45 protein-coding genes are annotated in these 45583 nt (G+C 67.0%); 24 read left to right on the forward strand and 21 right to left on the reverse strand.

Annotated elements, in window-relative coordinates; all coding sequences use genetic code 11:
• The coding region (locus KBY78_RS00480; RefSeq protein WP_255141865.1) for a hypothetical protein at window positions 1–864 on the forward strand (864 nt) is incomplete at its 5' end.
• A 519-nt stretch (window positions 865–1383) separates the two neighbouring features.
• On the opposite strand, the gene KBY78_RS00485 is transcribed toward KBY78_RS00480, so the two are convergent.
• On the reverse strand, window positions 1384–1935 hold the full coding sequence (locus KBY78_RS00485) for a hypothetical protein (RefSeq protein ID WP_255141866.1): 552 nt from the start codon (window positions 1933–1935) through the stop codon (window positions 1384–1386).
• Between KBY78_RS00485 and KBY78_RS00490 the strand changes: the two genes are divergently transcribed.
• Together KBY78_RS00490 and KBY78_RS00495 are read left to right on the forward strand one after the other, a co-directional pair.
• Entirely contained in the window at window positions 1903–4527 is a 2625-nt protein-coding gene (locus tag KBY78_RS00490) for a DEAD/DEAH box helicase (RefSeq protein ID WP_255141867.1), read from the forward strand. The genes KBY78_RS00485 and KBY78_RS00490 overlap by 33 nt on opposite strands.
• Before the next feature lie 67 nt (window positions 4528–4594).
• Window positions 4595–4927 carry a hypothetical protein gene (locus tag KBY78_RS00495; protein WP_255141868.1) on the forward strand — a complete coding sequence of 111 codons (333 nt, stop codon included), beginning with the start codon at window positions 4595–4597 and terminating at the stop codon, window positions 4925–4927.
• A 521-nt stretch (window positions 4928–5448) separates the two neighbouring features.
• On the opposite strand, the gene KBY78_RS00500 is transcribed toward KBY78_RS00495, so the two are convergent.
• A complete protein-coding gene (locus tag KBY78_RS00500) occupies window positions 5449–5754 on the reverse strand; it encodes a hypothetical protein (protein ID WP_255141869.1) in 306 nt (101 codons plus the stop codon).
• Entirely contained in the window at window positions 5754–6089 is a 336-nt protein-coding gene (locus KBY78_RS00505) for a hypothetical protein (RefSeq protein ID WP_255141870.1), read from the reverse strand. The genes KBY78_RS00500 and KBY78_RS00505 overlap by 1 nt, the downstream gene beginning before the upstream one ends.
• A gap of 86 nt (window positions 6090–6175) precedes the next feature.
• On the opposite strand from KBY78_RS00505, the gene KBY78_RS00510 reads away from it, so the two are divergent.
• On the forward strand, window positions 6176–6391 hold the full coding sequence (locus tag KBY78_RS00510) for a hypothetical protein (protein ID WP_255141871.1): 216 nt from the start codon (window positions 6176–6178) through the stop codon (window positions 6389–6391).
• Between the two features lie 162 nt (window positions 6392–6553).
• Here the strand turns inward: KBY78_RS00510 and KBY78_RS00515 are convergent, their stop codons facing one another.
• Window positions 6554–6718, reverse strand: a complete 165-nt coding sequence (locus KBY78_RS00515; RefSeq protein ID WP_255141872.1) for a hypothetical protein — start codon at window positions 6716–6718, stop codon at window positions 6554–6556.
• Window positions 6719–6838: 120 nt separating this feature from the next.
• Here KBY78_RS00515 and KBY78_RS00520 point away from each other — a divergent pair, with 120 nt between their 5' ends.
• Entirely contained in the window at window positions 6839–7423 is a 585-nt protein-coding gene (locus KBY78_RS00520; RefSeq protein WP_255141874.1) for a recombinase family protein, read from the forward strand.
• Complete coding sequence (locus KBY78_RS00525) at window positions 7423–7713, forward strand: hypothetical protein (protein ID WP_255141875.1); 291 nt, start codon at window positions 7423–7425, stop codon at window positions 7711–7713. Before KBY78_RS00520 ends, KBY78_RS00525 begins: the two co-directional genes overlap by 1 nt.
• Window positions 7714–7965: 252 nt before the next feature.
• Here the strand turns inward: KBY78_RS00525 and KBY78_RS00530 are convergent, their stop codons facing one another.
• Window positions 7966–8472 carry a hypothetical protein gene (locus tag KBY78_RS00530; RefSeq protein ID WP_255141876.1) on the reverse strand — a complete coding sequence of 169 codons (507 nt, stop codon included), beginning with the start codon at window positions 8470–8472 and terminating at the stop codon, window positions 7966–7968.
• Window positions 8473–8618: 146 nt separating this feature from the next.
• Here KBY78_RS00530 and KBY78_RS00535 point away from each other — a divergent pair, with 146 nt between their 5' ends.
• Both KBY78_RS00535 and KBY78_RS00540 read left to right on the forward strand, forming a co-directional pair.
• Window positions 8619–8951, forward strand: coding sequence for a hypothetical protein (locus KBY78_RS00535; protein WP_255141877.1), 333 nt, complete (start codon window positions 8619–8621; stop codon window positions 8949–8951).
• 17 nt (window positions 8952–8968) lie between these two features.
• A complete protein-coding gene (locus KBY78_RS00540; RefSeq protein ID WP_255141878.1) occupies window positions 8969–9538 on the forward strand; it encodes a DUF4423 domain-containing protein in 570 nt (189 codons plus the stop codon).
• Between the two features lie 384 nt (window positions 9539–9922).
• Here the strand turns inward: KBY78_RS00540 and KBY78_RS00545 are convergent, their stop codons facing one another.
• The 4 genes from KBY78_RS00545 to KBY78_RS00560 all read right to left on the reverse strand — a co-directional run bounded on the left by KBY78_RS00545 (window position 9923) and on the right by KBY78_RS00560 (window position 15746).
• Window positions 9923–10285: a hypothetical protein gene (locus KBY78_RS00545; RefSeq protein ID WP_255141879.1), complete on the reverse strand. Its 363-nt coding sequence runs from the start codon at window positions 10283–10285 to the stop codon at window positions 9923–9925.
• 83 nt (window positions 10286–10368) lie between these two features.
• Entirely contained in the window at window positions 10369–13596 is a 3228-nt protein-coding gene (locus KBY78_RS00550; RefSeq protein ID WP_255141880.1) for a hypothetical protein, read from the reverse strand.
• A 201-nt stretch (window positions 13597–13797) separates the two neighbouring features.
• Window positions 13798–14079, reverse strand: a complete 282-nt coding sequence (locus tag KBY78_RS00555) for a hypothetical protein (protein ID WP_255141881.1) — start codon at window positions 14077–14079, stop codon at window positions 13798–13800.
• A 188-nt stretch (window positions 14080–14267) separates the two neighbouring features.
• Entirely contained in the window at window positions 14268–15746 is a 1479-nt protein-coding gene (locus KBY78_RS00560) for a DEAD/DEAH box helicase (RefSeq protein WP_255141882.1), read from the reverse strand.
• 58 nt (window positions 15747–15804) lie between these two features.
• On the opposite strand from KBY78_RS00560, the gene KBY78_RS00565 reads away from it, so the two are divergent.
• From KBY78_RS00565 to KBY78_RS00575, 3 genes are read left to right on the forward strand one after another with little or no spacing between them, the layout of a single operon-like run.
• Complete coding sequence (locus KBY78_RS00565) at window positions 15805–15978, forward strand: hypothetical protein (protein ID WP_399215035.1); 174 nt, start codon at window positions 15805–15807, stop codon at window positions 15976–15978.
• Window positions 15975–17192 (forward strand): FAD-dependent oxidoreductase, encoded by a 1218-nt coding sequence (locus tag KBY78_RS00570; protein WP_255141883.1) that lies wholly within the window; start codon window positions 15975–15977, stop codon window positions 17190–17192. The genes KBY78_RS00565 and KBY78_RS00570 overlap by 4 nt, the downstream gene beginning before the upstream one ends.
• A gap of 38 nt (window positions 17193–17230) precedes the next feature.
• A complete protein-coding gene (locus tag KBY78_RS00575) occupies window positions 17231–17722 on the forward strand; it encodes a hypothetical protein (protein ID WP_255141884.1) in 492 nt (163 codons plus the stop codon).
• 32 nt (window positions 17723–17754) lie between these two features.
• Here KBY78_RS00575 and KBY78_RS00580 read toward each other — a convergent pair whose 3' ends face one another.
• Entirely contained in the window at window positions 17755–18141 is a 387-nt protein-coding gene (locus KBY78_RS00580; protein WP_255141885.1) for a hypothetical protein, read from the reverse strand.
• Window positions 18142–18272: 131 nt separating this feature from the next.
• Between KBY78_RS00580 and KBY78_RS00585 the strand changes: the two genes are divergently transcribed.
• The gene (locus KBY78_RS00585) at window positions 18273–19925 is read left to right on the forward strand and encodes an alpha-D-glucose phosphate-specific phosphoglucomutase (protein ID WP_255141903.1); all 1653 of its coding nucleotides are present in this window, start codon (window positions 18273–18275) and stop codon (window positions 19923–19925) included.
• 93 nt (window positions 19926–20018) lie between these two features.
• Here KBY78_RS00585 and KBY78_RS00590 read toward each other — a convergent pair whose 3' ends face one another.
• The 5 genes from KBY78_RS00590 to KBY78_RS00610 form a co-directional block, all read right to left on the reverse strand.
• Entirely contained in the window at window positions 20019–23288 is a 3270-nt protein-coding gene (locus KBY78_RS00590; protein ID WP_255141886.1) for an efflux RND transporter permease subunit, read from the reverse strand.
• 9 nt (window positions 23289–23297) lie between these two features.
• Window positions 23298–24446 (reverse strand): efflux RND transporter periplasmic adaptor subunit, encoded by a 1149-nt coding sequence (locus tag KBY78_RS00595; RefSeq protein WP_255141887.1) that lies wholly within the window; start codon window positions 24444–24446, stop codon window positions 23298–23300.
• Window positions 24447–24541: 95 nt separating this feature from the next.
• Window positions 24542–24826 (reverse strand): hypothetical protein, encoded by a 285-nt coding sequence (locus tag KBY78_RS00600; protein WP_255141888.1) that lies wholly within the window; start codon window positions 24824–24826, stop codon window positions 24542–24544.
• Complete coding sequence (locus tag KBY78_RS00605) at window positions 24826–28230, reverse strand: efflux RND transporter permease subunit (RefSeq protein WP_255141889.1); 3405 nt, start codon at window positions 28228–28230, stop codon at window positions 24826–24828. Before KBY78_RS00605 ends, KBY78_RS00600 begins: the two co-directional genes overlap by 1 nt.
• Before the next feature lie 9 nt (window positions 28231–28239).
• Window positions 28240–29331 (reverse strand): efflux RND transporter periplasmic adaptor subunit, encoded by a 1092-nt coding sequence (locus KBY78_RS00610; RefSeq protein WP_255141890.1) that lies wholly within the window; start codon window positions 29329–29331, stop codon window positions 28240–28242.
• Window positions 29332–29429: 98 nt separating this feature from the next.
• On the opposite strand from KBY78_RS00610, the gene KBY78_RS00615 reads away from it, so the two are divergent.
• Complete coding sequence (locus tag KBY78_RS00615) at window positions 29430–31658, forward strand: AAA family ATPase (RefSeq protein WP_255141891.1); 2229 nt, start codon at window positions 29430–29432, stop codon at window positions 31656–31658.
• Window positions 31659–31756: 98 nt separating this feature from the next.
• On the opposite strand, the gene KBY78_RS00620 is transcribed toward KBY78_RS00615, so the two are convergent.
• Both KBY78_RS00620 and KBY78_RS00625 read right to left on the reverse strand, forming a co-directional pair.
• Window positions 31757–32452: an alpha/beta hydrolase gene (locus KBY78_RS00620; protein ID WP_006172142.1), complete on the reverse strand. Its 696-nt coding sequence runs from the start codon at window positions 32450–32452 to the stop codon at window positions 31757–31759.
• A gap of 90 nt (window positions 32453–32542) precedes the next feature.
• Window positions 32543–33049 (reverse strand): hypothetical protein, encoded by a 507-nt coding sequence (locus KBY78_RS00625; protein ID WP_006172144.1) that lies wholly within the window; start codon window positions 33047–33049, stop codon window positions 32543–32545.
• A 64-nt stretch (window positions 33050–33113) separates the two neighbouring features.
• On the opposite strand from KBY78_RS00625, the gene bcp reads away from it, so the two are divergent.
• A complete protein-coding gene (gene bcp, locus KBY78_RS00630) occupies window positions 33114–33581 on the forward strand; it encodes a thioredoxin-dependent thiol peroxidase (RefSeq protein ID WP_255141892.1) in 468 nt (155 codons plus the stop codon).
• Here bcp and KBY78_RS00635 read toward each other — a convergent pair.
• Both KBY78_RS00635 and KBY78_RS00640 read right to left on the reverse strand, forming a co-directional pair.
• Window positions 33529–34329, reverse strand: a complete 801-nt coding sequence (locus KBY78_RS00635; RefSeq protein WP_255141893.1) for a type III pantothenate kinase — start codon at window positions 34327–34329, stop codon at window positions 33529–33531. The two genes, bcp and KBY78_RS00635, sit on opposite strands and share 53 nt — an antisense overlap.
• Before the next feature lie 3 nt (window positions 34330–34332).
• The gene (locus KBY78_RS00640) at window positions 34333–35082 is read right to left on the reverse strand and encodes a phosphoadenylyl-sulfate reductase (RefSeq protein WP_255141894.1); all 750 of its coding nucleotides are present in this window, start codon (window positions 35080–35082) and stop codon (window positions 34333–34335) included.
• A 75-nt stretch (window positions 35083–35157) separates the two neighbouring features.
• Between KBY78_RS00640 and KBY78_RS00645 the strand changes: the two genes are divergently transcribed.
• From KBY78_RS00645 to KBY78_RS00675, 7 genes are all read left to right on the forward strand, one after another.
• The gene (locus KBY78_RS00645) at window positions 35158–36411 is read left to right on the forward strand and encodes an NAD(P)/FAD-dependent oxidoreductase (RefSeq protein ID WP_255141895.1); all 1254 of its coding nucleotides are present in this window, start codon (window positions 35158–35160) and stop codon (window positions 36409–36411) included.
• Window positions 36396–37058, forward strand: a complete 663-nt coding sequence (locus KBY78_RS00650; RefSeq protein ID WP_255141896.1) for an HAD-IA family hydrolase — start codon at window positions 36396–36398, stop codon at window positions 37056–37058. The genes KBY78_RS00645 and KBY78_RS00650 overlap by 16 nt, the downstream gene beginning before the upstream one ends.
• Window positions 37055–38701: a GTPase HflX gene (gene hflX, locus KBY78_RS00655; protein WP_255141897.1), complete on the forward strand. Its 1647-nt coding sequence runs from the start codon at window positions 37055–37057 to the stop codon at window positions 38699–38701. The genes KBY78_RS00650 and hflX overlap by 4 nt, the downstream gene beginning before the upstream one ends.
• An 11-nt stretch (window positions 38702–38712) precedes the next feature.
• Window positions 38713–40524, forward strand: coding sequence for an SLC13 family permease (locus tag KBY78_RS00660; protein ID WP_255141898.1), 1812 nt, complete (start codon window positions 38713–38715; stop codon window positions 40522–40524).
• Between the two features lie 101 nt (window positions 40525–40625).
• Complete coding sequence (locus KBY78_RS00665) at window positions 40626–41261, forward strand: peroxiredoxin (protein WP_006172158.1); 636 nt, start codon at window positions 40626–40628, stop codon at window positions 41259–41261.
• Between the two features lie 131 nt (window positions 41262–41392).
• A complete protein-coding gene (locus KBY78_RS00670; RefSeq protein WP_006172159.1) occupies window positions 41393–42097 on the forward strand; it encodes a TrkA family potassium uptake protein in 705 nt (234 codons plus the stop codon).
• Window positions 42097–43266: an anhydro-N-acetylmuramic acid kinase gene (locus tag KBY78_RS00675; protein ID WP_255141899.1), complete on the forward strand. Its 1170-nt coding sequence runs from the start codon at window positions 42097–42099 to the stop codon at window positions 43264–43266. Before KBY78_RS00670 ends, KBY78_RS00675 begins: the two co-directional genes overlap by 1 nt.
• Window positions 43267–43281: 15 nt before the next feature.
• Here KBY78_RS00675 and KBY78_RS00680 read toward each other — a convergent pair whose 3' ends face one another.
• Entirely contained in the window at window positions 43282–43611 is a 330-nt protein-coding gene (locus KBY78_RS00680) for a ribbon-helix-helix domain-containing protein (RefSeq protein ID WP_255141900.1), read from the reverse strand.
• A 92-nt stretch (window positions 43612–43703) separates the two neighbouring features.
• Here KBY78_RS00680 and KBY78_RS00685 point away from each other — a divergent pair, with 92 nt between their 5' ends.
• Both KBY78_RS00685 and KBY78_RS00690 read left to right on the forward strand, forming a co-directional pair.
• The gene (locus KBY78_RS00685) at window positions 43704–44033 is read left to right on the forward strand and encodes a hypothetical protein (protein ID WP_006172163.1); all 330 of its coding nucleotides are present in this window, start codon (window positions 43704–43706) and stop codon (window positions 44031–44033) included.
• Window positions 44034–44342: 309 nt separating this feature from the next.
• On the forward strand, window positions 44343–44600 hold the full coding sequence (locus KBY78_RS00690) for a hypothetical protein (protein WP_255141901.1): 258 nt from the start codon (window positions 44343–44345) through the stop codon (window positions 44598–44600).
• A gap of 27 nt (window positions 44601–44627) precedes the next feature.
• Here KBY78_RS00690 and KBY78_RS00695 read toward each other — a convergent pair whose 3' ends face one another.
• Entirely contained in the window at window positions 44628–44804 is a 177-nt protein-coding gene (locus KBY78_RS00695) for a hypothetical protein (RefSeq protein ID WP_006172166.1), read from the reverse strand.
• Window positions 44805–44889: 85 nt separating this feature from the next.
• Here KBY78_RS00695 and KBY78_RS00700 point away from each other — a divergent pair.
• Window positions 44890–45583 (forward strand): ATP-binding cassette domain-containing protein (locus tag KBY78_RS00700; RefSeq protein WP_255141902.1); only part of this gene is annotated, 694 nt, incomplete at its 3' end.

The raw sequence follows: 45583 nt of genomic DNA on the forward strand, positions 1-45583 counted from the left end.
GGCTGCAGGGAGGCCAACCGCCGGCAGGGCAGCGCCTGCACCAACACCGGCTACATCAACTACGCCGAGGCCGAAGCGCACGTTCTGACCCGGCTGCAGGCCACCCAGTGGGAGTCGCTGCTGGCCAGGCCTGAGGACAACCGCGCCCGCCACCAGATCGAGGGGGAGGTTGCCCAGCTGAGCGCTGAGCAGCACCGCCTGCAGACCCAGCTGTCTGCGGCACTGCGCAGGGCTGAGGGCCTCTGGCTGGAGGAGGCCAGCGAGGAGCGCCAGGCCACGGTGGAGCGTGCTCTGGCTCGCCTGCGGGACCAGCTGGGCCTGGTGGAGGGGAGCCTGGCCGAGGCCTCGAAGCGACTGGCGGCAGCAAGGGCCACACCCACCGGGGCAGAGGCCGCAGCCGAGTTGAGAGGCAGGGTGCAGGCGTTTTGGCGATCCTTGCCCACGGCCACCGCAACGGAGCGCCTGGCCTTCAACCGCTGGCTGCTGACCCGTCAGCCGGAGGTGCGGTTCCACCTGCACCCTCGACCGCCTGGCGGGGGCGATCGGCTGGTGTCGCTGATCGTGGGGGGTGCCCACGCCGGTTTCGCCAACCTCGCTGGCCCTGCACGCCTGCTGGCGAGGGAGCAGGGAATGATCGAACCAGCCGTAGCTGTCTCTGCACCAGGCGCAGATGGGACAGCCCTGGTGTTGCTGCGCGGCAAGGACGAGCCAGCGCCAGCCAGGCCACGGCTGGAGACGATCGAGGAGCATGGGCGCCGGCTGCTGGTGCAGCGCGGAGGGCCCACGGCCGCGAGCAGTGAGCCGCCGTTCGGTGGCCCGTGGGGCCTGCTGTGGATGCCTGGAGCTGACCAGGGCGGTGGCTGAGCCGTTCCGTTCCCGATGGGCAGGGCCGTGAAGGCGGCGGCCCCTGAGGCCGGGGCCTGCGCTCACCCGCCTGATTGGATCCGGGCCAGCGACTCCCTGATGGCTTCGCGCACCCACAGGCTGACGGGCCAGCCCCTGGCAGTGGCGGCCTGGTCGATTGCCTCGCGCTCGGCGGGGGTGAGCTTTATCAGCAACCGGTTCGAGCGGACCTCTTTAGGTGGCATGAGGGTGGTACGTTGTGAGGGCCTAGGGATCATCCTATCGCCACGGCGGCGCACCACCACGCCCGTGGCCTGAGGCGTCCCTGCCCAACAAACACCAAGCCACCAGCACCAAGCCACCAGCACCAAGCCAATGCCCGCACCTGTGATTGATCCATCGGAGCACCCAGAAATCTGCCGCCGCTATGAAGCGGGTGAGAGCGCCCACCAGATCGCCAAGGTGTATGGGGTCGGCAACACCACGATCGGCAGAGTCCTCAGGACCAATGGCGTGAAGATGCGATCCCTGAGAGAAGCTCTAGGGGGAGTTCCGGTAGAGCGTCACGCTGAAATCTGCCGGCGCTATCAGGAAGGAGAGATCCCCAAGCAGATCGCCGAGGCGTATGGAGTCGACGCCGCCACAATCCGCAGAATCCTCAGAAACAATGGTGTGAGGGTTCGATCCCTGAGCGAAGCCAGGGGTGGGCTGCCGGTAGAGCTTCACGCTGAAGTCTGCCGGCGCTATGAAGCAGGAGGGAGCACCCCTCAGATAGCAAAAGACCTCGGGTTTAGCGCCGCAACGATCAGCAGAATCCTCAAGGCCAATGCCATACAGCTGCGAGCCCAGAGAGAAGCTCAGGGGGGAGTTCCAGTAGAGCGTCACGCTGAAATCTGCCACCGATACAAGAGTGGTGAGAACACTGTCCAGCTTGCCGAGGCCTACGGAACCAGCAACGGCGCAATCGGCAAAATCCTCAGAAACAATGGCGTAACCATGCGGGGGACCCAAGCGGTCAGTGCCGCCCGTAAACGACGCCGCGCCATGAATGTTGAGCAGTTGATCACCCTGCTCCGCAGCCTGGGGGATCACGCCCTCTCGCTGGATCCCCGCGATCTCTATGTGCTGTTCCAGCAGCACAAGCTGACCGAGCACCCACCAGAAGAAGCCGGAGACTTGATCAGCGAACTGCTCGACGGGGGGATGACCCCAGCCGACCTGCTGGACAGCTACGAGGAGGTCGCAGGCCGCGATGGTGAGGCCTCACTGGAGGAGGCGGTCCAGGGGGCGCACAGGGCCAAGCGGGCCCGCCAGGTGGCGCTGGAGGAGGCCGCAATCGTTGACGACCGGCGGAGCTCTGCCCCCAGCGACCAGCGTGAAGCGGAGCCCCTGGTGATGGGGGACGAGGTGGATGCCGCCGATGCGCTGTCCCTGCTCGATCACCCGGTCTGGTGCAGTGATGACGAGGAGGCGGTGCAGGCGCTGATTGCCAGCGCCATGGACAAAATCTGGAACCACGCCTACCGCGATGAGGATGCTGCGGTGGCGCAGGTTGAGGCCAGCGTCGGCGGCCCCTGGGTGGAGCGCATCCGAAGCGAGTTCCTCACGACCTACAGGGCTGCCCGCCAGGTGCAGATGCCTAACAACTACCGGAGCGAGATGTATCCCCGCCTGATGCAGTTGCGGGTGGTAGTGGAGGCCATCAATCGACGCCGGTTGCTGGTGCTCAGCGGCATGGGGACAGGTAAGACCCTCGCGGCAATGCTTGCGACACGAATCGACAACGCCCAGCGAGTCCTGGTGGTAACGCCGAACAATGCTGTTGAGCAGTGGACGCGGGCGCTGCGGGGTTCGTGGGCTGGCATCGAGGTGCAGGCCAAGCCAGGCAACCGCGTACCGCAGTGGCAGACCAGTGGCCCCCAGTACCTAGTCACCAACTTCGAGGCGTTCAGCTACATGAGCGATGGGGCGATGGCAGAGCTGCTTGAGCACTTCAACATCGACGCGGTGATTGTTGACGAGGTGCAGTTCGCCAAGCAGCGCAGCAGCGACACCCAGAGCAGGCGCCGTCGGCAGATAACACGGTTGATTGCCGCAGCAGGGGAGCGCTGCCCGGATCTGATGGTGCTCGGAATGAGCGGCACGCCAATCCTCAACGAACTGAGAGAAGGGCAGAAACTGATCGAAATGGTCTTCAGCGAAGACCGCGCTGATCTGCCCGTTGAAACCACCCGCCACGCCGCTATGCGGATGTTCCGGGAGATGATGCGCCTGGGCGTGCGGCAGCGCAGTGCTGACCTTTGGCCCATCAAGATCAGCCGCGTGCCCGTAGAGGCTTCCGCCTACCTGGATGACATCCGCGCCTTGCGCCGCCGCCGGGCGACCATCTCCTCCTATGAGCAGGTGCTGGTACAGGCCAAGCTGCCCATCATCGTCAAGGCGGTTGACGGCCCGACACTGGTTGTCACCCAGTTCGTTGAAGGCATCGTGGAGCCCCTGAGGCAGGCCCTGGTGAGCCGTGGCCTCCGCGTTGGGGTGTTCACCGGCGAGAACAAGCTGGCCACCACTGATGGCTACAGCAGCTCACTGGATGAGTTCATCGATGGCGCCACCGATGTATTGATCGGTTCAGCCGATTGCCTCGGCACCGGCATCGATGGCCTGCAGGGTCGTTGCCATCGCATGGTGTTCGCCACCCTGCCCTGGACCGATGGGGCGCTGGCTCAGATCGTCGCCCGCCTGGCCCGCCATGGGCAGGGACACCCCGTCGATGTGGTGGCGCCAGTCACCACGATCGAATACGTCAGCAGCAGCGGCCCGCAAGTTTTTTCGTTCTGCAGCTGGCGCTGGGGGACTATCGCCAGCAAGCGAGCCCTGGCCCTGGCCGCCGTCGATGGCACGTTGCCGACCACTGACGCGGCCTTATCGCCACAGAAGGCCCAGGGCTACATCAGCGAGTGGATCGATCGTCTTGAGAAAGGTCAGGCCCAGCTGCGCAGGCAGCGCCCAATCCGGGTGCCCCTGGTGTTCACCGAGCATGAGGATGAGCTGTCGGCACGCCGCAGCTTCGGCGACCTGGCCGCCTGCCACAGCCGCTGGAACGCTGCCGTGAGCAGCAGGACCCACCAGCGGCTGCAGGCCAACCCGCAAGAGTGGGAGCTGTATCACACCGACCTGGCCGCAACCCGGCTCGCGTGGCAGGTGCACGCGCTTGAAGAAACCACCCGGCACTGTTCGCGCAGCATCGGGCTGGTGATCGGCGCCTTCGGTTGCGGCACCGCCGGCCTGGCTGAGGCGCTCCGTGGCCGCCACGTGGTTCACAGCTTCGATCATCTGGCGATCAGCCAGGCGGTGGTGGCCTGCGACATGGGCAACGGCGTGCCACTCGAAGACGCATCGCTCGATCTGGCGGTATTCAACCTCAGCCTGATGGGACGAAACTGGCGCGATTATCTGACCGAGGCATGGCGCTGCCTGAAGCCCACCGGCCAGCTGCTGACATGGATGCCGACCGGCTGGGCTGAAGACCACCGCCTGGACAAGGCCATCGAGCGGGCTGGATTCCAGACCATCTCCACCGAAACCCGATGGAAGTGGCAGCGGATCTGGGCGGTGGTGCTGCAGGAAGTCCCGATCCAGCAGCAGCGCGGGGAGGGCGCCTCGCCCGGCAGTGGTGACGACTGAGCAGCCCCACCAGGGCCCAGAAGACTGAGACCCAGCTCCAGCGCCAGCCACCACCACCTCGCCCCCGATGCCCCGCACCCGGAAACCCCACCCTGCCTTCGCCAGGCCACTGCTGGCCTCAAGGGAGCGCCCTGGTCGGCGTGGCGGCCCGGTGGTGGTCAGAGCCCTGTTCCTGCTCCACGCGGTCAAGGCCGAGATCGTGGGCGCCTTCCACCAGGGGGACCAGCTCGATGCGGAGAAGGCCCTGGCGCTCTGGAGCGCACATCGCTGGCAGCAGCTGCCCCAGGCAGGGAGTGCACCCGTACCGCTGCCACCGCCAGGCAGGGCGTCCGCTCGGCCGTCCAGCAGGGCATCAGCTCCAGCGGCGCTGCACGATCAGCGGGAACCGGTCGCGGCCTGAGGGCTGGAACTGCCCGTAGCGTCGGCCCTAGCGCCTGGCACTGCGACTGCACTACAAGCGGCAGAAGCCTTGCCGGGGAAGCGAAGCACTGGCCCAGCCTTCCACGAGGCATCGCCACTGCCCCGGTCACATCAGCAAACCTCAGGAAATCGTGGCGCAATTTGTTGCGGCATCCGCTGCATGTTGCAGGGACCGCTGTGTATCGCTGAGGACTCTTTGCTGGTGGCTGGGGATGACGGAGAAGATCCTCTACTGGTGGTGTTGGGAATGTCGTTGGACTCTCGCTCCAGGGGTGAAGCACAGCCAGAAAATGGGTCGCATTTTGTTATGGGGACCAGGGACACCCACTGCACCTCCGCCGCACCCTTTTTTGGGTCGCACTTTGTTATGGGGACCCTATGCGTATGGAGACGAGAAGCCCCCCGTAGGCCCGGTCGTTTTCCCCTACAACACGGGGGAGGGGGGTCCCTCGTGATGCCCTTTCGTTTTTCTGCCATAAGCGAAGGGGGGGGTCCCTCTTTTCAACGCTTTCCAGCGCGTTTGGACTTTGCCCCCAGCTGGAACTGGAGCGACGGCAAGGGGGTGGCCTCCTGTTCAGCCCATGGAGGGGGGTGCCCCGGCCTCACATGGTCAGGGCAGCAGGGGCAGCCAGCACCACCGGGCCAGGGCAGCAGCAGGAGCAGGGTCAGCCGCAGGGGCAGCAGGGCCAGCCCCTCACCTCCAGGCCCAGCAGCAGCAGCACAGGCGGTAGGTGCGCCATCGCCACCGGCCAGGCCAGCCAGCATCAGCAGCACCATGGCCAGGGGCAGCGGCAGGGCCACCAGCATCACCAGGGCCGGCAGCAGCTCCGGTGGCAGGGGAGCCAGGGGCAGCAGGGCCCAGCAGCACCAGCAGACCCAGCACCAGCACCAGCAGGGCCGCCACCACCGGGCCAGGGCAGGGCAGCAGGGTCAGCGCCGGGGCCAGCCCCACCGGCCACGCCAGGCCCAGCCAGCAGCAGCTCCGGTGGCAGGTGCGCCATCACCACCGGCCAGCACCAGCAGCACCAGCCCGTCACCTCCGGGCCCGGCAGCACCATGGCCAGGGCATAGGCGAGCCGGTCCTCCTCCCTGTCACGGAACCCGCCGCTACGGTTCGAGCAGGTAGCGAACCCCGGCGGCATCGGACGCCGGCGGTACAACTCACGGCCTTGTGATCTGTGCCGCCTATCCGCTGGGGTCGCTGCCTGTTCCCGTTGCATCTCAACCCATGACCATCACCTCCACCGGCCTGGCACTGCCTGCCCTGCTGGGCCATCAGCTGGCCGCTCACATCGATCGGGCTGGCACACCCTTCGGCTGGGGGCCCTGGTCCCTGGCTGAGGGCCACGCCACCACCTTCGGCCTCGATGCCGGGCGCGTCCGGTTGCGCCTGGTGCTCGATCGCCTCGCCGGTCGCCGTGCTGCCAGCTGCGGCCTGATCTGATCCAGCGCAGCTCCGGTGGCGGGGGAGCCAGGGGCCGCAGGGCCACCACCACCGGGCCAGGGGCAGCAGCACCAGCAGGGGGCAGCAGGGCGGCCAGGGCCAGCGGCAGGGGCAGCAGGGCGGCCAGCACCAGCAGGGGCAGCACCGGCACCAGCTCCAGCATCAGCAGCACCACGGCCAGGCCCAGCAGCAGCTCCAACAGGGCAGCAGGGCAGCCAGCACCAGCAGGGCCACCACCGTGGCCAGCAGGCCCAGCTCCAGGCCCAGCAGCAGCACCAGCAGGGCAGCACGGAAGCCACCACCCGCCAGACCCAGAGTGCTCCACATCCCAACGGCTACGGAGCGGAGAGCGGCCTCTAACCGGCCCCAGCTGCTGGAACGGGTCCCATGCTCCACAACACCGCTCCGTTTGCTAGCGTCGCAACATCACCTTTCAGGAGCACTCCAATGCCCTCCATCGGGTACGCCAGGGTTTCCACGGCGGCACAGGACACGGCCGCCCAGGTGGCCGCGCTGGAGGCCGCAGGCTGCAGCCAGACCTTCTGCGAGCAGATCAGCAGCGGCACCCCGGACGGTCAGCGGGCACAGCTCCAGGCCGCCCTTGCAGCACTGCAGCCCGGTGACGAGCTGGTGGTTGCAAAGCTCGATCGACTCGGCCGCTCGCAGGTTGAGGTGATCAACCGGCTCAACGACCTGCAGCAGGCTGGGGTGCACGTGCGCACCCTCGACGGCCTGATCAACACCCAGGCCCTCGGCAAGATGGCGCCGCTCGTGGTGGGGCTGCTCACCGGCTTGGCCGAGGTGGAGCGAAGCCTGATCCGGGAGAGAACCCTGGAGTCGATCGCCTACCGCCGGTCGATCGGGGCAGACATTGGCGGCAGGCGCCGCAGCTACTCGCAGGAGCAGGCTGAGCTGGTGCGGGATCTTGCCGGCCAGGGCCGCAGCCGCCGCGCCATCGGCAAGGCCACAGGGCTCAGCCAGGGCACCGTGGATCGGATCTTGAAGACCGCCGCACTGGTGGAGGTGGCCTGATGGGCTCCCGCGCCACCGTGGACCAGGCCCTTCGGTCCGCAGCAGCAGCAGCACTGGCCATCGCGGTGGCCTCCCTTCCGGTCCCTGCCAGCGCCCAGCCGTACGGGAGCCAGCCGCTGCCTGACGGCCTCCGGTACGAAACCATCCAGGGCCCCGGCGGCCGCAGAGTCGAGGTGGAGACGAACCGGATCGGGAACCTGGAGTTCAGCCGCTACCGCGACGCCCAGGGGGGCAGTGCCCGCTGCACCACCACCACGATCAGCGGCATGTCCTGGACCAGGTGCCTCTGAGGGGGGCTGCCACCAGCGGGCCCAGCAGCAGGCCCAGCAGCACCGTCGCCAGCGAGGCCAGGCCACCAGCAGCTCGCCATCGGCCACCAGCAGGCCCAGCAGCAGGCCTCAGCTGATCGCGGTGCGCAATGCCGCCTGGCGCTCGATCGGCTCCACAGGGAGGCTCCCAGGGCCCTGCAGCGGCAGCAGGCCCAGGAGCACCAGCAGGTGGTGGGCCAGAAACAGCAGGCCAGCTGGTCCAGGCGAAACCGTTCAGGCCTGCCCCTCCCGCCGGCCATCGGTGCCCGCCACGGCCTCCAGTCCGCCCTGGGCCAGCCACTGCCGCATCTCTCTGATCAGAGCTGGAAACCAGCCGCCGCAGCGCACTCCCGGCCCCAGCGCATCCAAGGCGTCGTGCCGCTTCGCTACCTCCAGCACCACGGTGGCGGCCTCGGCGTGAGGCCTCGCGTCCCGGATCGCAGCCCAGACCAGCGCCAGCGCGTCCAGCGGTGCGCCGATGGGCAGCTCCAGGTAGGCGGCGAGCAGGTCCTCCTGGCCGACGACCGGGTGGCGGCAGCGGCGGGCTGGGGCGATGGGAGCGGCAGGGCCCATGGGGTGGTGGCGGTAGAGACTCCGCCAGTCTCCAGCGGGCTGGAGTCTCCAGCGATGGCCACCAACAGCAGCAGGCCCAGCAGCGGCGCCCTGGCCACCAGCACCGTCATCGCCCAGCAGTAGGCCCAGCAGCACCAGCAGATGGTGGCAGGCCCAGCAGCTCGCCATCGGCCACCAGCAGGCCCAGCAGCAGGCCTCCGCCGGCCACGGCGCCCAATGCCGCACGAGGCCCGATCGGCCTCTCAGGGGGCTCCCAGGGCCCTGCAGCAGCGGCAGCCACTGGCCTGTAGCGGCAGGTCACGTGACACTGGGCCATGGTTCTCACCCCAGCCGAACGACAACGCCGCCGCCGTGAGCGACTCCGGGCCGGAGAGGTCCTGCCCAGTTGCTCCGGCTGCGGTGCTGCGCTGCGGCCCAGCCAACGGCAACGACCCGACCGCAAGGGTGACGGGCTCTGCTGGTCCTGCTGGGCCAAGACGCCGGCCGGCAGGGCTGATGCTCGGGAACGTCGCCGGCAGCAGCGGGAGCTCGATCCGGCCGCAGCCAGGGCCGCCAGCCTGCAGCGGGTGCATCGGGCCAGGCTCAAGGCGGCAGGCATCGACGGCGAACCAGGCCCAGCAACTACGCCTTCAGGGGGTGCGAAGTGAAGCGATCGAAGCCGCTGGTGCCCCGCCTCCCCGAGAAAAAGGGGAAGCGGTGGATACCCGACAGGATCGACGGCCGAGCGCTGGCTGACTTCAGCCTCATCCATGCCGCGGGTGCCGCTGCAGCTGGCGATGCTCTGCAGGCTGGCCTGATCAATCTCAGCGACCTCGGGCTGGTGCTGCTGCTGGTCCAGCACATCAGGTTCCCAGGAGCCGACCCGGCCGGCCTCCTCGATCCCAGGCACCCAGCGCTGCCACCGAGGGAGCCTGAGCTGGTCCCGGTCCCGATCGGCAGGGCGGCCGTCTCGATCGAGGCCCTGGCGGAAGCGACCGGCCAGGCCGTCGGTGAGGTTGAGCAGTCGATCGAGAGGTTGAAGCAGGCTGGCCTGCTCGTGCACGGCCAGGACAAGGCCGTCGAGTTCCTGCTGATCTCACCCACCGTTGTGACCACGGGCGGGTTTCAGGCAAGAAACCGGATCTGGCGGGAGTTCCTGGACCTCAGCCCGGTTGGAGCGGTTGGGGCGCCGCCAGCTGGGCCAGCAGATGCACCCGCGCACGGCACCGATGCCGCTGCCGCCGCCGCAGCCTGAGCCCAGCCAGGGGGCAGCAGGCACCGGCCGGGCGCTGTCAGTGGCACCCCTCAACTCTCCAGCCCACTGGAGAGCGCTGTCAGTGGCACCCCTCAACTCTCCAGCCCACTAGAGGGTTTAAGTGAACGGCACCCGAGCGCGGAATCTGAGGATTCAGGCGGCCGGTGGCTTCTGACCGAGCAGGCACGCCAGAACCCCGCCATTCCGCCGATGTAGACCGCAGCTGATCTGATCGGCTTCGCTGCCAGGGGGCTCTACGGGTGGCATCGATCCAACCCATCGGCGTCAGGCCCCTAGAAGCCCCAGGAGGACGGCTCAGCGGGCCCAGCGGCAGGTAGCCAGGAGTTCGACTACGCCAGGGCTGCAGGGGCCGGCAGGGGGCGGTCAGGAGGCAGACGGCGAGCTTGGCCGGCGCTCACGAAACGCCTTCACCTCCAGCAGGCAGAGGGACACCCGTTCACCGGTATCAGCGTCCTCGAAGGTGATGCCGGTGGAGCCCGTCGGGTTGGCCCAGGAGAGACCGCTGTTCTCGAAATTGCCGCAGGAGGGGCCATCGGAGACGGGGTAGCGACTCCCCATCTGGTAGCAGGTGCCGCGATCGTCCCATTCGCGGCGGCGATCTCCAAAACGCTCGTCCCAGTCGATGAACTCATAGGCGTCCACCGCCACGGAATCCGCGACGACGTTGAACCACTGGCCCAGCGCATAGAGGCCGGTGATGTAGCGCGAGTCGATGTCCAGGCTCATGGTTTTACCGGCAGGTGTGCCGGGTTGAGGGGGTTGTGTTGCTGCTGCTGGGACCGGCGCAGCAGCAGGCCGGGGCCGATCGCTCAGCCAGCGGGCAGCGGCAGCGTGTCCTCATCGGCCTGGTCCTCCAGCTGCAGTCGGAGCAGCGCCGCTCGGACGGCCGGCTCTCCAATGGCCGGAGCCCCGTGCTGAGACAGCCAGGCCACCACCTGCTGGGTGTATGCGGCCCGAGGCCCCAGCTTGAGGTGCTCCAGCGCCAGCTCTACCCACCCGGTGGTGGTTCGGGTGGCTGGTTCTGGGGGTGCAGAGGCCCTGGCATTGATGGCGGACTGGCTGAAGCGGAACACGGGCCCAGGCGCAACAGGGGGCTCCTGCTGCTGCTCGTCATGGGGATCGAGGGGGGAGCTGGGCGTGGTGGGCTCCACCAGCGCGCCCTCCTCAAAAGGGGGTAAAGGCAGCGCTAGCGCCGGTCTCATACCTATCGGAGAGGTAATTCCCGCCGTATGGGGGAGGGGGTGTTGTGCAGCGTTTATGACCCCTCTCTCTCTGTTATTTGAATTACTAGAGAGAGAGGTATGAGACCACCTGCTGAAAGATGGCAACTCCTCAGTGGTGGCCTTGCTTTTCAGCGATGGGGACTGGGCTGAGACAGCCCGGAGACTGCCCTGAGTCAACCCCTGAGACTGGGCGGTGGTCCCAGCCCTGTCGTCCGAGTCCTCAGCACGGGGCATCGGCGACGGCTGTGCGCTGTTTCTGCCCTGAGAGGTGGTCTCAGGGGGGCCGGTCTCGCACCTCTGGTCCGGAGCAATCCATTTCCGTGCGGCTGGTGGCAGTGCCTTGATGGCAGTCAGGCCGCCGGACCCCAGCCGTAGCCGGTCGAAAGTGGTTCGATCGCCCAGTCGCGGCTGAGGACCGTCCTGCTGATTCCGCAGCACCCCTGGGCGGAGCTGGAACCCCGCATCGAGGCGGGGCAGGTTGAGTCGCTGCGATGGCAGCCTGCCTGCCCGCTTGGCGTCCTCTCTGGGCTCCTTGCGTCGTGGCAGACAACGGCCCGCGCCCAGCGCCCTCCGCAGCTGCCCTTGGAAGTTGTCGAGCTGCATTCCGTGTTGGACACCAGCGTGCCGGCACCAGCCCACGTAGGCCTCGAACATCTGGCCCAGGGCTATGTCATCCACCTCGGCGTTGTGGCCGAGGATGTGCGGCACCAGACAGGCGTCCGCAAACCGGCTCACGGTGTCGCTGGCGATGGCGGCTTCCGCTGCGGCATCCCTGAGGAGACCTTCTGGATCGTTGCCGTCCAGCACGCTGGTGACATCGGGAAGCGGCATCTCCAGCGCCCAGCTGACGATCTGCCCGCGAATGAGCAGGTGGTCTCCTGTGTCCCCTACCAGGTCGCCCCGGAGCGAGGCATCCATGTCGCCCTCGCGGAGCCTCGTGCTGAGGGTCAGCAGCCTGCGGAGGAAGCCATCACGCCCCTCCCGCATCTGCAGCGGCGCGATGCTGCCCAGCACACAGCGGGCGTACATCGGACGGGCCTCTCCCGCCTCGCCGGCGTGGAGCTTCCTGGTGCTTTGTGGCTTGTTCTCGACCAGCTCGTAGAAGGCGCCGCAGTGGCCGCTGTTAGGCAGGTGCACTGGCGCGTCTGGGAACTGGATCAACCGGCGGCCCAGCACGTACTGATGGAGCTTTTCTGGGCCGCTGATGTCGGACGGATGCCCGAGGGATGACCGTGATGCGGGGGGAATCAGTGAACCCCCGAACTCAATCAGGAGGCCCTTTCCGGTCCCGGTCTCACCCACGAAGCCGAATGCCTCGCCGTACCGGATGGTGGGGTCCACCAGCCAGCGGACGTAGGCGCGGATGATCGGCTCCGCTCCCTCGGGGTAGCAGGTATCTATTACCCGGCGGAGAGGGGCAGGGCACTCAGCTCCGGCCACATGGGGAGCGTTGATCCGGTAGGTGGCGCCGTGGTCAGGGCTGTGCGGCCCCAGCGCCCCGGTGCGCAGGTCGTAGGTGCCGTTGGAAAACACGATCACCATGGGAGGCTTCAAGCCACGCAGCGGCCCAGGGCCGACCTTGACCTTCAGCGAGGCGATGGCGTCGCGGCACTGGCGGTATGCCCCGAAGCTGAACTCAGGCCAAGGTCTGCCGCTTGAGTCCACCTTGATGCGGTACATCTGACGGAGGACCGATTGCGCCTGCCTGATGGCATCCGCGTCACTCCAGGTTTCCCAGCAGCCAGTCGTCTCCGCGTAGCGGAATAGCGTCCCAGCGACACAAGCAATGTGCCCTTGTGCATCGTCGTGGAGTATGTCGGCAGCCTGCAGATCCACCGGCCGCGAGCCCGCCTCGTAGGAGGGGTCCAGCCCCATCGGCTCTGGTGTCCCCTCAAGCGCCTGGGCCTCCAGCTGGTGCTGAGTGAGCAGTCGCTGGGCGGCGGCCTCGACCGCTGCAACACGATCGTCGGCGTCGCCGGGGGCGTCATCGATGCTGCCCTTGTCGGGGATGCCCGGCCACACCGCAGCGGCGGGCAGGTGCAGGAAGGGGAAGCCGACGGCGGCGGCCTCCAGGGCCAGCTGAGCGGCTTTCTTGCGGCCGGTGTCGTCGTGGTCGCTCAGGTAGGCCATGCCGGCGACACCGGCGGCCTGCAGCTCCTCGAAGCGGCGCCGGATGGATGCGTCCTTGTGATCGTGGCCGGGCTGGCTGACGGCGACCAGCCCGCCGGCCTGGAGCCACTGGGCACACTTCGGGCCCTCGGCGGCGCTGATCCATTGGCCCTGGGCGTGGTGGAGCAGCTCGGCGCCGAACAGCGGCCACGGATCGGAGGCGCTGTAGACGGTTTCGCCGGATGCGTCACGGTGCCGGGGGCGTTCGCCCTTGGACTTGATCTGGCCGTCCCTGCCGGTGCGGGTGCCGTCCTCCCATTGGGTCCATTGGGTGTCGCTGTAGGCGATCCGGTGGCCCTGGGGGAAGTGATCAGGCGGCGCTGCGGGGAATGGTTCCGGCAGCCGCGCCAGGGTGATCTGATCAGGCAGCGGAGCCGGAGCTGGCGGCCGTGGGGCTGGCTTGCGGCGTGCGGTGCAGACGCTGCGGGGCAGGCGAGCGGTGCCCTCGCGGGGCTTGTCGAGGGTGAAGTGGCCGGCGCGGTCGTCTGATGTGTTGCCGGTGAAGGCGTAGCCGTTCACCACCTCGCCCGGTTTCAGATCCTTGGCGTGATGGCAGATCACTCGGTCGCCGTCGGCGCTGATCCGGCAGTCGGAATCCTTGGTGCGGTCGCAGACCGGGCAGGGGTTGGCCCTGCTGCTGGGCATCCAGCTGGTGGAGATGCTCTTGCCGCCACCTCCAGTTTCAGTCGCCAGGCCAGCCGTGAAGCTGTGCTCAGCGCTGCCGGTCTGGTCGGACCACTGGGTTACGCTTTCGGACGTGGATACATCTCTCCGGCCGGTTGCCGGAATAGAGCCCGTGGGAGTACCAGCCCCATGGGCTTCTTCTGTATGTGGATACATCTCTCCTCACGCCGCAGTGGTGAGAGGACGCCCCGCCCGACGACCGATTGGCCGTGGATGGCTGCGGATCGTCTTTCCGAGAGAAACCAGCTGATCAGGGAGATCAGGGCCGACTTCATCGGCGACGACGTTTTGAGCGAAATGTTCTACCGCTCGACGAACGAATAAGGCGGTGCTGATGTCCAGCTTGATCGCCAGTTGTTCAACGAGTTGGGCATAGGCCGGTGGGACCCTGAAGGAAACCGTGACGGTCGCGTTCAGCCCACCCGTGGCCATGGATCCTTCCATGGAATCTCACAAGAGTTGGGGTTGGGTTGAAAGGGATGACCGGTGGCTTCCTTAGTCCGTGAACGGAGGGCCGGGGGTGCGCTCCAAAGGGGCGCGTTCCCTCAGCTTATCTCCAGCGGTGGTGTCGTCTGCGGTCGGCTCCACCAGCCATGGCGGCAGCGCCCTGCCCAGCCCCAGCCAGCAGCTCCTCAGACCTCAACCTTGAGCGCCTGATCCCAGCCACCAGCGGCCGGTTCCTCACGGAGCAGCGGCGGCCACCCAGGCGGTGGTGCGGGCTGGTTCCTGAACTCCCTGGAGGCCCATTTCCACGAGAGCCGCAGCACCCTGGCCACCCGCTTCAGCTCATACAGATGCCGAGGCGCTCGCTCCACCACAGCCAGCACTGCGCCCCTGGGGACCCGGCCACGCTGATACATGCACAGGATTTGCTGCAGCTGGACCGATGCCTTGATTGCGCGTTCCTGCAGGGCCTCCGCCGGGTCGATCTGCCGGAGGACAGCGGTCGGATCCTGTCGGGCGACGATCTCGATCCGGCCTCCCTCCTGCTGGGCCACCACGGACGGCGTGCCCTTCGGCTGGGCCTGGTGGCCTGCATCCAGAGACCAGGCGATCTCCTCACAGGGCATAGGCAACAGGGACCAACTTGGGCCGTGGTCGATTAGCAGCGCCCGCTCCTTGCCCGGCGATGGCCTCAGCACCCTGCCCTGGAGTTGCCGGAGCAGGCGCAGCGACTTCGTGGGCCTGACCAGCTGCAGGCACCCGGCCTCAGGTACGTCGAGGCCCTCGTCCACCAGGGCGCAGCAGCAGAGCACCTTGATCTGGCCAGCGCGAAATGCTGAAAAGGCGTGATCTCGCTCGGCGGTGGGGGTCTTGCCGTCCACCGCCACCGCTGAGATGCCTGCCCAGTTGAAAGCTGCGGCCAGTTCCTGTGCGTGCTCCACCGTCACCCCCACGCAGATGGTGGGAAGCCGGGGTTTGTTGAGCTTCAGCCATGTGCTCACCACATCGCCAGCTATGCCCACCACGCGCTGCTGCAGGCCCTGGGGGTCGTAGTCCCCCCGCACGGTGCGGATGCCCTGCACGTCGATCTGAGCCGGTGCAGCGAACAGCTCGTACGGGCAGAGGAAGCCGTGGTCCATCAGCCACCTGGGGCTGGGCCCTTCGAGCAGGACATCGAACCCAGCACCTCCCAGGCCACGGCCATCGGGGCGGATCGGCGTGGCGGTGAAACCAGCCAGCAGCTCCGGGGCCAGGGCCTCGCGCACCTTCTGCCAGCTGCTGGAGCCCATGTGATGGGCCTCATCGGCCAGCAACATGCCGCCGGGGTGCAGCCGGTCCAGCCGCCTGGCCAAGGTCGGCACCATGGCCACCAGCACCGGAGCAGACCAGTCCGGCCGGCTGCCTGCCATCACCATCTCAGGGACCTCGCCGGTGTGCCGTTCGATCGCTGCGGCCAGCTGGAGCGCAATCTCGCGGCGGTGGCAGATCACGGTGGAGCGCCTGCCGGTGGAGCGATTGAGGCGCACCAAATCAGAAATCAGAGCTGTTTTCCCGCCGCCGGTGGGCAGCACGATCAGCGGCGAGCGCTGGGCCTTCAGGGCAACACAGGCCTGCTCGATCAGCGCCTGCTGGTATGGGCGGAGGGTGAAGCCAGCAGGGCCTGCCACGCTGTATCTGCGATGTGTCTGATCCGCTTCCGCCGCCCACGGCAACGACGAAACGCTGATGATCGTGGAGTCGCCCCAACTGGCGGCCCACTTCACCCGTGAGGAAGACCGCATGTGGCAGGGGGCGGAACTGGGTATCACGCCCCGGCTGCGGCGCAAGCTGGAACGAATTCGCCAGACCTGCGGGCAAGGGACGCCGCGGCCCCTGGCAGCCAAAGCGCAGAAGTCATGACCCAAGCCCCATCCCCCCAGGCCATCGTAATCGTGGGGGCAGGCCCGGCAGGCGCGGCCCTGGCGATGCTTCTGGCCGAGCGGGGGGTGCCGGTGACCCTTGTGGAAGCGGCGCGGGATTTTCAGCGCCAGTTCCGCGGCGAGGGGCTGATGCCCTCGGGCCTGGCAGCCCTTGAGGCCATGGGCTGCGGCCCCTTGCTGGCCCGCCTGCCCCAGCGGACCCTCAGCGCCTGGTCGTTCCAGCTGCATGGCCGGGAGTTGTTCCGGGTCGAGGAACCCCTGGAGGGCGATCGCCCCTGCACGCTGATCTCCCAGCCGGCACTGCTCGACGCCCTGCTGGAGCGGGCCAGCCGGGCCAGCGGCTTCCAGTGGAGGCCCGGACTGGCGGCGGTGGATCTGAGCGAAGCCGGGGGCCGCATCACCGGGGTGGTGCTCAGCGATGGAAGCCGGCTTGCAGCCTCCCTGGTGGTGGCCACCGACGGCCGTTCCTCGCTGGTGCGGCAGCGTTCGGGCCTGGAGCTGGAGCGCCAGAGCAGCCCCATCGATCTGCTCTGGTTCCGCCTTCCCAGCCACCCCCGCTTCGAGCGCGACAACGTCTTCACGATGCTGCTGGGGGAGGACGGCAGCGCCTGCAGCCTCTTCCATGGCGCCCTTCCGGGGGAACTGCAGCTGGGCTGGGTGCTCAGCCCCGGCGAGCGGATTGAGCGCAGCCCCCAGGCCTGGGGCGAAGCCTTTGCGGCGATGGCCCCCGGCTGGCTGGCTGATCACCTGCTCGAGGTGGCCCCAGCGATCAGCTCACCTCTGAAGCTCTCAGTGCAGGTGGGCTGCTGCCGCCGCTGGCACCGCCCCGGCCTGTTGCTGCTGGGCGATGCCTCCCACCCGATGAGCCCGATCCGGGCGCAGGGCATCAACATGGCCCTGCGCGACGCGATCGTGGCCACCAACCACCTGCTGGCACCCCTGTTGGCGGGCGATGCCGCCGCCATCGACAGCAGCCTGGATCAGATCCAGGCCCAGCGCTGGCCGGAGATCCGGCGAGCCCAGGCCCTGCAACAGCAGGAGGCCCGCCAGGCCCAGCTGCTGCGTCGAACGCCCCTGCTGCGCCGCGGCCTGGTGCAGCTGGCTCCATGGCTGGGAGAGCGGATCGGACACTCCTGGCGGCAGCGCCAGATTCCCCTGCGGCAGGGTCTGGCTCCGGTTCAGCTCACGGTCTGAGCCGCCGCCATGATGGGGGCAGTTGCTGCCCTGCATCGATGGCCCGATCAAGCCTTGCCGTCACGCTGCTGAGCGCCGCTCTGCTCGCGGCTCCCGGCCTGGCCCCAGGCCCGGCCCGGGCCAACGACCTCTACGCCATCTACCCCAGCACGGAGACGCTGCGCCAGGTGCAACTGGCCGCCCTCGACTGCGGCAGGGAGAACAGCGCCGCCACCTGTGATCGGGCCCGCAAGCTGGCGGATCCCCTGATGGATCACCCGTTGCTCTCGGGCTTCTGCAAGGACGCCCTCTGGGGCGTGGTCCAGATTGCCGTGACCGAACAGAGCAACAGCCTGAGCCGGCGTGACGGCATCGATGCCGCCGCAGATCGGGTGGTCAGCAGCTGCCGTCCGGTGAGCAAGCCCGTTGCCAAAACGGACCGGGCAGGTGGTCCTGGTGGGCCTGATTCCACAGGCGGTGGGCCTCCAGGCGCCTCGGGCGGGAGTCGACCATCCGGTTCGGGCTTCGGTTTCGGATCAGGCGGCCGCTGAGGGGTGGCCCAAGCCTGGTGGCCGCGCTCAGCTCAGGGGGTTGTGGCCACGGGCGTGTCCGAGAGCTTCAGCAACTCCTTGGAGGTGCGCTCCATGAACTCCATCGACCAGCCGGTGGTCACCGCCGCCTGATTGGCCAGCTCACAGAGGGGGGAGCGATCACCCTGGGCCTCACAGCTGGAGGACAGGCCGAGCAGGGCATTGGTGAGCTTGCCGGTGAGGCAGCTCGAGGTGCCCGATTTCTCAAGAACGGCCGTGGCCGCCTTCCGGCTGACGCTGATGGCCTCAGGCATGGGCTTGGCAGGTGCAGCCCCCATCACTCCGGCCTGGACTGGGGCAAGGCTCAGGGCCGCCAGCGACAACAACAGCCCCTGGATCCGGCTCGACTGGGCGGCGGGGAAGGCCATTGGCTCAGACATCCTGCAGTGAGCGCAGGCTAGCCAGTGGATAGCGACGTGCCAGATGCAGCCTGACCGCAGGGCTAGCTTGGGCTTCTCCACAGGTCGGCCCCATGACCAGCAGCGCTTCCTCTGATGCTCCAGCCGCTGCCATGGACACCTCTCCATCGCCATCGGTTCGTCAGGTGCTCCTGAGCGCCCCCTTCACCGACCAGAAACCCGGCACGTCCGGCCTGCGCAAGAGCAGCCGTCAGTTCGAGCAGCCCCACTACCTGGAGAGCTTCGTGGAGGCGGTGTTCCGGGTGATGCCCGGAGTGGCGGGGGGCACGCTGATCCTTGGCGGCGACGGCCGCTACGGGAATCTTCGGGCCATCGATGTGATCGCGCGCATGGCCGCCGCCCATGGCGTGGCCCGGCTGATCACCACCACTGGCGGGATTCTCTCCACCCCCGCCGCCTCAAACCTGATCCGTAAGCACCAGGCCATCGGCGGCATCATCCTCTCGGCCAGCCACAACCCCGGCGGCCCCGAGGGCGATTTCGGCGTCAAGGTGAACGGCGCCAATGGCGGGCCGGCCCCCGAATCCATCACCGATGCCATCTACAGCGCCACCACCCAGCTGGAGGGCTACCGGATCCTTGACGCCGAGACACCTTCCCTGAAGGGGACGGGGACCTACGCCTTGGGCGGCCTGCGCATCGAGGTGATCGATGGGGTCGACGACTACGTGGCCCTGCTGCAGGGCCTGTTCGATTTCGACGCGATCAGCGAGATGTTGAGGGGAGACTTCCCGATCGCCTTCGATGCCATGCATGCCGTCACCGGTCCCTACGCCAGCCGCCTGCTGGAGGGGATGCTGGGGGCACCGGCAGGCACGGTGCGCAACGGCACGCCCCTGGAGGATTTCGGCGGTGGCCACCCCGACCCCAACCTCACCTATGCCCATGATCTGGCCGAGCTGCTGCTCGATGGCGACGATTACCGCTTCGGGGCCGCCTGTGACGGCGACGGCGACCGCAACATGATCCTGGGCCACCGCTGCTTCGTGAACCCCAGCGACAGCCTGGCGGTGCTCACCGCCAACGCCACCCTGGCTCCCGGCTATGCCGGTGGGCTCTCCGGGGTTGCCCGCTCGATGCCTACCAGTGCCGCGGTGGATGTGGTGGCCAAGGAGCTGGCCATCCCCTGCTTCGAAACCCCCACCGGCTGGAAATTCTTCGGCAACCTGCTCGATGCCGGCCGCATCACCCTCTGCGGTGAGGAAAGCTTCGGCACCGGCAGCGACCACATCCGCGAGAAGGATGGTCTCTGGGCGGTGCTGTTCTGGTTGCAGATCCTGGCCCGCAGGCGCTGCTCGGTGGCCGAGGTGATGGCCAGCCACTGGAGCCGCTTCGGCCGCCACTACTACTCCCGCCACGACTACGAAGCAATCGCCAGCGACAGGGCCGATGGCCTCTACGGCCGCCTGAAGGGCCTGCTGCCCTCCCTGGCGGGGGCCGGCTTCGCCGGCCGCAGCATCGCCACCGCCGACGACTTCAGCTACACCGACCCGGTGGACGGCTCCCTCACCAGCGGCCAGGGCCTGCGCCTGCTGCTCGACGACGGCAGCCGGGTGGTGTTCCGCCTCTCGGGCACCGGCACCCAGGGGGCCACCCTGCGCCTCTACCTGGAGAGTTACGTGGGAGCCGGAGGCAACCTCGATCAGGATCCCCAGCAGGCCCTCGCTGATCTGATCACCGCCGCCGACCACCTTGCCGAGATCCGCGGCCGCACCGGCATGGAGCGGCCCACGGTGATCACCTGAACCAGTGATCACCCCAGCAACTGTTGCCCACGCTGGGGACTGTGCTGTGTTCTCGTTGAGCAGATCCTGCAGCAGGGCGAGGACGGCTCCGTGTCATGAAACCGGATCGGAATGCGGCTGCGCCAGGCCAGGATCGGAGTGCCGGAGCTGCTTGATGAACACATAGAACGGCGGCACCACCCCAAGGGACAGCACCGTGGCCACCAGCAGCCCCCCGAAGATCACCGAACCGAGTGCCTGCTGGCTGTGGGCACCGGCACCACTGGCCACCACCAGGGGGAAGAAACCAGCAAGGGCCGCGATGGCCGTCATCAGGATCGGCCGCAGGCGGGATTCGGCCGCAGCGATGGCGGCATCGGTGGCGCTGGATCCTGCTTTGAGTTTCTGCTCGGCAACCTCCACGATCAGGATGGCGTTCTTGGCCGCCAGGCCGATCAGGGTCACCAGACCCACCTGGGCGTAGATGTTGAGGTCGATCGATCGGGCGGCCAGGAAAACAAGAGCACCGAGCATGGCCAGAGGAACGGTCATCAGGATGATCACCGGGGTGACATAGCTTTCGTACTGGGCCGAGAGCACCAGGTACACCACCAGGATGCCGAAACCAAAGACGAGAATGCTTGACGCTCCGGCCGAGAGTTGCAGGGCCGCCAGTCCAGTGAAGGCATAGGCGATGTTGTTGAAATTCTGGGCCTTGAACACCTCCTGGATCTTTTCGAGAGCCTGCCCCGAGCTCTTGCCGATCGCCTCGGCCCCCTGGATCACGATCGAGCGGTAAAGGTTGTAATGGTTGATCACCGGCGGGGCGCTGGTGAGCTCCACGCTGGTGAACTGAGAAACAGGCACAAGATCACCGCTGCGGTTGCGGACGTAGTAGCCCTCCACATCTTCCAGGGTGCTGCGGTGATCGGCATCCGCCTGCACGTAGATGTTGCGCACCTGGCCGGCCTGATAGGTCAGGTTGGCGAAGTTGCTGCCCGCCAGGATCCCGATCGTGGTCATCGCCTGCTTGAAGTCCACATCCAGGGTGCCGAGCGCGTCGCGGTCCACCTTGAGCTCGAAGGCGGGGGCGCTGGGAATGAACTGGGTGTAGAGCGATCCGAAGAAGCCGGTGGCGTTGCCCTTGGCCACCACCTGTTTGGCCAGATCATCGAGCTCGCTGAAGCTGAAGCCCCCGTTGCTGAGGTCGTTGAACTGGAAGGCGAAGCCACCCTGGGAGGAGAAGCCAGGCACCGGTGGAGGCTGCGCGGCGATGGCCAGGCCGCTGCTGATTGTTTTGAGCTTGGTGTTGAGGCGCTCGATGATCGCCGGTGCCTTCTGATCCGCCGACTGGCGCTCGTCCAGAGGCTTGAAGCCGTAGAAGAACGCTCCCTGGTCGGGGCTGCCGCCATTGAAGCCATAGCCACTGATCACCGTGGCGCCGACGATCTCCTCTTCCTCATCGAGCACCTTGGCGATCTGGCTGGCCATCTTCTGGCTCTGGCTCAGGGAGGCCCCGTTCTGCAGCTGGAAGATGCCGAGGCCATAGCCCTGATCCTCGTCGGGAATGAAGGCCTGGGGCAGGGCGGAGAAGGCGAAGCCGGTGACCACGATGCCGCCCACCAGGGTGAGCATCACGATCTTGCGGCTGTCCACCAGGAAGGCCACCAGCCGCGCGTATCCGTTCTGAAGCCGATCGAAGAAGGCGTTGAAGCGATCGAAGATCCAAGGCAGGTTGGCGCCGCCGATCACCCCAAGCACCACGCCGAGGACATAGGTCCAGCCGCCCACACCGTTGAAGCGGCCGAAGGCCAGACCCACCACGACCCCGGCCACGATCCAGGGCCAGCCGCGCGGCGGCGGCGGCTTGCTGGTGCGCAGGATCAGGCCGGAGAGCATCGGCGAGAAGGTGAGGGCGTTGAAGGCCGAGATCCCCACCGCGAAGGCGATCGTGAGCGCGAACTGGCGGTAGATGATGCCGATGCTGCCCGGGTAGAACGCCACCGGCACGAATACGGCCATCAGCACCAGTGCGGTGGAGATCAGGGCGCCGATGAGTTCCCCCATGCACTCCATGGCCGCCTGGCGCGGCTTCATGCCGGCCGCCAGGTTCACCGACACGGCCTCGATCACCACGATGGCGTCGTCCACCACCAGTCCGGTGGCCAGCACCAGACCCAGCAAAGTGAGCTGATTGATCGAGAATCCGAACACGTTCACGAAGGCCATGGTGCCCACCAGCGAGATCGGAATGGCCAGGCTGGGTACGATCGTGGCTCGCCAGTCCTGCAGGAACAGGAACAGAATCAGCAGCACCAGCACGATCGCCAGTCCAAGGGCATCAATCACCCCTTCGACAGCCGACTGGATGAACTGACCGATGTTGTAGATGAGTCCCACGGTGACGCCCGGGGGAGCGCCGGCAGCGAACGCGTTCATCACCTTCACCACCCCGTCTGAAACATCGAGGGCGTTACTGCCGGGCGTCTGGAACACCGCCACCACAATCGCCGGGTGATTGTGCTTGTCAACGCCGGCGGTGCTGTACGAGTTGAACCCATAGGTGGCGCGGCCCACATCCTCGAGACGCAGCAGATTGCCGTTGGGTGATTTGCCCAGGATCAGCTTGTTGAGCTGGTCGATGGAGGTGAGGTTGCCGTTGTTCTGAACCTTCAGGGGATAGGTGAAAGCCTGATTGCCGCCGGCTGGAGGTCCACCGATGAGTCCGCCGACGGCCACGAAGTTCTGATTGCTCACGGCACTCAGCACCTGATCGGCGGTGATGTCGTTGGTGGTGAGCTTGTTGGGATCCAGGAACAGCCAGAAGGCTGGATTGCTCCCCCCCAGCAGGCACACATTGGCCAGACCGGGAACCCGGCTGAGCTGGTAGTAGAGGTTGGAGTAAATCAGACCATTGAGATAGGGCGCATCGAACTGCCCGTCGCTGGTGCCCACCTGAGAGGCCAGGAGGATTGAGGGGGTGGATTGCTTCACCGATACGCCGGTGGCCTGCACCTGCTGCGGCAACTGGGGCATCGCCAGGGTTACCCGGTTCTGGACGTTCACCTGATCGATGTCGATGTCAGTGCCCTGATCGAAATAGACGTTGATCGTGCTGTTGCCGGTGAGGGTCGTGTTCGAAGCGATGTACGAAACCCCTGGGGAACCATCGATCTGCTGCTCGATGGGGTTGGTCACTGCAACTTCAGTGACCTCAGCGTTGGCGCCCCCATAGTTGGCCACCACCTGAATCAGGGGGGGAGCGATGTTGGGCAGGTTCTCGATGGCGAGCACCGGGATGCTGATCATCCCCACCAACACGATCAGAATGCTGCAGACCGTGGTGAGGACGGGCCGCTTGATGAAATTGTCGGAGAAGGACATCGGGGCGCCTCAGTTCCCCACGAGGTCGCTGGCGGGTTCATCCCGCACCGGCAGCCCCGAGCGCAGCAGGGCCGTGTTGCTCACCACTACCTTGTCGCCCCGCTTGAGGCCATCGAGCAGCGGATAGACATTGCCCTGAAGTTTGCCAACCTTCACGGCCGTCTGTACCACGATCGGTGTTCCACCGGGCAAGGAAAGGATCTTGCTCTTCATCTCCTCCGGTACCTGTGTCGACTCCCGGATCTTCGGAGCCACCTCCGAGAGCGGATAGATCTTGTACACAAACGGTTGGGACGCTTGCATCAGCACGGCCTGCACCGGCAGAGCCAGCTGACGCTTCTCCTCGGTGATGATGAGGTTGGTCACCTTCTGACCGGGCTTGAGCTTGCCGGTGAGGTTGGGGAATTCGGCCTTCACCAGCACAGTGTTCGGAGAGCTGCTGCTGGAGGCCGAGAGGGTTCGGTAGTAGGGGGAGATGAACACCACTTTGCCCTGACCCCGGAAGGGAGGAGTCTCCTGGGTGGTGAGGAGCACGGGCTGGCCCGTTTTCACCCTGTTGGCCACCGTGGCGGGCACATCCATGTTCGTCCACAGCAGGCTGTTGCTCACGATCCCGGTGATCGCCTGGCCAGTCTTGACGAAATCGCCCACCTTCACCGAGCTCAGATCGCCGATCTCCCCATCGAACGGTGCCCGGATGTAGCTGTACCCCAGGGTGGCCTTCGAGGCTCGGGCCTGATCGCGGCTCTGGATGGCCTGGGTGATGTAGAAATCGCGTTCCTTGGTGGACACGGCCCCCTGATCATTCAGGAAGATGTAGCGCTCGGCGTTGAGCAGATCCTTGCGGGCCTCCGCCTTACTGGCGTCGTACGCCGCCGTGGGCTGAACGTTGTCGAGCACGAACAGCACCTGGCCCTTGCGCACAAGGTCACCCTGGTTCACCTCGATCTTCACGACCCTGCCATCGGTTTCCGGCTTGAGGGTGACGCTGGTGCGGGACTCCAGCTCACTCACCACCTGAATGCCGGGGGTGAAGGTGGCCTCACCGAGCACCACAGTCTGTACCGCCGGTGGGGTGAAGGCCGCAGACTTCGGACGGGAGCATCCCGCCATCGCCACCGCCAGCAGGAGGGAGAGGGGTGCCAGGCGTAACCGCATCGGGACAGGCTTGGCAGGAAGTATTTGGCGCAAACCTAAGTGAAGACCCCGAGGGCGTCGAGCGCCACCTGCAGTCTCCACGCAGAGAGTCCCCTTCACGGACTATTCCTGCGTCCAGCGCTTTTGCCTCGTGGCTGGCGATACGCCGGATCCGGATTAGTGACCTGCAGCTGACGCACGGTTTCGATCGCCATGCCGCCCAGACCACCGAACGCAGCCAGCAGAATCCTGAACCAGAAGACCGCGTAGGACGTCACCGAGACCGGCGTGTTGCGCACCACGGTCTGCAGAAACACGCTCACGGCCAGGCCGAGGGCAGCACCCACCAGCCCCGTGAGCACGATGCGCCGTCCATTGAGGGGCTGGGGCTCAGCGGCCATCAGGGCGAGGAAGCTGGAAGTTCAGGAGGGGTCGCCGCCCCAGTACTGCCCAGCTGCTTGATGACGACGTAGAAAACCGGCACCACGAACAGCGAAAGCGCGGTGGCCACCATCAGGCCGCCGAACACCACGGTACCGAGGGAGGCCTGGCTGCGGGCACCGGCTCCATTGGCCAGCACCAGGGGCAGAAAGCCGAACAGGGAGGAGATGGCCGTCATCAGAATCGGCCGCAGGCGGGATTCGGCCGCCTCACGTGCGGCCTGGATGGCCGAGGCTCCCTCGGCCATGCGCTGATTGGCCAGATCCACGATCAGGATGCCGTTCTTGGCGGCCAGGCCGATCAGCATCACCAGACCGACCTGAGCGTAGATGTTGAGTACTTCGCCGCGTGCGGCCAGAAAGGCCAGAGCTCCCAGCATCGCGGTGGGAACCGTCATCAGGATGATCAGCGGGTCGACATAGCTCTCGTATTGAGCCGCCAGCACCAGATACACCACCAGAATTCCGAACGCGAAGATCACGACGGCCAGGGCCCCCGCTTTCACCTCCTCCCGGGAGAGGCCGGTCCAGTCGAAATTGAGGCCATTGATCCCGAGCTGGGAGAAGGTGTCCTGCATGCCCTTGATCGCCTCTCCGGAGCTTCGACCCGGCGCCGGGGAGCCCTCCACCTTGATGGAGCGGAACAGATTGAAGTGAGGAATCACCGCTGGACCTGTGGCCGGCTCCACGGTGAACACCTCCGCCAGAGGGACCGGCTCACCAAGGCGATTGCTCACAAACAGGGCCTTCAGTTGCTCTGGCGTGGCCCGGAACGGGGCATCGGCCTGCACATAGACCCGGCGGATCTTGCCCTCCTGGAAGGTGTCGTTGATGTAGGCGCCGCCGAAGTAGAAGCTGAAGGTCTGCATCGCCTGGCCATAGTCCACATCGAGAGCGGCCAGCTGGTCGCGGTTCACACTCACCTTGAGCTGGGGGGATTCAGGCGTGAACTGGGTGAAGACCCGCTCGAAGATCCCCGTGGGCATGGCCTTGGCGATGAGCTGATTGGCACTGGTGAAGAAGTCGGGAAGGCTGAGGGCTCCACCGCTCTGATCCAGCAGCTGGAATTCGAACCCTCCGGAGGTGCCGTAGCCGGGAATGGCGGGCGGCTCGACCACGAAGATCCTGGCCCCGTCGATCGCCGCCATCTTGCGGTTCAGCCGCTCGACGATGGCGGCCATGTACTGGTCGGCATCGGGGCGATCGGCCCAGTTCCGTGTGCCGAAGAAAAAGAGACCCCTGTTGGGTGCATTTCCATCCAGGCTGAAACCACTGATCAGCAGGGCGTTGCTGATGTCCTTCTCGCTGCGCAGGATTTCGGCCACCTGGGTGTTGATGGCCCGGGTGTTCTGCTCTGAGACCCCATCGGGGGCCTGAACGAAGCCGATGGCATAGCCCTGATCCTCGATCGGCACGAAACCCGAGGGGATGGAGGTGAAGGCCACACCGGTGAGGGCGATACCTCCCACCAGCACCCCCATGATCAGAATCCGGTGGCTGAGCACCCAGCCGAGGCCCTTCCGGTAGCCCCGCTCTCCGGAGGCGTAGAACCTGTTGAAGCGCGTAAAGATCGGTTCGAGGAAGAAGCCCAGGGCCAGACCGATCAAGGCGAAGATCACCACCGCCAGTGGCCGGGCCACTCCACCCAGCACCAGGCCAAGCACCGCCGCCGCCGCCGTGACCGGCAACCGCAGGGGGAGGCGCGTGATCAGCCCCAGCAGGTAGCCCAGCAACAGCCCCGCCACCAGGAAGCCGAGCACCACAAGGATGCCGCCGCCGCTCACGAGCACCCCATAGATGAAACCGATGGATGTGCCGGCGATGGCGTAGGTGCGCCGTCCCGGGGGATCACCTTCTCGGGCCAGCAGAAGGGCCGAGAGCATCGGCGAGAAGGTGAGCGCATTGAAGGTGGAGATCGCCACCGAAAAGATGATCGTGGCGGCGAACTGCTTGTAGATCGTGCCCGTGGCTCCTGGGAAGAAGAGCACCGGCAGAAACACCGCAAACAGCACCAGCGAGGTGGCGATCACGGCACCGAACAGCTCGTTCATCGTGCTCTTGGCTGCCTGCAAGGCCGTCATCCCTTGGGCCTTCTTGGAGGAGGTGTCCTCGATCACGGTGATGGCGTCATCCACCACCAGCCCCGTGGCCAGCACCAGGCCGAAGAGAGTGAGCTGGTTGAGCGAGAAACCGGCGACCTTCACGAACATGAATGTGCCCACCAGGGCCACCGGGATGGCGATTCCGGGCACCAGGGTGGCCTTCCAGTTCTGAAGGAACAGGAACAGAATCAGCACCACAAGGACCACGGCATCGCGCAGGGAGTTGGTGACTCCCTTGATCGAGGCATTGATGAAGTCGGTGACGTCGTAGATCTTCTCAATCTTGATCCCTGGAGGAATCGTGCTGCTGAACTCCTCCAGCACCTCCTGCACACCCCGGGACACTTCCAGAGCGTTGCTGCCGCTCAACTGATACACCAGCAGACCCACGGAGGGAACGGCCCGCAGATCAGTGGCATTGGAAACGTAGCTTTCAGCTCCCAGCTCCACACGACCCACATCCCGCAGCCGCACTAGACCGCCATCCCCGGTGCTGCGCAGGATCAGGTTGGAGAATTCCTCGGAGCTGCGCAACCTTCCCTGCAACTGCACCGTGAAGGTGAACTTCTGCCCCTTGGGGGCCGGTTCGCCTCCCACCTGCCCAGCCGGAACAAGTCGGCTTTGGCTGCGCAGAGCATTCACCACATCGGCAGAGCTGAGCCGATTGGCAGCCAGACGATCAGGATCGAGCCAGAGGCGAAAGGCGAGCGTTTGGCCGGCTATGGTGACATTTCCGACCCCCTTGACGCGCTTGATCTTGTCAAGCAGGGTCTGATCTAGCAGACCACTGATGAACTCCGTACTGTACGGCTTATTAGCGTCCTCACTGCCGAAGTTGTAAACAAGAAGGATGGAATTGGAGGCTTTATTCACCACAACACCTGATTGCCGCACTTCCTCCGGAAGCTGGGGTTGGGCCAGGGCTACCCGGTTCTGGACATTCACCTGATTGATGTCACCGTCGGTGCCACTGGCAAATGACACGGTGATGGAACTTGTGCCGGAGGCTGCACTGGAAGAGGTAATGAAATCCATGTTCTCCACCCCGTTGATCTGCTGCTCCAGCACATTGGTGACACCCTCCTCCACGGAGATCGCATCGGCACCGTTGTAGAGGGCATTCACCGTTACGGTGGGGGGTGCGATGTCGGGAAGATTTTCAACCGGCAGCAACGGAATCGAGATCAGACCACCGATCACGATCAGCAGACTGCAGACAACGGTCAGAACCGGACGGGTGATGAAGTTATCGGATGCAGACATCGACTGCTCCTACTTCACCGTCACGGGAGTGCCGTGACGAAGGGTGAGCAGATTGGTGGTGATCACACGTTGACCGAGAGAAACACCACTCAAAACGGGATAGCGATTGTTCTGCAGGGAGCCGAGCTGAACCGGTAGCTGCAGGGCGAAGGTGCTGCCTGGTGGGAGCTTGCGCAATTGATCCAGCGGTGCCTTGCCGGGAGACTTCTCCAGATCCTGCAGAGTGCCGACGGCAAAGACGAAACTTTGGCCGGCCGTCTGGGTGACCGCGGCGAAGGGCACCGAGGGCAGATCGGCCGCATCGAGCTGGACCCGGGTGCGCAAGCGCAGGCCGCTGCGCAGGGCGCCGGTGGGATTGTTGAATTCGGCCTTCACCAGCAGGGCCTGGTTGCCGGCATTGACGACCGGATCCACCGAGCTGACCACGCCGCGGGCCAGCACCCTCGGGGACTGAGGCTCCTGCAGAGTCACGGGCAAACCGGGCCTCACCCGAGCGGTCAGCACGCCGGGAACGTCGATGCGGGCGGTGAGGCGGTCGTTGCGCACCACCTTGGTGAAGGGATCCCCGGCACTGATCACATCGCCCACCTTCACCTGCAGATCACTGATCACCCCATCGCTGGGGGAGCGCAGGTCGCGAAAGGCCAGATCGGCCTCTCGGGCCCGCAGGGCCTCCCTCGACTGGACGAACTGGGCCCGAAACTGGTCGCGCTGCAGGGCGCTGGCGGCACCCTGGCGCACCAGGAACTCGAAGCGCTTGTAATTGAGCTCGTCCTTCTCCAGCTGGGCGCGCAGACTGGCCACATCGGCACGCACCTGCACCTGATCGAGCACCATCAGCAGTTGGCCCTGTCGCACCACATCGCCCTGACGCACCAGCAGGCGCTCGATGCGGCCGCCGGCCTGGGCCGCCAGCTCCACCACGCTGAGAGCCTCAAGGGTGCTGATCGTGTCGACGTCGTCGCTGAAGCGGGCCAGGGCGACGGGTTCGGTCTTGACCTGGACCTGTCTGGGGGGCGGCTTGGGGGGATCGCCGCAGCCGCTGAGACCAGCCGCCAGAAGACCGAGAGCGGCCGGGATCACCAGACTGGAACGCTTCACGCACGGTGACAAGACTTGGCCGATTCTGCAGGCCCGTGCCTCCACCTGCAGTTCCTGAGGGTTGATCCCAGGATTGTCCTCATCCCGCCACACTCTTTTTGAGCGATCTGTTCAGCCATCAGGGGGAGATCAACCGCCAGGCGCTTGCCCCCCTCGCCGATCGCCTGCGCCCCCGCAGCCTCGAAGAGTTCGTGGGCCAGGCGGAGATCCTGGGCCCCGGGCGGCTGCTGCGGCGGGCGATCCGCGCCGATCGGGTGGGCAACCTGATCCTGCACGGCCCGCCGGGGGTGGGCAAGACCACCCTGGCGCGCATCATCGCCAGCAGCACCCGTGCCCATTTCACCAGCCTCAATGCGGTGTTGGCTGGGGTCAAAGACCTGCGTGTGGAGGTGGAGGCGGCACGTCAGCGGCTGGAGCGCCACGGCCTGCGCACCCTGCTGTTCATCGATGAGGTTCATCGCTTCAACGTGGCCCAGCAGGACGCCCTGCTGCCCTGGGTGGAGAACGGCACCGTGACCCTGATCGGCGCCACCACCGAGAACCCCTACTTCGAGGTCAACAAGGCCCTCATGAGCCGCTCGCGGCTGTTCCGCCTGCAACCCCTCGAGCCCCGTGATCTGAGGGTGCTGCTGGAGCGGGCCCTCGCCGACGGGGAGCGCGGCTATGGCGGCCGGGCGGTGGAGCTGACCCCCGAGGCAGCCGATCACCTGCTGGATGTGGCCGGCGGTGACGCCCGCAGCCTGCTCAACGCCCTGGAGCTGGCGGTGGAGAGCAGCGCCGCCGATGCCAGCGGGGTGATCCGGATCGACCTGGAGATCGCCGAGCAATCGATCCAGCAGCGGGCCGTGCTCTACGACAAGCAGGGGGATGCCCATTTCGACACGATCAGCGCCTTCATCAAGTCGCTCAGGGGTTCCGACCCCGATGCCGCCCTGTTCTGGCTGGCGCGGATGGTGGAGGCCGGTGAGAATCCGCGCTTCATCTTCCGGCGCATGCTGATCTCCGCCGGGGAAGATATCGGTCTGGCCGACCCCCAGGCGATGGTGGTGGTGGAAGCCTGTGCGGCGGCCTTCGAGCGGGTGGGACTGCCGGAGGGGCTTTATCCCCTGGCCCAGGCCGCCCTCTACCTGGCCGGCGCCGAGAAGAGCAACAGCCTGCTGGGGTTCTTTGACGCCCTCAAGAGCGTGCGGGCCACCAACCGCCAGGAGGTGCCCTCCCACCTGCGCGACGCCAACCGCGATGGGGCGGCCTTCGGCGATGGGGTGGGCTATCGCTACCCCCATGCCTACGCCGAGCACTGGGTGGCCCAGACCTACCTCCCGGCCGCCCTGCAGGGGGAGGTGTTCTGGTTACCTGGTCGCCTCGGCTGGGAGGGGGGGCTGCAGGGCCGGCTGCAGCGGCGGCGTGCCGCCCAGCTGGCTGCCGCCGCCGAGAGCGCAGCCGACTCCGGCCCCCTGCTCAGCAGCGGACCCGACGACGCGGAGCTGGAGCGCTGGCTGCAGCGCCAGGCCGCCGCGGAGGGAGAGCGGCTCGATCAGCTGCGCCAGCGCTTCTGGCAGGGGGCCGAGTGGCGGCGACAGGACCGGACACTGATCCTGGCGGCCAGGTCCCTGCTCTGGGCCCTGGATCCCCTGGAGAGCTGCCCGGAGGGGGGCGTGCTGATCAGCGTGGACAGCGCAGCGGATCAGGAGCGCCTGCAGGCCCAGTGCCAGCTGCTCGACAACCTGCGCAGCCCGCGGCTGCAACTGCTGGATCCGACAAGGCCTGGAAGCCTGAGCAAAACGATGGAACCCGGCGAGCGCTTTGAGTGGCTGGTGGGCCGCTCGCCCTTCCAGGGACTCGCGCCAGAGCTGTGGCAGCGGTGGCTGGAAGAACTCGATCAGCTGGCCAGCCCCAGGGCGCAGTGGCGCCTGCTGCTGAGTGGACCGCTGCTGGGTCCCGCCGGGGCGCTGGCGGAACTGCTGGCCAGGCCGGGTGGTTCAAAGGCTGGCCAGGATGAGAGGACCCTGCCTGAGCTGCTGCGACGCGTCAGCCTCGAAGAGGGCGACTGGCTCACAGCGCAGCCTAGTCCTGCCGAGCTGACGGGAGCCCTGGAAGCCATGAACTGGCAGGTGGAACAGGAGAGCTGGCAGGAGTCACTCACCCTGGACCTGAACGAGAGTGCCTACCAGCGCTGGTTCAGCCCCAGTGCGGCCTACCGAAACCGGCTGGAAACCGTGTTGAACCCCGTTGAGATCGCCACGGTGGAAGCAGGGTTCCGTGGTCAGCTCCGAGGGCAGCTTCCCCAGCGCCTGCTCCACCATCGCCTGATCGCCCACCGCAGATGATCCCGGCAGGCTGAGCCAGCCGGAGCGCACCCATAAAAAAACCCCGGCACTGCCGGGGTTCGCTGAAAGGGCTTCTGGCCTCAGCCAGTGGCCCGGTGTCACCAGAGGCCGCGGATGGGCTCGTTCTGGGGGGTGAAGACAGGAGCGGGAGCGGGAGCGGTACGCACTTCAGCCACGGGGTCCATCATCTGGTTGGCCTGAATGCAGGCCGGCAGGAAGACGTACCAGGAGAGCAGGGAGGTGCACTGGGCTTCTCCCTGGCACTTGCCTTCGGCGCAGATGTTCTGCTTGCCGTCGTAGGTGCCGCAGGTGTCAGCCAGACGGAAGTCGGTGGGCAGGGCGGCCATGATGCCGGCCGAGGAGATGGAACCATCGGCGGCGTCGGCGATGATCGCGCCTCGCAGACCCTGAACGGCGTAGGTCGACATCGACCAGTAGGGGAAGTAGCTGCGGGTCTGGTTCTTGAGGAACTTGACACCGGCGTCGGAATAGAGGAAGCGGGTCACGCCCACCACATCGACGCTGTAGCTCTTGGCCAGACCGGTGCGCAGTTCGCTGGCAGTCCAGCCGGAGCGAGAGATCCCGCCGGCGAGACCGCGATCGGTCACATCACCGTCTTCGATGAACGTTTTGAAGGCATCCAGGTTGGTGGACCACACGGCACCGCCGGTGTTCCAACGAACAGGGAGATCATTGTCCACAGCTGCCGAAGCGGGCAGGGCTGTGGCTGAGAAAGCGGCTCCAGCAAGGAGCCCAGCGGCAAGACGCTTCAGCACGGGAAGGCGAAGGAACATCCCTTTCAACCTAGTCAGCTGAGTTGCACTTGCCAACATCTTGAAAGTGAATGGAGACAGACCTTGGGCTGGCCCACCCCCTTTGAGCCCTCAGCTGGTGGGGCGAAGGCGCTTGGGGCTCCCGAGAGTCCGCCATCCCGGCGGGCAACCGAGGCGGTCGGACTGAAAAGAGAAGGCTCCCGGCGTGCCCTCTCCGCGGCAGACCACCCCTCGCGGCACACTTTCGATGGCCTCCACCCGCGCCACATAGGTCTCCTTGCCCGTTCGGGGGATGAGCCTGAGCTGGGCGCTCTGGTCCTCCACCTTCAGTTCAGCCTTCATGTCCTGGGGGGCTTCGATGCCCAGCACATCGAGGTAGCCGCTGAAGCCACCCCAGAAGTAACGGGTGATCTGGGCGCCAACGAAGCGGTTGAGCAGCAGCGCCGCCTGCTGACGCTGATCCAACAGGGCCTCCTGGGCTTCGAGATCGGCCAGCACAACGGCCGCCGAAGTTCCCGGGCGGCTGGCCAGGGGCGGCTGCAGGGTGAGCTGGACCAGACCGGCGACGCCGATCAGCGCCAGCAGGGTGGAGAGGCCGAGGCGAAGGGCGAGGGCCATCAGGCTTCGGGAGGACGTCTGACCCTACCGGCGACCTAGGGTCAACCCTGGCAATCGTCGAACCATGACGCTGCAGATCGGAGATCCGGCCCCCACCTTCACCCTTCCCGACCAGAACGGCACATCCGTTTCGCTGGCCGACCTGCGTGGAACGCGAGTGGTTCTTTACTTTTATCCCAAGGACGACACCCCAGGCTGCACCAAGGAAGCCTGCGGATTCCGCGATCAGTGGGCCAGCTTCGAGCAGCACGGCATCAAGGTGCTGGGCATCAGCAAGGACGAAGCCGGCAGCCACACCAAGTTCATCGCGAAGTACCAGCTGCCCTTCACCTTGCTCAGTGATCCCGAGCCCTGTGAGGTGGCCGCGGCCTACGACAGCTATGGGCTGAAGAAGTTCATGGGCCGTGAGTACATGGGCATGATGCGCCACACCTTCGTGGTCGACCCGGAGGGGAAGCTGGAGCTCATCTACTGGAAGGTCAAGGCCGAGGAGATGGCCCAGCAGATCCTCTCGGATCTGAGTCTGAACTGAGTGCCACCAGCGCCTCCAGCGCCAGCTCCGGTGCCAGCTTGAAGGGCACCTGCTCCCGACGCAGCAGCGGGGCGAGACTCGGGGCGTCGCCGCCGGTGAGCCAGAGCGCGGTGGGCTCCAGCGGATGCAGGTCGCGCCAGGCCTGGGCCACTGCAGCCGCCAGGCCCAGCAGGCACCCCACCCGCATGGCCTGCTCCGTCTCGATCGGCCAGGGGTCGATCGCCTCGGCGAGACGATCCAACCCCTCAGGTCCGGGCACCAGCAGCGGCAGCAGCTCCGTGGCCCGCCCCAGGCAGCTCAGCTGGGTGCTCACTCCGGGCTGCAGCCTTCCCCCTGCGAAGGCGCCCGTCGCCCCGATCCGGGTGAGGCTGAGCGCCGTGCCCGCATCGGCCACCAGCACAGCCCCTCTCCCCAGCCGGCCCTGGCGCTGCCAGGCCTGCCAGCCCACCAGAGCACGATCGATGCCCAACCAGGGCGGCAGCTGCTGCAGGGGCACCTGCTCGAGCTGCAGGCGCCGGCCCTCCATCGGCGCGAGCTGACAGGTGTTTTCTCTGCCCTGAAAGGGCACCGGGCCCACGGCCGCCCAGGCCCGCAGCCGCTCCCACGGCAGCAGGGCGGGATCAGGAGGTGGCGGGCTGTGGCTGAAACGCAGGACCGGGGATCCTGGGTCGGAGGCCGCCTCCGCCAACGCCTCAACCCAGTGCCAGCGGCTGTTGCCGATCAGCAACCAGAGGTCGCCGGCTCCCACGGCTCAGATGCCCTCGCCCATCACTCCCGGCAGATGGATGCCGCATTCCTGCTTCAGCCCCCCGAAGCGGCTGGCGCGGCCGTCACCATCGTCAGGTCGGCTGGAATGCCAGTCGCCCACGCTGGAGTAGCCCTGCTCAAACAGCGGGTGCTGGGGCAGGGCATGGCTCTCCATGTAATAGAAGACCTGGCGAGGCCCCCAGGAGAGCAGGGGTCGCAGCGACCAGCGCCCGCGCACCCCATCGAGGGGGGCCATGGCGCCGCGGTGATCGGTCTGGCCACCGCGCACCCCACTGGCCCAGCAATGCACACCCAGCTCCTGGAAGAGCCGATCCAGGGGCTCCACCTTGCGCAGGCGGTGGTAAGTCTGAAGGTCTTCCACCCGACCGGTTTCCCAGAGGCGGCCGTAGAGCGCCTCCATCCGGGCCGGGGAGAGATCCGCCTGCGCCACCTTGAGATTCAGATTGAGGGCGGTGCAGAGCCTGTCGGCATAGAGGTAGGTCTCGCTGGGCAGGTAGCCCGTGTCCACCCAGAGCACGGGGATCCTCTCGCTGAGGCGGCTGGCCATGTGCAGCAGCACCGCCGACTGGATCCCGAAACTGGTGGTGAGCGCGAACCCCTCGCCGAAGGTTTCGTAACCCCAGGCCAGTTGCCCAGCGGCATCAAGGGGCTCCAGAAGGCGCAGGGCCGGTTCCGGCTCGACAGTCCGGCCCAGCCGATCCGTCGGCAACGGGGTCGTGGTGAGGCTGATCATGGCCTCCATCATCTCCTCCGGGGCAACACCGCTGGTTAGGGTTTGATCAACCCCAGACGGCAAGGCCTTTCGCCCATGGAGGAGCCCAGCAGGAGCCCGGCCAACACGCCCCCACAGGCGTCCGGCCCCACCAGGCCGGTGCTGATTGCCGGCGGCGGCTTCGGCGGTCTGTACACCGCCCTGGCCCTGGCTTCCCAGCGCCATCACCCGCCGATTCTGCTGGTGGAGCCTCAGCAGCGGTTCCTGTTCCTGCCCCTGCTTTACGAGCTGCTCTCGGAGGAATTGCGCGGCTGGGAAGTGGCCCCCCGCTACGACACCCTGCTGGCCAGCCGGGGAGTGGCCTGGCTGCAGGACCGGATCAGCCGCATCGATGCCAGCGCCGGCTGTGTCTACACCGAGCAGGGTCGGCAGCTGGCCTATTCGCGCCTGGTGATCGCCACCGGCAGCCGCGGCACCAGCTACGGCATTCCCGGGGTGGAGGAGTTGGCCATCCCCTTCCGCAGCCTTGCCGACGTGGAGCATCTGCAGGAGCTGGTTCAGCACCTGCGCAGCCACCCCAGGCCCCTGCAGCGGCTGGCGCTGGTGGGGGCCGGACCGAGCGGGGTGGAGCTGGCCTGCAAGCTGGCCGATCTGCTCCAGGGCAGCACCGTGATCGAACTGATCGAGCAGGGCACCGATCTGCTGCCCCAGGCCCGGGCCTTCAACCGCGAGCAGGCCCGCTCGGCGCTGCTGCGCCGCGACATCCGCCTGCGCACCCACACCCGGGTGCTGGCCCTGGAGCCTGGCCGTCTGGAGTTGAGCCTCACGGCGGGGGGGGAGGGCAGCAGCCGCGAAACACTGCCGGTGTATGGCGTGATCTGGACCGCTGGGGTGACGGTGGCCCCGCCCCCGATCGAGCCTGCCGCCAGCCTCGATGACCGGGGCCGCCTGCTCTGCGAATCGACCCTTGAGCTGAAGCAGACCCCCGGAGTGTTTGCGATCGGTGATGTGGCCCACGTCGCTGATGCCGATGGGGCGCCCCTGGCGGCCACGGCCCAGGTGGCCTTCCAGCAGGCTGACTGCCTGGCGGAGAACCTGCTGCGCTCGCTCGAGGGTGAGTCGTTGCAGCCGTTCCGTTGGAAGGATCTGGGCGAGATGATCAGCCTGGGCATCGGAGAGGCCAGCCTCACAGGCCTGGGCCTGACCCTGGCGGGACCCGCCGCCTACCGGATCCGTCAGCTCACCTACCTCTCAAGACTTCCGGGCCTGCCGCACCAGCTCAGGGTGGCAGCGGGCTGGTTGAGCGATCTCGGCCGCCCCCTGAACGTGCCTCGATGTGGGAGTCCCTGAACCCGGGCGCACCCGCCGCGCTGCTGCTGGATGCCATGGGCACGTTGATCGGCCTGCGCCGCTCAGTGGGTCACACCTATGCGGATGTGGCCCGGCGGCACGGGGTGATCGCGGAGCCGGAAGCGATCGATCAGGCTTTTCCCGCTGTGCTGCGCCAGGCTCCGCCACTGGCCTTCCCTGGCCTGGAGGGCCCGGAACTGCTGTCGGCCGAGCAGCAATGGTGGCACCAGCGCATCGAGGACACCTTGCGCTCAACCGGCGGCAACCTGGGAGAGCTTGAACTTCCCCCACAGCTGGCTCTCGAGCTGTTCGAGCGCTTTGCCGAGCCGGATCTCTGGCGGGTGTATCCCGATGTGATCGGCCCCATCGGCCGCTGGCACGGGGCTGGCCTGCGCCTGGCGGTGGTGAGCAACTTCGACCAGCGCCTGCACGGGCTACTTGAAGCCCTCGGCCTGGCGCAGCTTCTGGAGCTGGTGGTGGTCTCGAGTGCGGCCGGTGCGGCCAAACCCAGCCCGAAGCCCTTCGAGCTGGCCCTCGAAGGCCTGGAACTCCGGCCCGAGCAGGTCTGGCATGTGGGCGACAGCCCGGAGGATTTGGCGGGTGCCAGGGCGGCCGGAATCACCTGCCTGCTGATCCGGCGCCATTGAAACAGTCCGTCCTCGCCGGCCGTGTCACAGGGCTGCGGCCCGCCCAGAAACGGCGGTTGGAGCGCCTGGCCCAGCGGCGCCACCCGGAGCAAGGGGGCGCCGACCTGCTGGGGCTGCAGCGGCTGGCGGCCGAGGCCCGGGAGCTGGAGCTGCCCCTCAGCCTGGTGGTGGATGGCCGCGGCCTCTGCCGCTTGCTGTGGGTAGGTCCCCTGGAGCAATCGGGCCGGTTGATCGAGCGCCTGCCTGGCTCTGAGCGGCGTCAGGGCCAGGATCTACGGCTGCTCAGCTGCATCGGCCGTGGTCAGTCGCTGGAGCCCGTTGGCAGCGACGCCCTGGTGGGCATGGACCTGCAGCCCCTGTTCTGGCTGCGCTTCAGCGACCGTGCCCGCTCCGGTGGACGCTGGCCCGCCGCCGTCTACGGGCTCAGCCGCGATGAAGCCCAGCCTTGGACCTGCCGGCTGGAAGGTGAGCTCGCCGACCTCTGTGATCCTGGTATCAACCCCGCCGAGGCCGGCGAGCTGGAAGCGGTCAGGGCGATCAACCAGACCCGGCAGGGGCCGGAGCAGGTGATGCTGCTGGCTCTGGTCAGCGGCGAGGAGACCGAGAGCCAGCGCGACATCGCCGAGCTCGAAGGGCTGGTGCGCAGCGCCGGTGGTCTGCCGGTGGGGGTGGTGCGCCAGAAGCGCCAGCAGGCCGCCCCCCACACCCTCTGGGGCGAAGGAAAGCTGCGCGAAGCGGCGCTGGAGGCCCGCCGGCTCGGGGCCACCCTGGTGGTGACCGACCGTGAACTGACGCCGGTGCAGGCCCGCAACCTGGAGCGCCTGCTGGACCTGCCGGTGAGCGATCGCAGCGAGCTGATCCTCGACATTTTCGCCCAGCGGGCCGCCAGCAGCGCCGGGCGCCTGCAGGTGGAACTGGCCCAGCTGCGCTATCGCCTGCCTCGGCTGAGCGGACGGGGCCTCAGCCTCTCGCGCCAGGGGGGCGGCATCGGTACTCGCGGACCGGGCGAGACCCAGCTGGAGAAGGACCGCCGCGCCATTGCCCGCCGGATCGAGCGGCTGCAGCGCGACGTGGAGCGGCTGGGGGAGCACAGGGCTCGCCTTCGCCAGGGTCGGTGTGGGCTGAAGCGGCTGGCCCTGGTGGGATACACCAATGCGGGCAAGAGCTCACTGCTCAACGCCCTGACCCAGCCAGTGGCCGGGGAGGAGGTCCTGGCGGAGAACAAGCTGTTCGCCACCCTCGATCCCACCACACGCCGGCTGGATCTGCCCGATGGCAGCGGAGCGGTGCGGCGCCTGTTGCTCACAGACACGGTGGGGTTCATTCGCGAATTGCCGCCGCCGCTGGTGGAAGCCTTCCGCTCCACCCTGGAGGAAACCCTCGAGGCCGACGGGTTGCTGATCGTGGTGGATCTGGCCGATCCGGCCTGGCCCGTGCAGCTCAGAACGGTTCACACCATCCTCGATTCCCTCGGCAGCCATGCCCCCCGCCGCCTGGTGGCCAATCAGATCGATCGCTGCCCCGCCACCGCCCTGGAGCAGGCCCGCTCATTCGACGCCGACGTGGTGTTCATTTCCGCAACGGCAGGACTGGGATTGCAGCACCTGCGCGACATGCTGCAAGATTGGCCACAATCCACGTAGGGATTGCGTCCATGGACGACCTGCTTCAGGCCGCCCTCCAGCCCCAGGCCCTGATCACCCTGCTGGTGCTGGCCCTGGCGATTGTGCTGTTCATCAGCGGCTGGCTCGCTCCCGAGCTCACTGGTCTGCTGGCGGCCAGCCTGTTGATGGCCACCGGTGTGCTCAAGCCAGCCGAGGCCGTGGAGGGCTTCGGCAGCACGGCCCTGGTCACCCTGATGGGCCTGTTTGCCCTCTCGGCCGGCCTGTTCCGCTCCGGGGCCCTCGACCGCCTGCGGGCCCTGATCGGCTCCAATGCGGTGCGCAGCCCCAAACGGATGATCACCCTGATGGTGGCTGTGGTGGGCCCTGTCTCAGGCTTCATCCCCAACACCCCGATCGTGGCCACTCTGCTGCCCGTGATCGAGGGCTGGTGCCACCGGCACCGGATCGCCCCTTCGAAGGTGTTGCTGCCGCTTTCCTTCGCCACGGTGCTGGGGGGCACCCTCACGCTGCTGGGCAGTTCGGTGAACCTGCTGGCCAGCGATGTCAGCAAAAAGCTTGGCTACGGCGAGTTCGACCTGTTCAGCTTCACCGGCATCGGCCTCGGAGTGTGGCTGGTGGGCGGAGCCATGATGGTGGTGCTGGCCGACCGCTTCCTGCCCAATCGTGGGGTCGACGAGGACGACCTGATGGGCGGGATGGCCCGCAGCGGTTACCTCACCGAGGTCCTGATCCCCAGGAACTCGGAACTGCTGGGCCGATCGCTGCACGACAGCCGCCTGCAGCGGCGCTTCGATCTCGACGTGCTGGAGCTGCACCGCGCCAGCGAGCGCTTTCTGCCCCCCCTGGCGGACATGCCACTGGTTGAACACGACCGCCTGCTGCTGAGGTGCGGTCGCGAGGATCTGCTGCGCCTGCAGCAGGAGCGGATGGTCACGCTGGCGCCGGCAAAGCTCGAAGACGGCGAGATCGAGGCCGTCGACCCGGCCAGTCAGCGCACCGTGGAGGTGCTGCTGCCCGCAGGCTCCACCCTGGCCGGTGAAACCCTGCGGGATCTGCGCTTCCGCCAGCGCTACAACGCCACGGTGCTCGCCCTGCGCCGCGGCAACGAAGTGCTGCGCGAACGGTTGGGCCGAATCGTGCTGCGCGATGGCGACGTGGTGCTGCTGCAGGCCCCCCGCGATGCGATTCGCGGCCTGCAAGCCAACAACGACCTGGTGGTGCTCGAGCAGCTGGAAAAAGACCTCCCCACGGCCAGCCGCAAGGGGGTCGCCATGGTGATCGCCCTGCTGGCGATCCTGCTGCCCACCTTCAAACTGCTGCCGCTGGTGGCTTCGGTGCTGCTGGGAACGGTGGCCATGGTGGCCAGTGGCTGCCTGCGGCCAGGCGACCTGCAGCGCTCGATCCGGCTGGATGTGATCCTGCTGCTGGGCTCGCTGGCGAGCTTCAGCGTGGCCCTGGAGAAAACCGGCCTGGCGGAGGCCATCGCCAAGGCGATGCTGCTGATGGTGAAGGGATGGCCTGTGTTCTGGGCGCTGGTGATGGTGTTCCTGTTCACCACCCTGCTCACCGAGGTGATGAGCAATGCCGCCACGGTGGCGCTGGTGATCCCGATCGCGGCCCAGCTGGCCCAGGGCCTGGGGCAGCAGCCCATGGGCTTCATCTTCACCGTGCTCTTCGGCGCCAGCCAGAGCTTCCTCAGCCCCGTCGGCTACCAGACCAACCTGATGGTCTTCGGCCCCGGCCGCTACCGCTTCCTCGATGTGGCCCGCTACGGCCTACCACTCACCCTGACCATGACCCTGCTGGTCCCCTGGCTGATCTGCAGGCAGTTCGGGATCTAGCCACCTCGATGCCTAACGTGGCTCAGGCCCGGGATGCGGCCGCGGAAGGACGCCCCTTCCCGCCACGCCCCCTTTCCTCTCTCCCAACACGCTTTTTTTCCATGACGCTGCAACTCGGCGACACCGTTCCCGATTTCACCCAGGACTCCCAGCTGGGTCCGATCAACCTCTACGACTTCGCTGGCGACAGCTGGGTGGTGCTCTTCTCTCACCCCGCCGACTACACCCCGGTGTGCACCACCGAACTCGGCGAGGTGTCACGCCTGCGCCCCGAATGGGAGAAGCGCAACGTCAAAACGATTGCCCTGAGCGTGGATTCCGCTGAAAGCCACAAGGGCTGGATCGGTGACATCAACGAAACCCAGAGCACCACGGTCGACTACCCGATCCTGGCCGACGCCGACAAGTCGGTGAGCGATCTCTACGGGATGATCCATCCGAACGCCCTCAACAACCTGACGGTGCGCTCGGTCTTCATCATCGATCCGAACAAGAAGCTGCGCCTGCAGATCACCTACCCCGCCAGCACCGGCCGCAACTTCGACGAGATCCTGCGGGTGATCGATTCCCTGCAGCTCACCGACCACCACCAGGTGGCTACCCCGGTGAACTGGAAAGACGGCGAAGACTGCGTGGTGGTTCCCTCGATCGCCACCGAAGACGCCCGCGTCAAGTTCCCCAAGGGTGTCACCGAGATCAAGCCCTACCTGCGCATGACCCCCCAGCCCAACAAGTGAGAAACCAGCCAGCCTGATCGGCTACGGCCCATCGGCTGGTTTTCCCTGCCGGTTCACTCCCGCCTGCGGCGGGATTTTTTTTGCCCGGTGGGTGCGGGTCACAGAATGGCCGCGCAAGCGGATGAGCCTCGATGACCAACTGGTGGCGCTGGCAGGGAGCCGGAACGGCCGCACCGGACAGTTTCGCGGTGATCGGCGTGGGGCGTTTCGGCACAGCTGTCTGCAAGGAACTGGTGCGCTGCGGCGCCGAGGTGCTGGCGATCGACAGGGACCAGCGCGCCATCGATGCCTTGCGCCAGGTCGATCCGGCCATCGAGGCCCGAGCCCTCGACTGCACCGATGAAGAGGCTCTGCGGGAGGCGGGCGTTCTCGATCTCAACACTGTGGTGGTGGGCATCAGCGAACCGATCGCCGCCAGCATCACCGCCACCTTGATCGTCAAGGACAGCGAGGGCAGCCGGGTGAAGCAGGTGATCGCCAGGGCCACCAGCGATCTGCACGAGAAGATGCTGCGCCGGGTTGGGGCCGACAAGGTGGTCTTTCCCTCACGCATGCAGGGGGAGCAGCTGGCCCGTCAGCTGGTGCGCCCCAACCTGCTGGATCGCCTCAGGCTCGACGATCGCAACAGCATCGAGGAGATCAAGGTGCCTCAGGCCTTCATCGGCCGCTCCCTGCGCGATCTGAACCTGCGCAAGAACTATGAGGTGAGCGTTCTGGCGGCCGGCCCCGAGAACCGGCTCTCGGTGAACCCCCCGGCCTCCCACGTGCTCAGCGAGGGGGATCTGCTGGTGGTGATGGGAACCGTTCAGGCGCTCGAAGGCCTGCCCCAGCTGTGATGGTCCCGGGGCGGCCCAGCCTTGTGCTCGGACTGATGAGCGGTACCAGCGCCGATGGGGTGGACGCGGTGCTGGCCAGCTTCCAGCCCCCCCTGGCGCGTCCCCGCTGGCGTGTGCTCCACCACTGCTTCTATCCGTACCCAAGCGATCTGCGGGCCCAGCTGATCGCGGTGGGGCAGGGTCAGCCATTGGCGGCGGCTGCACTGCTGGATCTGGCCGAAGCTGTGAGCGAAGCCCAGGCCGAGTGCGCCCGCCGCTGCGATCCAGGCGGCCGTGCCGAGCTCGTGGGCTGCCATGGCCAGACCATCTGGCACCGGGCACCACAGGAGGGCCGGCGCGGCGCCAGCTGGCAGCTGCTGCAGGGGCCGCTGCTGGCCCAGTTGCTGAAACGGCCGGTGGTGTTCGATCTGCGCGCCCACGACCTGGCCCTGGGGGGGCATGGTGCCCCTCTGGTGCCCGCAGCCGATGCGGCCCTGCTGGAGCCGATCGGGGGCTGGCGCGCCGTGCTCAACCTCGGAGGGATCGCCAACCTCACCCTGTTGCCGCCAGCCCAGGGGCCCGAGCGCCAGCAGCCAGTGCGCGGCTGGGACTGCGGCCCGGCCAACAGCCTGATCGACCTGGCGGTGAACCGCTTCAGCCAGGGCAGCCTCAGCTACGACAAGGGCGGCGCCTGGGCCAGCCGGGGCGTGGTGCAGGAGGAGTTGATCCAGTCGTGGTTGCAGGAGCCCTTCTTTCTGCTGCCGCCACCGAAGTCCACCGGCCGGGAAGATTTCGGCCTGCCGGATCTGGAGCGGCGTCTCCATGATCTGGAGCAGCGGGCGGCCGCCGCTGGAGCCCACCTGGAGCCCGCGGATGCCCTGGCCACCCTCACGGCCTTCAGCGCGGCGGTGGTGGCGGCCGATCTTCGCCATGGGCCAAGGCCACTGGAGCTGGTGGTGGCCGGAGGCGGAGCCCGCAACGCGATGCTGATGGATCAGCTCAGGCGCCGCTGCCGGGGGCTGTGGGTGCGGCCGCTGGCGGAGCTGGGCCTCGACGAGGCCGCCCGTGAGGCCCTCGGCTTTGCCCTGTTCGCCTGGTGGCATCAGCATGGACATGCCGGCTGCCTGCCCTCGGTGACCGGGGCTCGCCTGGCGGCGGTGATGGGGGTCAGGGCTGATCCAACCCTTTAGCCCGAGGGGAGCGACTCAGGCGCTGGAGCGGGGCAGACGCAGACGCCGCGGCAGCCCCCGCAACCGTCGGGGCTGGCTGCGCTCCTGACGTTCCAGCACCTCGCGGAAGCGCTCGGTCGGCCTGCCGGGACCGCTGGAGCGCTCGCCCATCACCGGGGGACACTGAGCCGTGGCCAGCTCGAGGCTGTCGAGCCCCCTCTGGATCAGCACCTTGGCCATGTTGCTCACGGTTCGCGATTCCGCTTCGGCCGCCGCGCTGAGGCGGTCGCAGAGCTCCTCCGGCAGCACCACCTGAATGCGGGGGGACTTGGGGCGGCCGCTCGTGGACGTCTGGCGAGTGGCCACAGCGGAACAGATCCCACGCGTTACACACCAGTGTACAGAGATCCCATCGGATAGTATCCGGCACTAGGATTGAAGCGCTCCGAGCACGAGCCATGCCCAACAGCGCGCTCACGTCGGCGGCGGGACAGCCCCCGAAGCCACGTCGCACCAAGGAGCGTCAGGCCTCCCCTGGGACCCCCAGCGCTCGCGGGGCCGGCTCCAGCGACGTCGAGGTTTCAGCGGTGATCAGCACCTACCTGCTCACCCATCTTCATCACGTGCTGCAGCGCGCCGAGTTCAACGCCCTGCAGGAGGGTCGCCAGCCCCTGGCCGCCAACTACGCCCAGCTGCGCCAGTTGCTCTGCCTGGAGGCCCGCAGCCTGGAGAGCGGCGCCAGCGGCGGTGAACCAGGCAAATCGGTGGAGCCGCCTCAGGCCGCCTGAAGGCTCCTCTGGCCTTTCCCCTGGCTTGGCCGCACCAGGCCACCGGTTCAGCGGCAGCATGCCAAGACAAGAACGAGGGGCCATCCGCTCAGGCCATCAGGCGGGCTTCTTGTTCGCTCTTCTGGTCCTGTCCTGGCGCTGGGCTCTCACGGCGTCTCTACCGGCGGACCTTCGGCCGTGGGGTGGTTTCGGTTCGTGGTGAGCTCTTTGGCCATCGATCCAACAACAGCCAACAAAAACTGGCCCAGCACTGGTGGCCCGCCATAGGGTGCCGTTCAGAACGCTCAGGACGCGAGCAAGCCCGTGACCATGACCGCGCATCCCCCCGAACCCGCACTGGCCGCCAACGCCGCCGCGCTTTACGAGCGGATTCAGGGAGATGAGGCCCTGACCCAAGCGCTGTTCCGCCAGGCCTTGCAGGATCCCAAAGGCACGATCGAGCGCATCATCGCCATGGGAGCCCAATTCGATCTCCCCGTCACCGAAGCGTCGGTTCGGCAGCATCTGGCCTCCCTTGACGATCTGGAAAGCAAGCAGTGGCTGATCAAAGCCCGTGGTGGGCTCTGAGTCCGGGGCACCGGGCAGGCTCCTCTGTCAGGGGAGTTTCCGGGCCCCCGTGCGCGACGGCTCAGCGGGAACGGGCTGACTCTCGCGAGGGGCCTGGCGCAGCTCACGCCCACCCTGGGCCCAGCTGAAGAACAGCCAGTAGCTCACGATCGCCAGTCCGGCGGCCACCACGAGCGCCGCCAGCTGCTCCAGACGTTTCACCATCGCAGGCGGTCCCTGGGGGATGGACTGCAGTCTGGCCCGCAGCCGATCGAACCCAGGTCTTGGCCATTGATCGGCCCGAGCGGAGATGATGACGTTTCACAGCCGATCCGCCCAAACCGTGCTCCGTCTGGAACGTGTCTCGAAGATCTATCCCAATGGCGAGGTGCTCCGGGATGTCACCTGGGAGGTCAAGGCCGGGGACCGGGTCGGTCTGGTGGGGGTCAACGGCGCCGGTAAATCCACCCAGCTGCGGCTGATCGCGGGCCTGGAGGAGCCCAGCACGGGCCAGGTGGTGCGCCAGGGGAATCCCCGCATCGCCTACCTGCGCCAGGAGTTCGACGTGGATCTGGAGCGCAGCGTGCGCGAGGAGCTCTTCCAGGCCTTCGGCGAGGCGGCCGATGTGCTGATCCGCCAGCACCGGGTGGAGCACGAGATGGCCAGTGATCAGGCGGCCACCGATCCCCACCACCTCGACGAGTTGATCCATGAACTGGGCCGGCTGCACAGCCGCTTCGAAGCGCTGCACGGCTATGAGCTCGATGCCCGCATCGACAAACTCCTGCCCACCCTCGGCTTCACTCCCGAAGGGGCCGAGGAGCCGGTGGGGGCCTATTCCGGCGGCTGGCAGATGCGCATCGCCCTGGGCAAGATCCTGCTGCAGGACCCGGATCTGCTGCTGCTGGATGAGCCCACGAACCACCTGGATGTAGAGACGGTCCAGTGGCTGGAGGGGTATCTGCTCGAGCAGGAGGTGCCCATGGTGGTGGTCAGCCACGACC

Source organism: Synechococcus sp. EJ6-Ellesmere (genome assembly GCF_024345875.1).
GTDB lineage: Bacteria > Cyanobacteriota > Cyanobacteriia > PCC-6307 > Cyanobiaceae > Regnicoccus_A > Regnicoccus_A antarcticus.

Coding starts and splice junctions, on each gene's coding strand:
- KBY78_RS00605 (WP_255141889.1), bottom strand. CDS start 28,230: ATGTCTGCATCCGATAACTTCATCACCCGTCCGGTTCTGACCGTTGTC.
- KBY78_RS00650 (WP_255141896.1), top strand. CDS start 36,396: ATGTGGGAGTCCCTGAACCCGGGCGCACCCGCCGCGCTGCTGCTGGAT.
- KBY78_RS00575 (WP_255141884.1), top strand. CDS start 17,231: ATGGCCCGATCAAGCCTTGCCGTCACGCTGCTGAGCGCCGCTCTGCTC.
- KBY78_RS00535 (WP_255141877.1), top strand. CDS start 8,619: ATGGTTCTCACCCCAGCCGAACGACAACGCCGCCGCCGTGAGCGACTC.
- KBY78_RS00500 (WP_255141869.1), bottom strand. CDS start 5,754: ATGCTGGTGGCCCTGCCGCTGCCCCTGGCCATGGTGCTGCTGATGCTG.
- KBY78_RS00545 (WP_255141879.1), bottom strand. CDS start 10,285: ATGAGCCTGGACATCGACTCGCGCTACATCACCGGCCTCTATGCGCTG.
- KBY78_RS00580 (WP_255141885.1), bottom strand. CDS start 18,141: ATGTCTGAGCCAATGGCCTTCCCCGCCGCCCAGTCGAGCCGGATCCAG.
- KBY78_RS00495 (WP_255141868.1), top strand. CDS start 4,595: ATGCCCCGCACCCGGAAACCCCACCCTGCCTTCGCCAGGCCACTGCTG.
- KBY78_RS00685 (WP_006172163.1), top strand. CDS start 43,704: ATGCCCAACAGCGCGCTCACGTCGGCGGCGGGACAGCCCCCGAAGCCA.
- KBY78_RS00565 (WP_399215035.1), top strand. CDS start 15,805: ATGATCGTGGAGTCGCCCCAACTGGCGGCCCACTTCACCCGTGAGGAA.
- KBY78_RS00525 (WP_255141875.1), top strand. CDS start 7,423: ATGGGCTCCCGCGCCACCGTGGACCAGGCCCTTCGGTCCGCAGCAGCA.
- KBY78_RS00570 (WP_255141883.1), top strand. CDS start 15,975: ATGACCCAAGCCCCATCCCCCCAGGCCATCGTAATCGTGGGGGCAGGC.
- KBY78_RS00550 (WP_255141880.1), bottom strand. CDS start 13,596: ATGCCCAGCAGCAGGGCCAACCCCTGCCCGGTCTGCGACCGCACCAAG.
- KBY78_RS00515 (WP_255141872.1), bottom strand. CDS start 6,718: ATGTGGAGCACTCTGGGTCTGGCGGGTGGTGGCTTCCGTGCTGCCCTG.
- KBY78_RS00555 (WP_255141881.1), bottom strand. CDS start 14,079: ATGGAAGGATCCATGGCCACGGGTGGGCTGAACGCGACCGTCACGGTT.
- KBY78_RS00690 (WP_255141901.1), top strand. CDS start 44,343: ATGACCGCGCATCCCCCCGAACCCGCACTGGCCGCCAACGCCGCCGCG.
- KBY78_RS00505 (WP_255141870.1), bottom strand. CDS start 6,089: ATGCCGCCGGGGTTCGCTACCTGCTCGAACCGTAGCGGCGGGTTCCGT.
- KBY78_RS00660 (WP_255141898.1), top strand. CDS start 38,713: ATGGACGACCTGCTTCAGGCCGCCCTCCAGCCCCAGGCCCTGATCACC.
- KBY78_RS00695 (WP_006172166.1), bottom strand. CDS start 44,804: ATGGTGAAACGTCTGGAGCAGCTGGCGGCGCTCGTGGTGGCCGCCGGA.
- KBY78_RS00675 (WP_255141899.1), top strand. CDS start 42,097: ATGGTCCCGGGGCGGCCCAGCCTTGTGCTCGGACTGATGAGCGGTACC.
- KBY78_RS00590 (WP_255141886.1), bottom strand. CDS start 23,288: ATGTCCTTCTCCGACAATTTCATCAAGCGGCCCGTCCTCACCACGGTC.
- KBY78_RS00595 (WP_255141887.1), bottom strand. CDS start 24,446: ATGCGGTTACGCCTGGCACCCCTCTCCCTCCTGCTGGCGGTGGCGATG.
- bcp (WP_255141892.1), top strand. CDS start 33,114: ATGACGCTGCAGATCGGAGATCCGGCCCCCACCTTCACCCTTCCCGAC.
- KBY78_RS00530 (WP_255141876.1), bottom strand. CDS start 8,472: ATGGCGAGCTGCTGGGCCTGCCACCATCTGCTGGTGCTGCTGGGCCTA.
- KBY78_RS00600 (WP_255141888.1), bottom strand. CDS start 24,826: ATGGCCGCTGAGCCCCAGCCCCTCAATGGACGGCGCATCGTGCTCACG.
- KBY78_RS00665 (WP_006172158.1), top strand. CDS start 40,626: ATGACGCTGCAACTCGGCGACACCGTTCCCGATTTCACCCAGGACTCC.
- KBY78_RS00670 (WP_006172159.1), top strand. CDS start 41,393: ATGACCAACTGGTGGCGCTGGCAGGGAGCCGGAACGGCCGCACCGGAC.
- KBY78_RS00620 (WP_006172142.1), bottom strand. CDS start 32,452: ATGTTCCTTCGCCTTCCCGTGCTGAAGCGTCTTGCCGCTGGGCTCCTT.
- KBY78_RS00640 (WP_255141894.1), bottom strand. CDS start 35,082: ATGATCAGCCTCACCACGACCCCGTTGCCGACGGATCGGCTGGGCCGG.
- KBY78_RS00645 (WP_255141895.1), top strand. CDS start 35,158: ATGGAGGAGCCCAGCAGGAGCCCGGCCAACACGCCCCCACAGGCGTCC.
- KBY78_RS00510 (WP_255141871.1), top strand. CDS start 6,176: ATGACCATCACCTCCACCGGCCTGGCACTGCCTGCCCTGCTGGGCCAT.
- KBY78_RS00585 (WP_255141903.1), top strand. CDS start 18,273: ATGGACACCTCTCCATCGCCATCGGTTCGTCAGGTGCTCCTGAGCGCC.
- KBY78_RS00520 (WP_255141874.1), top strand. CDS start 6,839: ATGCCCTCCATCGGGTACGCCAGGGTTTCCACGGCGGCACAGGACACG.
- KBY78_RS00625 (WP_006172144.1), bottom strand. CDS start 33,049: ATGGCCCTCGCCCTTCGCCTCGGCCTCTCCACCCTGCTGGCGCTGATC.